General features: G+C 70.5%; 48 protein-coding genes, 3 tRNA genes and 3 pseudogenes (1 of these 54 running past the window's edge). 27 read left to right on the top strand and 27 right to left on the bottom strand.

Translation table 11 applies throughout. The annotated features are described in order from the left end of the window. Positions 1–982, top strand: the 3' portion of a protein-coding gene (gene fxsT, locus ACFYPC_RS08270) for an FxSxx-COOH system tetratricopeptide repeat protein (RefSeq protein ID WP_388672620.1). The gene continues 2,960 nt to the left of window position 1, outside the view; 982 of the gene's 3,942 nt are visible here — the last part of the coding sequence; its start codon lies beyond the left edge, outside the window; the stop codon is at positions 980–982. A 136-nt stretch (positions 983–1,118) separates the two neighbouring features. On the opposite strand, the gene ACFYPC_RS08265 is transcribed toward fxsT, so the two are convergent. Further along, complete coding sequence (locus ACFYPC_RS08265) at positions 1,119–1,994, bottom strand: alpha/beta fold hydrolase (protein WP_388672618.1); 876 nt, start codon at positions 1,992–1,994, stop codon at positions 1,119–1,121. Between the two features lie 235 nt (positions 1,995–2,229). Here ACFYPC_RS08265 and ACFYPC_RS08260 point away from each other — a divergent pair, with 235 nt between their 5' ends. Then, on the top strand, positions 2,230–3,696 hold the full coding sequence (locus tag ACFYPC_RS08260) for a serine/threonine-protein kinase (protein WP_388672616.1): 1,467 nt from the start codon (positions 2,230–2,232) through the stop codon (positions 3,694–3,696). A 31-nt stretch (positions 3,697–3,727) separates the two neighbouring features. Here the strand turns inward: ACFYPC_RS08260 and ACFYPC_RS08255 are convergent, their stop codons facing one another. Next, the gene (locus ACFYPC_RS08255) at positions 3,728–4,690 is read right to left on the bottom strand and encodes an NAD-dependent epimerase/dehydratase family protein (protein ID WP_388672614.1); all 963 of its coding nucleotides are present in this window, start codon (positions 4,688–4,690) and stop codon (positions 3,728–3,730) included. Positions 4,691–4,991: 301 nt separating this feature from the next. On the opposite strand from ACFYPC_RS08255, the gene ACFYPC_RS08250 reads away from it, so the two are divergent. Both ACFYPC_RS08250 and ACFYPC_RS08245 read left to right on the top strand, forming a co-directional pair. Further along, positions 4,992–6,179, top strand: coding sequence for an MFS transporter (locus ACFYPC_RS08250; protein WP_388672612.1), 1,188 nt, complete (start codon positions 4,992–4,994; stop codon positions 6,177–6,179). Further along, positions 6,176–6,760: a TetR/AcrR family transcriptional regulator gene (locus tag ACFYPC_RS08245; protein WP_388672610.1), complete on the top strand. Its 585-nt coding sequence runs from the start codon at positions 6,176–6,178 to the stop codon at positions 6,758–6,760. Before ACFYPC_RS08250 ends, ACFYPC_RS08245 begins: the two co-directional genes overlap by 4 nt. A gap of 10 nt (positions 6,761–6,770) precedes the next feature. Here ACFYPC_RS08245 and ACFYPC_RS08240 read toward each other — a convergent pair whose 3' ends face one another. Genes ACFYPC_RS08240 through ACFYPC_RS08225 form a run of 4 tightly spaced genes read right to left on the bottom strand, consistent with a single transcriptional unit; the run spans position 6,771 to position 11,723 of the window. Then, positions 6,771–8,318 (bottom strand): ABC transporter ATP-binding protein, encoded by a 1,548-nt coding sequence (locus tag ACFYPC_RS08240; protein WP_388672608.1) that lies wholly within the window; start codon positions 8,316–8,318, stop codon positions 6,771–6,773. After that, positions 8,315–9,166 (bottom strand): ABC transporter permease, encoded by an 852-nt coding sequence (locus ACFYPC_RS08235; RefSeq protein WP_388672606.1) that lies wholly within the window; start codon positions 9,164–9,166, stop codon positions 8,315–8,317. The genes ACFYPC_RS08240 and ACFYPC_RS08235 overlap by 4 nt, the downstream gene beginning before the upstream one ends. After that, the gene (locus ACFYPC_RS08230) at positions 9,163–10,170 is read right to left on the bottom strand and encodes an ABC transporter permease (RefSeq protein WP_388672604.1); all 1,008 of its coding nucleotides are present in this window, start codon (positions 10,168–10,170) and stop codon (positions 9,163–9,165) included. The genes ACFYPC_RS08235 and ACFYPC_RS08230 overlap by 4 nt, the downstream gene beginning before the upstream one ends. Continuing rightward, complete coding sequence (locus tag ACFYPC_RS08225) at positions 10,167–11,723, bottom strand: ABC transporter substrate-binding protein (RefSeq protein ID WP_388672602.1); 1,557 nt, start codon at positions 11,721–11,723, stop codon at positions 10,167–10,169. Before ACFYPC_RS08225 ends, ACFYPC_RS08230 begins: the two co-directional genes overlap by 4 nt. Before the next feature lie 265 nt (positions 11,724–11,988). On the opposite strand from ACFYPC_RS08225, the gene ACFYPC_RS08220 reads away from it, so the two are divergent. The 6 genes from ACFYPC_RS08220 to ACFYPC_RS08195 all read left to right on the top strand — a co-directional run bounded on the left by ACFYPC_RS08220 (position 11,989) and on the right by ACFYPC_RS08195 (position 20,133). Beyond that, entirely contained in the window at positions 11,989–12,978 is a 990-nt protein-coding gene (locus tag ACFYPC_RS08220) for a TauD/TfdA family dioxygenase (RefSeq protein ID WP_388672600.1), read from the top strand. Further along, positions 12,975–14,003 carry an ornithine cyclodeaminase family protein gene (locus tag ACFYPC_RS08215; protein ID WP_388672598.1) on the top strand — a complete coding sequence of 343 codons (1,029 nt, stop codon included), beginning with the start codon at positions 12,975–12,977 and terminating at the stop codon, positions 14,001–14,003. Before ACFYPC_RS08220 ends, ACFYPC_RS08215 begins: the two co-directional genes overlap by 4 nt. Then, complete coding sequence (locus tag ACFYPC_RS08210) at positions 14,000–15,361, top strand: alanine racemase (RefSeq protein ID WP_388672596.1); 1,362 nt, start codon at positions 14,000–14,002, stop codon at positions 15,359–15,361. Before ACFYPC_RS08215 ends, ACFYPC_RS08210 begins: the two co-directional genes overlap by 4 nt. Before the next feature lie 14 nt (positions 15,362–15,375). Beyond that, positions 15,376–16,425, top strand: a complete 1,050-nt coding sequence (locus ACFYPC_RS08205) for a cysteine synthase family protein (protein WP_388672594.1) — start codon at positions 15,376–15,378, stop codon at positions 16,423–16,425. A 54-nt stretch (positions 16,426–16,479) separates the two neighbouring features. Next, entirely contained in the window at positions 16,480–17,895 is a 1,416-nt protein-coding gene (locus tag ACFYPC_RS08200; RefSeq protein WP_388672592.1) for an MATE family efflux transporter, read from the top strand. A 687-nt stretch (positions 17,896–18,582) separates the two neighbouring features. Continuing rightward, positions 18,583–20,133: an amidohydrolase family protein gene (locus ACFYPC_RS08195; RefSeq protein WP_388672590.1), complete on the top strand. Its 1,551-nt coding sequence runs from the start codon at positions 18,583–18,585 to the stop codon at positions 20,131–20,133. Positions 20,134–20,460: 327 nt separating this feature from the next. Here the strand turns inward: ACFYPC_RS08195 and ACFYPC_RS08190 are convergent. The 3 genes from ACFYPC_RS08190 to ACFYPC_RS08180 form a co-directional block, all read right to left on the bottom strand. Continuing rightward, positions 20,461–20,534, bottom strand: a tRNA-Ile gene (locus ACFYPC_RS08190). 167 nt (positions 20,535–20,701) lie between these two features. Next, positions 20,702–20,774, bottom strand: a tRNA-Asn gene (locus ACFYPC_RS08185). Positions 20,775–20,779: 5 nt separating this feature from the next. Next, positions 20,780–20,852 (bottom strand) — tRNA-Asn (locus ACFYPC_RS08180). 147 nt (positions 20,853–20,999) lie between these two features. Between ACFYPC_RS08180 and ACFYPC_RS08175 the strand changes: the two genes are divergently transcribed. From ACFYPC_RS08175 to ACFYPC_RS08160, 4 genes are all read left to right on the top strand, one after another. Further along, positions 21,000–21,305 (top strand): YtxH domain-containing protein, encoded by a 306-nt coding sequence (locus ACFYPC_RS08175; protein ID WP_388672588.1) that lies wholly within the window; start codon positions 21,000–21,002, stop codon positions 21,303–21,305. A 64-nt stretch (positions 21,306–21,369) separates the two neighbouring features. Continuing rightward, a complete protein-coding gene (locus tag ACFYPC_RS08170) occupies positions 21,370–22,824 on the top strand; it encodes an FGGY family carbohydrate kinase (RefSeq protein WP_388672586.1) in 1,455 nt (484 codons plus the stop codon). A 242-nt stretch (positions 22,825–23,066) separates the two neighbouring features. Next, positions 23,067–24,800, top strand: coding sequence for an ABC transporter ATP-binding protein (locus ACFYPC_RS08165; protein ID WP_388673390.1), 1,734 nt, complete (start codon positions 23,067–23,069; stop codon positions 24,798–24,800). Continuing rightward, complete coding sequence (locus tag ACFYPC_RS08160) at positions 24,800–26,728, top strand: ABC transporter ATP-binding protein (RefSeq protein WP_388672584.1); 1,929 nt, start codon at positions 24,800–24,802, stop codon at positions 26,726–26,728. The genes ACFYPC_RS08165 and ACFYPC_RS08160 overlap by 1 nt, the downstream gene beginning before the upstream one ends. Positions 26,729–26,877: 149 nt before the next feature. On the opposite strand, the gene ACFYPC_RS08155 is transcribed toward ACFYPC_RS08160, so the two are convergent. The 5 genes from ACFYPC_RS08155 to ACFYPC_RS08135 all read right to left on the bottom strand — a co-directional run bounded on the left by ACFYPC_RS08155 (position 26,878) and on the right by ACFYPC_RS08135 (position 34,137). After that, a complete protein-coding gene (locus ACFYPC_RS08155; protein ID WP_388672582.1) occupies positions 26,878–28,200 on the bottom strand; it encodes an RNA polymerase sigma factor in 1,323 nt (440 codons plus the stop codon). A 204-nt stretch (positions 28,201–28,404) separates the two neighbouring features. After that, entirely contained in the window at positions 28,405–30,312 is a 1,908-nt protein-coding gene (gene dnaG, locus ACFYPC_RS08150; RefSeq protein ID WP_388672580.1) for a DNA primase, read from the bottom strand. A gap of 46 nt (positions 30,313–30,358) precedes the next feature. After that, positions 30,359–31,624, bottom strand: a complete 1,266-nt coding sequence (locus ACFYPC_RS08145) for an NAD(P)/FAD-dependent oxidoreductase (RefSeq protein ID WP_388672578.1) — start codon at positions 31,622–31,624, stop codon at positions 30,359–30,361. 93 nt (positions 31,625–31,717) lie between these two features. Next, positions 31,718–33,154 (bottom strand): deoxyguanosinetriphosphate triphosphohydrolase, encoded by a 1,437-nt coding sequence (locus tag ACFYPC_RS08140; protein WP_388672576.1) that lies wholly within the window; start codon positions 33,152–33,154, stop codon positions 31,718–31,720. A 62-nt stretch (positions 33,155–33,216) separates the two neighbouring features. Then, complete coding sequence (locus ACFYPC_RS08135; RefSeq protein ID WP_388672574.1) at positions 33,217–34,137, bottom strand: sirohydrochlorin chelatase; 921 nt, start codon at positions 34,135–34,137, stop codon at positions 33,217–33,219. Between the two features lie 210 nt (positions 34,138–34,347). Here ACFYPC_RS08135 and ACFYPC_RS08130 point away from each other — a divergent pair, with 210 nt between their 5' ends. After that, on the top strand, positions 34,348–35,055 hold the full coding sequence (locus ACFYPC_RS08130; protein WP_388672572.1) for a vancomycin high temperature exclusion protein: 708 nt from the start codon (positions 34,348–34,350) through the stop codon (positions 35,053–35,055). After that, positions 35,055–36,545: a membrane-associated oxidoreductase gene (locus tag ACFYPC_RS08125; RefSeq protein WP_388673388.1), complete on the top strand. Its 1,491-nt coding sequence runs from the start codon at positions 35,055–35,057 to the stop codon at positions 36,543–36,545. Before ACFYPC_RS08130 ends, ACFYPC_RS08125 begins: the two co-directional genes overlap by 1 nt. A gap of 113 nt (positions 36,546–36,658) precedes the next feature. Here the strand turns inward: ACFYPC_RS08125 and ACFYPC_RS08120 are convergent, their stop codons facing one another. From ACFYPC_RS08120 to ACFYPC_RS08110, 3 genes and pseudogenes are all read right to left on the bottom strand, one after another. Next, entirely contained in the window at positions 36,659–37,060 is a 402-nt protein-coding gene (locus ACFYPC_RS08120) for a gamma-glutamylcyclotransferase family protein (protein WP_388672570.1), read from the bottom strand. Positions 37,061–37,181: 121 nt separating this feature from the next. Continuing rightward, positions 37,182–37,364 (bottom strand): annotated as a pseudogene (locus tag ACFYPC_RS08115) (hypothetical protein); the annotation flags it as partial. A 117-nt stretch (positions 37,365–37,481) separates the two neighbouring features. Next, a pseudogene (locus ACFYPC_RS08110) lies at positions 37,482–37,844 on the bottom strand (ATP-binding protein); the annotation flags it as partial. 212 nt (positions 37,845–38,056) lie between these two features. On the opposite strand from ACFYPC_RS08110, the gene ACFYPC_RS08105 reads away from it, so the two are divergent. Beyond that, entirely contained in the window at positions 38,057–38,929 is an 873-nt protein-coding gene (locus tag ACFYPC_RS08105; RefSeq protein ID WP_388672568.1) for a helix-turn-helix domain-containing protein, read from the top strand. Between the two features lie 3 nt (positions 38,930–38,932). Beyond that, on the top strand, positions 38,933–39,133 hold the full coding sequence (locus ACFYPC_RS08100) for a DUF397 domain-containing protein (protein WP_388672566.1): 201 nt from the start codon (positions 38,933–38,935) through the stop codon (positions 39,131–39,133). 728 nt (positions 39,134–39,861) lie between these two features. Here ACFYPC_RS08100 and ACFYPC_RS08095 read toward each other — a convergent pair. Together ACFYPC_RS08095 and ACFYPC_RS08090 are read right to left on the bottom strand one after the other, a co-directional pair. Further along, positions 39,862–40,299, bottom strand: coding sequence for a hypothetical protein (locus tag ACFYPC_RS08095; protein WP_388672564.1), 438 nt, complete (start codon positions 40,297–40,299; stop codon positions 39,862–39,864). A gap of 385 nt (positions 40,300–40,684) precedes the next feature. Continuing rightward, positions 40,685–41,629: a transcriptional regulator gene (locus ACFYPC_RS08090; RefSeq protein ID WP_388673386.1), complete on the bottom strand. Its 945-nt coding sequence runs from the start codon at positions 41,627–41,629 to the stop codon at positions 40,685–40,687. A gap of 112 nt (positions 41,630–41,741) precedes the next feature. On the opposite strand from ACFYPC_RS08090, the gene ACFYPC_RS08085 reads away from it, so the two are divergent. Continuing rightward, the gene (locus ACFYPC_RS08085; protein ID WP_388672562.1) at positions 41,742–42,650 is read left to right on the top strand and encodes an oxidoreductase; all 909 of its coding nucleotides are present in this window, start codon (positions 41,742–41,744) and stop codon (positions 42,648–42,650) included. A gap of 188 nt (positions 42,651–42,838) precedes the next feature. After that, entirely contained in the window at positions 42,839–43,453 is a 615-nt protein-coding gene (locus ACFYPC_RS08080; protein ID WP_388672560.1) for a DinB family protein, read from the top strand. Between the two features lie 81 nt (positions 43,454–43,534). On the opposite strand, the gene ACFYPC_RS08075 is transcribed toward ACFYPC_RS08080, so the two are convergent. Continuing rightward, entirely contained in the window at positions 43,535–44,227 is a 693-nt protein-coding gene (locus ACFYPC_RS08075) for a formylglycine-generating enzyme family protein (RefSeq protein WP_388672558.1), read from the bottom strand. 131 nt (positions 44,228–44,358) lie between these two features. Between ACFYPC_RS08075 and ACFYPC_RS08070 the strand changes: the two genes are divergently transcribed. Continuing rightward, positions 44,359–44,874 (top strand): GNAT family N-acetyltransferase, encoded by a 516-nt coding sequence (locus ACFYPC_RS08070; RefSeq protein WP_388672556.1) that lies wholly within the window; start codon positions 44,359–44,361, stop codon positions 44,872–44,874. A gap of 181 nt (positions 44,875–45,055) precedes the next feature. After that, a complete protein-coding gene (locus ACFYPC_RS08065) occupies positions 45,056–45,394 on the top strand; it encodes a transposase (protein ID WP_388672554.1) in 339 nt (112 codons plus the stop codon). Positions 45,395–45,458: 64 nt separating this feature from the next. Here ACFYPC_RS08065 and ACFYPC_RS08060 read toward each other — a convergent pair whose 3' ends face one another. Further along, positions 45,459–46,169, bottom strand: a complete 711-nt coding sequence (locus ACFYPC_RS08060) for a hypothetical protein (protein ID WP_388672552.1) — start codon at positions 46,167–46,169, stop codon at positions 45,459–45,461. A gap of 106 nt (positions 46,170–46,275) precedes the next feature. Then, positions 46,276–46,941 carry an NADPH-dependent FMN reductase gene (locus ACFYPC_RS08055; protein ID WP_388672550.1) on the bottom strand — a complete coding sequence of 222 codons (666 nt, stop codon included), beginning with the start codon at positions 46,939–46,941 and terminating at the stop codon, positions 46,276–46,278. A 55-nt stretch (positions 46,942–46,996) separates the two neighbouring features. Between ACFYPC_RS08055 and ACFYPC_RS08050 the strand changes: the two genes are divergently transcribed. Further along, positions 46,997–47,593 (top strand): LuxR C-terminal-related transcriptional regulator, encoded by a 597-nt coding sequence (locus ACFYPC_RS08050; protein WP_388672548.1) that lies wholly within the window; start codon positions 46,997–46,999, stop codon positions 47,591–47,593. On the opposite strand, the gene ACFYPC_RS08045 is transcribed toward ACFYPC_RS08050, so the two are convergent. From ACFYPC_RS08045 to ACFYPC_RS08035, 3 genes and pseudogenes are all read right to left on the bottom strand, one after another. Continuing rightward, on the bottom strand, positions 47,528–48,529 hold the full coding sequence (locus ACFYPC_RS08045; protein ID WP_388672546.1) for a DMT family transporter: 1,002 nt from the start codon (positions 48,527–48,529) through the stop codon (positions 47,528–47,530). The genes ACFYPC_RS08050 and ACFYPC_RS08045 overlap by 66 nt on opposite strands. Positions 48,530–48,644: 115 nt before the next feature. Next, a pseudogene (locus ACFYPC_RS08040) lies at positions 48,645–48,713 on the bottom strand (hypothetical protein); the annotation flags it as partial. Beyond that, positions 48,682–49,062, bottom strand: coding sequence for an argininosuccinate synthase domain-containing protein (locus ACFYPC_RS08035; RefSeq protein WP_388672544.1), 381 nt, complete (start codon positions 49,060–49,062; stop codon positions 48,682–48,684). The pseudogene ACFYPC_RS08040 and the gene ACFYPC_RS08035, both read right to left, overlap by 32 nt. A gap of 641 nt (positions 49,063–49,703) precedes the next feature. Between ACFYPC_RS08035 and ACFYPC_RS08030 the strand changes: the two genes are divergently transcribed. Further along, on the top strand, positions 49,704–50,222 hold the full coding sequence (locus ACFYPC_RS08030; RefSeq protein ID WP_388672542.1) for a hypothetical protein: 519 nt from the start codon (positions 49,704–49,706) through the stop codon (positions 50,220–50,222). A gap of 141 nt (positions 50,223–50,363) precedes the next feature. Next, positions 50,364–50,996 (top strand): class F sortase, encoded by a 633-nt coding sequence (locus ACFYPC_RS08025; RefSeq protein ID WP_388672540.1) that lies wholly within the window; start codon positions 50,364–50,366, stop codon positions 50,994–50,996. 91 nt (positions 50,997–51,087) lie between these two features. On the opposite strand, the gene ACFYPC_RS08020 is transcribed toward ACFYPC_RS08025, so the two are convergent. After that, the gene (locus ACFYPC_RS08020) at positions 51,088–51,870 is read right to left on the bottom strand and encodes a sulfite exporter TauE/SafE family protein (protein WP_388672538.1); all 783 of its coding nucleotides are present in this window, start codon (positions 51,868–51,870) and stop codon (positions 51,088–51,090) included. Between the two features lie 768 nt (positions 51,871–52,638). Between ACFYPC_RS08020 and nirB the strand changes: the two genes are divergently transcribed. After that, on the top strand, positions 52,639–55,182 hold the full coding sequence (nirB, locus tag ACFYPC_RS08015; RefSeq protein WP_388673384.1) for a nitrite reductase large subunit NirB: 2,544 nt from the start codon (positions 52,639–52,641) through the stop codon (positions 55,180–55,182). After that, the gene (gene nirD / locus ACFYPC_RS08010; protein WP_388672536.1) at positions 55,179–55,529 is read left to right on the top strand and encodes a nitrite reductase small subunit NirD; all 351 of its coding nucleotides are present in this window, start codon (positions 55,179–55,181) and stop codon (positions 55,527–55,529) included. The genes nirB and nirD overlap by 4 nt, the downstream gene beginning before the upstream one ends. Positions 55,530–55,553: 24 nt before the next feature. On the opposite strand, the gene ACFYPC_RS08005 is transcribed toward nirD, so the two are convergent. After that, positions 55,554–56,486, bottom strand: a complete 933-nt coding sequence (locus ACFYPC_RS08005) for an oxidoreductase (RefSeq protein ID WP_388672534.1) — start codon at positions 56,484–56,486, stop codon at positions 55,554–55,556. Positions 56,487–56,611: the final 125 nt, after the last annotated feature.

Below are 56,611 nucleotides of genomic sequence, written 5' to 3'. Positions count from 1 at the left end.
CCAGGGTTTCAGCCAGATCTTCCACGAGTCCCACCGCAGGACGCTGAGCGCGGCCAACAACCTCGCGCTCGCGCTGCGCATGGTGGGCCGCTACGGCGAGGCACGCGTCCTCGACCAGGAGACCTTCGACCGGCGCACGGAGGTCCTGGGCAGCGACCATCCGTACACCCTTGCCTCGGCGGGGCGCCTGGGCCGCGACCTGCGGGAGGTCGGCCGGTACGCGGAGTCCGTGTCGCTCCTCTCGCGCGCGTACGAATCCCACAAACGCATCCTCGGTAAGGAGTTCCCCGGCACGCTGAGCTGCGCCAAGTCGCTGGCTGTGTCACTGCGCAGGGCGGGCCAGTTCGAGGACGCCCGCCGCCTCACGACGGCTACGCGGGCGCAGTACCGGGCCCAGTACGACGCCCACACGCCCGACTCCCTGGCCTGCGACCTGAACATGGCCGCCGACCTGTTCGCCGCCGATGAGCGGGAGGCCGCGCGCGAGGTGGCCAAGGAGGCGCTCGCCGAGTACATGAAGGTCCCGGGCGAGGCGCACCCGTACACCCAGGCCGCGCTCAACAACCTCGGCATCTTCCACTGGGGCTGCGGGGACTCGCAGGAGGCGGAAGCCGTCTTCCGTCAGGTCCTGCTCCGCATGGGAGAGGTGCTCGGCGAGGAGCACCCGCACACCCTCTTCACCGGCATCAACTACGCCAACGTACTGGCCGACCAGGGTCGCTTCGAGGAGGCCCGGGAGCTGGAGAAGAAGGCGGTGGACACCCTCGGTTCGGTGCTCGGCCGACATCACCCCGAGACCCTGGCCATCGTCACCAACTCGGCGCTGACGCTCTCCGCACTGGGCCGCAAGGACGAGGCGCGCCGCCTGGGCGAGGAGGCCCTGGGCGAACTGCGCACGCTCCTGGGCGACGAGAACGGAATGACGCGGATCGCGGCCGCCGGACGGCGCATCTACCGGGATCTGGAGCCGCTGGCGGTGTGAGGGCCGGTTCCCAGCCCCTCGGCCGCGGAGCTTGCGGGCTGAGGGCCGGCGCCTCCGGCCGGCCACTCCGGCCGGCGGCTCTGATTGGTGGCCCCGGTTGGTGGCCCCGGTTGGTGGCCCCGGTTGACGGCCCCGCTCAGTCAGGCAGGTCCGCGAGCAGCCAGCCGAACACCTTCGGCAGGGCCCGCAGCGCCGCGAAGTGGGCGCCGGTCGGTTCGAGAACAGCCGTCGCCCGGGGGATCCGCGCGGCCAGCCAGGACGAGTGGGACGCCGGTGAGAAGACGTCCTTCGCGCCGTGCCACAGCATCACCGGCACCTGGATGTCCGCCGGATCGAAGCCCCAGTCCCCGGTCAGCGCGAGCGCGTCGTCGATCCACCCGTACGGCGAATGGCGCAACGCCTCGCGGTAGTTGCGCAACAGCATCGACCGGATGGTGTTGTCCGAGACGATCTGCCGGTCGTCGTCGGTGAGATCCCTCCGCAGCTCCTCAAGGAGCCGCGCCGGATCACTCCGGATCGCGGCGGACCGCGGAATCAGCCTGGCCACGAACCGTTCGGGATCGGTGAACGCGGTCTTGAACTCGTTGACGTTCGACGGCGCCATCCCGGCGAACCAGTCGAGCCCCTCCGCGTCCCGCGGCGCGAGCCCGACCAGCGCGGCGGCCCGGGTCACCCGCTCGGGCATCAGCGCGGCGCAGGCCAACGCGTGCGGGGCGCCCCCGGAGCGGCCGGCCACCGCGAACCGGTCGAGGCCGAGCGCGTCGGCGACGGTGGCCACGTCCTGGGCGACGTCGACGACGCGGCGCCCCGGCTTGCGGTCGGAACCGCCGTATCCGGGGCGGTCGTAGCTGATCAGTCGCGTACCGCACTGGTAGAGGAACATGGGCCGCGGCCGGGGCCCGACCCGGCTGCCGGGCATGCCGTGCAGCAGGAACACCGGGCGCCCGCGCGGATCGCCCGAGACCTCGACCCGCAGAAGCCGGCCGTCCGGCGTCCGCACATGGTCATGCACCGCGCTCCCCCCTCCCTCGGTCCGGACGGACCGGGACAAACGCTGCCCGGACTTTGCCCATGCGCTTCCGCCACGAAACGAATCCGCAGGTCAACAGAGCCTCATGTCATGCCACTTGGGACCCATCCGCAACCGCCGCACCACCGCGTGCCCGGTCGACGATGTCGCTCGCCGCACGGACGGCGCCCTTCTCCCGCGCGGAGGCCGGGCCCGGCGCTGTTCTACTCTGTCGCGCATGGACGCACCGGGGGACATCGTCGACGGACGGTTCGAGCTGATCGAGCGGCTCGGCAGCGGAGGCATGGGGACGGTGTGGCGCGCCCGCGACACCGTGCTGCACCGCGATGTCGCCCTCAAGGCCGTACGGCCGGACGCGGCGGCGTCCGAGGCGGTACGGGAGCGAGTGCTGCGCGAGGCGAGGGCGCTGGCCCGGCTCAGCCACCCGCATGTGGTCATGGTTCACCACATAGTGGACGTGGCGCCCCACCCCTGGATCGTGATGGAGCTGGTGCCCGGCACATCACTCCAGGACAGACTCGACAAAGGCCCCCTGACACCCGTGGAGGCGGCCGGTCTCGGCCGCCAGGTGCTCTCCGCCCTGCACGCCGCGCACACCGCCGGCATCCAGCACCGCGACGTGAAACCCCCCAACATCCTGTTGCGCCCCGACGGCGCCGCGGTCCTCACCGACTTCGGCATCGCGGCCCTGCATGACGCGACCGCACTGACTCTCACCGGCGAACTGATCGGCTCGCCCGAGTACATGGCCCCGGAGCGGATCCGCGGTCACGACGAGAGTCCGGCCTCCGACCTCTGGTCCCTGGGAGTCGTCCTGTACGTCTGCGTGGAGGGCGTCAGCCCCTTGCGCCGCGCCACCTCGCTCGCCACCCTGGCCGCGGTCATCGACGATCCGGTGCCGCCCCCGCTGCGTTCCGGACCGCTCGCCCCCGTCCTGGAGGCACTGCTCGTACGGGATCCGGCGGCCCGCCCCGACGCGGCCCGCCTGGACACGATGCTCGCCGAGGTCGAGTCGGGTACGGCAGCACAGTGGGCGCATCGGACGCCGGCGACCGTCCTTCCCGAGCCGCCCACCGGCCGCACACCCACCCAGCTGGACAACCCCCGGCCGCCGGACACCCCGGTCCGAATGGAGGGGGGCATTCGGAATTCGCGACCCCGGAACCGTACGGGGATCGCGGTCGCCGTGACCGCCGTGCTGGCCGTCGCCGCGGCGGGCGCGCTGTTCCTGAACCTGCGCGGCGACCCGGGCGACGGCAAGGAGGCGAGTACGGGCGGCAGTTCGGGCACACCGGTGAGCGGGACATCCGCGCCGGCCACCCCCACCCCGACGCCCACGTCGAGCGAAGCCGCAACGGGCCGCTGGATCGCCCAGCTCTTCTCCGAACCCGTCAGCTCCGGAACCGCCGCCCGGGACACCCGCCTCGCCGAGGTCAGGAAGTCCGTACCCGAGGCTGTCTACCTGCGCAGCGACGACTACGCCTCGCTGAGCGCCGGCTACTGGGTGATCTACGCGCCGGGCCCCTTCACCGACGGCCGCGCCGTCCTGGCGTACTGCGGCGAGCACGGCAGAACCACCGCGAACACCTGCATCGGCCGCTATCTGAGCACGAGTTCGGCCGACTACGACCTCCAGTGCCACCCACCGGCCGACGCACCGACGGGCCGCTGCACCCGCTCCTAGGACCTGTCCGGCGTCAGCGCACTGTCCGGCGTCAGCGCAGTTCGGCCAGCCCCTCCTTCTGGGTCTTGATGGGCTGGTAGCCGAGTTCCGTGCGTGCCTTGGTGATGTCGATGGTGCACTCGAGGCTGGTCACCCACATGCTCAGGTAGTCGAGCGGGGGCGCGCCCTTGAGTCGCAGGCCGCGCCAGAGTGTTTCGCCGACTGCGGCGACCGTCCTGGCCACGCCGTAGGGCAGGGATTTGGTCGGCGCGGAGACGCCCTGGGTTGCCAGGAGTTCGGTGAGGATGTCGCGGAAGGCGACGGGTTCTCCGTCGGTCACGAAGTACGTCTGGCCGGGGCGGCCGCGCTCGGCCGCGAGCATCAGTCCTTCCACGACGTTGTCGACGTGCGCGGTGTCGGTGAGGTGCCGGCCGCCACCGACCCATGCGAAGCGCCCACTGTTGACCATGTCCACCAGTACGGGCAGCAGCGAGGTGTCTCCCGCGCCCCAGATGAAACGCGGACGCACCACGACGGTCTCCAGGCTGCCGTTCGCGTCGATCACGATCTGTTCAGCGGCTGCCTTGGACGCGACGTAGGGGGCGCGCGAGTCCGGCCGCAGCGGGGCTGACTCGTCCACATTGACCAGCGGCCGGCCGTTCATGACGACTGCCTCGGTGCTGACGTGGACCAGCCGTCGCACCCCGGCCGCGCGCGCGGCGCGCACGAGGTTGGCGGTGCCGTCGACGTTGTCGGCCCAGAACTGCTCGCGGGTGCCCGGGCCGGCGGTGCGGGCTGCGGAATGGAAGGCCAGCTCACTCCCCGCTACCGCGGCGCGCAGGCCGGCCACGTCTGCCAGGTCCCCCCGCACCGGCAAGGCGCCCAGGTCTTTGACCTTGCCGGCCGCAGCGTCACTGCGTGCCAGGGCGCGGACGGAGTGCCCCTCCTTGATCAAGCGGGTGATCAGCCGGCTCCCGACGAACCCGGAACCGCCAGTGACGAACACGGTAGCCACGATAGGCCCCTTTACTATAGCGATCGGCATAGCTATGACGGCCAGTATACTTACTTACGGGCATCGCGAGACCCAAGTCGGATTCACGGGGCAAGATCTGTGCGTCATCGCACAAGGCAGCCCTTCCGGACCGGGCGAGCGCATCTCTGCACGGGCAAACCGGCGTTCCGCCGACGTGGCCCCCCAGGAGACAGACCTGTCTATTTCTAGGAGACAGGTCTGTCTCTTTCCAGGAGACAGACCTGTCTCATTCCGGTAGGGTGCAGATATGGCTACCACGGATACTCGACCAGGTTGGACAGTGTCAGCCCGTCCTCGGGTGACGGCCCGTATCGCCCTGCTGGCCTCGATCAGCGCGACGTTCCTCGCGACCTCCAGCGCTCCGACTCCGCTCTACGACGTGTACTCCCAGCGGTGGGGTGTGTCGGCGGCGGCGATCTCGGTGGTGTTCGGCGCGTACGCCCTCGCCTTGCTACTGGCTCTGCTGGTGCTCGGTCGGGTCTCCGACCACATCGGACGTCGGGCGGTCATCTTCCCTTCGCTCGTCGTGCAGGTGGTGGCGATGCTGGTGTTCGCCGGCGCCGGCGGCGTCGACGGGCTGCTCGTGGGGCGAGTGCTTCAGGGGCTGTCCACGGGCGCGGGTCTCGCGGCGGTGGGGGCGGCGCTGCTCGACGTCGACGCCGAGCGGGGCCGGATCGCGAACTCCGCAGCGCCTGCGCTCGGGTCGGCAGTCGGGGCTCTGGCCTCGGCCGTGCTGGTCACTTTCGCACCGATGCCGACGCGCCTGGTGTACCTGGTGTTCGCCATCGTGCTGGTGCTGCAGATCGTCGCGTTGTCGCGGTTGCCGGAGACCGCGCCGCGCACGCCGGGAGCGGTGCGTTCCCTACGGCCCAGGCTGCGCGCGCCGCGGCGAGTACGGGCGCTGCTGGGCGCCGCCGTGCCCGTGCTGTTCGCCGTATGGGCCGTATCGGGCCTGTTCGGGGCGTTCGGCCCGCACCTCGCCGCCCAGCTCACCGGGTCGTCGTCCCCCATACTCGGCGCCCTGCCCATCGCGATCGTCGGGGCGGTGGCGCCGGTGGTCGCGTTCTCCACCACCGGGCTGGCCGGGCGTAGGTCACTGGCGTACGGCATCACGGGCCTGCTGACGGCGCTCGCGATCACCGCGGTTGCGCTGCTGTCGGACCAGATGTGGATCCTGCTGGCGGGTTCGGTGGTGGCGGGAGCCGGCTTCGGCTTCGGCTTCCGCGGCGGTATGGACCTGGTACTGCCCGCCGTCGACGAGTCCGAGCGCGCGGACACCTTGTCGCTGCTCTACATCGCTTCCTACCTCGGGTTCGGCGTACCTGCCATCGTGGCCGGCATCGTGCTGCAGGGCACCGGAAACCTGACCGCGACGACGCTCGGCTACGCCGCCGTTCTCGCGGTGCTCGCCGCGACGGCGGCCTGCGTGCTCCGCCTGACCGGCGACAACGAAGGGACGAACCCGTGACCACTCACACCACCGGCGAAGCGGCGGCACGCTCCCCCCGCGAACGCCTGCTGGCCTCCGCAGACGAGCTCTTCTACAGCGAGGGTGTGCACACCGTCGGCATCGACCGCGTGATCGAGCATGCCGGGGTTGCCAAGGCATCGCTGTACCGCCTGTTCGGCAGCAAGGAAGAGCTCGTCGCCGCATACCTGGGCGCCCGCCACGAGCAGAATCTTGCCGAACTGCGCACCGCCGCCGAGCGGCTCCCGGATCCTCGTGACGGCATCCTCGCGGTGTTCGACACGCAGGCGCGCTGGCTGCGGCGCCGTACGTATCGTGGCTGCGCGTTCGCGCGGGCCAGCGCCGAGCCCGCCACGGGCGCGCAGGTCCAGCGGGCCACCGACACCTACCGTGCCGCGGTCCACGAGCTGTTCAAAGATCTCGCCACCCGGGCAGACGTGCGGGATCCCGAAATGCTCGCCGACCAGCTGGACATGCTGTTCCACGGCGCCGGTGTCCTCGTCGTCAGCAGCAGCAGCCGACGCAGCAGGTTGATCGCCTCCACCCGGGCCGCCGCCGAAACGCTGATCGCCGCCGCCTAGCCAGTACGTGTCACGTCATCCGCGCCCGTGTCCGCAGTAGAGCCCGGGTCGCCGGGTGGGCCGGAGCGGTGAAGACGGCTGCCGTGGGGCCGGACTCGACGGTGCGACCCGAGTCGAGGACGGTGACCGTGTCGGTGCGGTCGGCGACGAGCGGGAGGTCGTGGCTGATCAGGACCAGAGCGGTGCCGCGCTCCTCCCGCAGCCGGACCAGCAGGTCCATGATCGCCTCGGCGGTGGCGGCGTCCAGCGCGGAGGTGACCTCGTCGCAGATGAGGACGTCCGGGTCGGCCGCGAGCGCCCGGGCGATGGCCACGCGCTGGCGCTGTCCACCGGACAGTTCGTGCGGGTAGCGGGAGGCGAACTCGGGCAGCAGGCCCACCTGTTCGAGCAGGTCCGCCACGCGGGCCGGCACTTCAGCGGACGCGCACCGCCGGTGCAGCCGCATCGGCCTGCCGATCGCGGCGCCGGCCGTGCGGCTGGGGTTCAGCGCACCGAGCGGATTCTGGGTGACCAGCTGGATGCGGCGTCGCTGTTCGCGGCTGCGGCCACGCAGGCCGGCGCTGAGCGGCACCCCGTCGAGGCGGATCGTGCCGGCGGTGACCGCTTGCAGCCCGACCACGGCGCGGACGAGGGTGGTCTTGCCGGATCCCGAGGCGCCGACGATGCCGGTCGCCGAGCCGGGGGCGACGGACAGGGCTACGCCGTCGAGGGCGGGTGCGTCCGAGCGCCGCCCGAAGCTGACGCGGAGGTCGCGCACGCCGAGTACGGGTTCGGTGGCGGTCGAGGAGGCCCGCCGCTCCGGCAGCTTCCCGGCAGCACGCGGCAGAGCAGTCCCGTACATCCCCAGTTCCACCACCTCGTCCGCGATCCGCTCGACGAGTTCCGGGTCGTGGCAGGAGAGGGCGACGGCGAGACGGTGCTCGCGGGCGAGGTGCCGGAGCAACTCGCCGATCTCGTCCCGGAGTTCGGGGTGGAGGCCGGCGGTCGGCTCGTCCAGCAGGAGGATCTCGGGGCGGCGGGCCAGGGCACGGGCGAGGGCCACCCGGCGCTGCTGCCCGCCGGACAGAGCGGCGGGCCGCCGGGCGGCCAGCGCACCGTCGTCGTCCGGGAGCCGTACCTCGGCGAGGAGTCGGCGCACCGCCTCCGGGGTCCCGTCGTCGGCGAGTTCGCGGAGCAGGGAGCGGACTCGCATCCGGGGGTTCAGCCCCGAGCCGGGGTCCTGCCCGACGTAGGCGAGCCGCTCGCGGCGCAGGGCGCGCAGCTCCCGTTCGCGGAGGGTGAAGACGTCACGGCCGAGCACCTCGACGCGCCCCGCGGTGCGCTCCGTACCGGGTGGCAGCAAGCCGGTGAGGGCGCGCAGCAGGGTGGTCTTGCCGGAGCCGGAGGGGCCGGTCAGGGCGACGACCCGGCCGGGGCGGAGGGCGAGTTCGGCGGCTCGGAGCACAGCCCGGCCGCCGGAGCCGGACACGCTGAGGCCGGTGACCTGAACTACCGGTTCGAGAAGAGGAGTTGACGTCTCGTCGTCGCCCTCCCGATACCGGTCGAGTGCGTGGCTCACAGTACGGTCACCGTCTTCCGGCCGGTCTGGGGGGCGAGGGCCGCCGCCGCGAGGTTGACGCTGAGGGCGAGGAGGCCGATGGCGAGGCTGGGGGCGACGACGGACCAGGGGTTGAGGAGGATGCCGGAGGAATTCTCACGGATCATCAATGCCCAGTCGGCGGCGGGGGGTTGTGGACCGACCTGGAGGAAGCCGGCAGTGGCGACCAGGTAGACGGCGGCGACGAAGCGCAGGCCGAACAGGGCGAGGAGGGTGGCGCGCAGGTTGGGCAGGACCTCGCGCAGGACGAGGTGCCAGAGCCGTTCGCCGCCCGCCGCGGCGGCCTCGACGTACCCGGAGGCGGCCACCGGGGCCGCCGCGCCGGCCGCGAGGCGCACCGCGTACGGCACGCCGAGCAGTACGGCGGCGGTGATGACGGCGAGGCGGCCGCCGTCCGGCCAGGACAGGGTGACCAGGAGGATGCCGAGCACGGCGGGCAGCAGCATCAGTACGTCGGCGACCCGTTCCACCAGGCGCCCGACGGGCGGTCGCAGCGCGCCGATCGCGCCGAGCACCGCCGCGCTGCCGGTGACCAACGCCGCGACGAGCAGCGAGGAGAGCACCAGGTCACGGCCGCCGGCCAGCAGTCTGCTGAGTACGTCCCGGCCCAGTTGGTCGCCGCCGAGTACGGCGTCCGCGCCGGGTTCCGCGTACGGCGCGGTGACCGGGGCGTCGATGGCGTGCTGGGCCAGCCAGGGCCCGACGAGGGCGAGGCCGACGAGCAGCAGCGCGGGCAGCACGCGCAGGGCGGTCGCACGTATTCGGTGAGGCTTCGACGGCTTCCCCCCGTCGAGAAGGTGAAGGGTCATCGCCGTACTCCCGCCATCAAGTCCCGTACCAGATCGGCCAGTAGCAGTACGCCCGCGATGACCGCGCCCGAGAGGGCCGTCACCCCGGCGATCACGGGGCTGTCGCGGTCGGTGACCGCCGAGGCCAGCACCGAGCCGATGCCCGGGTAGTTGAAGATGGTCTCCACCACAACCGCGCCGCCGAGCAGCATGCCCGTGGAGGTCGCGAGGCCGGCGGTGATGGTGGGCAGGGCGCCGGGCAGGACGTGGTGGGTGAGGACGCGGTGTGGCGGAAGTCCGTCGAGGACGGCGGTCTCCACGTGCGGGGCGCGGGCCTCGTCGGCGAGGGCGGCGCGCACGATGCGGGTGTTCCAGCCGGTCTGCGGGATGGTCAGAGCGAGCGCGGGCAGGATCAGCATGGTCCAGTCGGAGGGGGTTCCGTCGGCGTCGGTGAGGGTGACGGCGGGCAGCCAGCCGGTCCACAGCGACAGCACCAGGAGCAGGGCGACGGCCACCACGAACTCGGGCAGCGCGAGGACCGTCGTCGCCGCACCGGACACCGCCCGATCCACCCGGCCGCCCGGCCGGAGCGCGGCCCAGCAGCCGAGTGCCAGGGACAGCGCGGCGGTGAGGAGCAGCGCGAGCCCGCCGAGGAGAAGGGTGTTGGGGAAGGCACTCGACAGCAGGTCGGTGACCTTCTCGCCGCGCGCCGAGGTGCCCAGGTCTCCGGTGGGCAGGCCGCTCATCCAGTCCCAGAAGCGTTCCAGGACCGGCCTGTTCAGGCCCAGCAGGTCCCGCCGCCGCTCGATGTCGGCCGCGCTCTCGCCGCGCTCGGAGGTGGCGGTCGCAGCGTCCCCGGGGAGCAGCTCGACGGTGAGGAACACCAGCCCGAGGAGCACCGCGAGCAGCACCGCCCGCTTCAGGACGACAGCGCCGACCTGGGCGAGCAGCGACAAGGGGGCCCACGCCGACCGGACCCTCGGAGCCGGTGGGGAGCCGGTCGGCGTGGTCGTGTCAGGCGTCAACGGGCCAGCCACGCCTGTTCGAGCTGGACCCTGCCGTAGCCGGGCAGTGTGGGCAGCCCCTGGACGGCGGACCCGGCGAGGTCGATGCCGTCGGCCATACCCCACAGGAGGTAGCCCGAGCTGTCGTACTCGATCTTCTGGAGTTCCGTCAGCAGCGCGGTGCGCTCACTCGCGTCAGCGGTGCCGATGGCCTTCTCGTACGCCGTGTCGAAAGCCTCGTCCTTCCAGCCGGCCTCGTTCTGGCCGCTGTCGGAGACCATCGTCTTGCTGGCGAAGAAGACCACGGAGTCGTTGGTACCCCAGTAGGTGGTGTAGAGGTCGCCGTTGAGCCAGGTCTTGTCCCAGAAGGTCCCCGACTCCTGCTTGACGACCTTCACCTTGACCCCGGCCTCGCGGACCTGGGTGGCGAAGAGGGTGGCCGACTCGGCGAGGCCGGAGATGTCCTCCGTGGTGTACAGCTCGTACGTCTTGGAGGTGTCGAACTTGGCCTCGGCCAGCAGCTGCTTGGCCTTGGCGAGGTCGCGGGTGCGCTGCGGGAGGCTCTTGTCGTAGGCCGGGTCGCCGGTGCCGAGGATGTCGTTGGCGACGGTGCCGTAGCCGGAGAGGACCTGCTTGACCATGGCCTCACGGTCGACGGCCAGGCGCAGCGCCTCGCGGACCTTCGCGTCGGCGAACGGTCCGTCGGCGGTGCGCATGACGATGGGCATCGCCATGTCGTTGGGGCGGCGGATCGTCTGGACGTCCTGGCGGCCCTCGGCGGTGCGGGCGGCGACGGCACCGACGTTGGAGGCGACGTCGATCTGGTTGGCGAGCAGGGCACTGGCCATGGCCTGCGGGCTCTCGAAGATCTTCACCTCGATGGCGTCGAGGTACACCTCACCGCCGTACCAGTCCGCGTTGCGGACGAGTCGGGCGTTGCCGCCGCGGAACCAGTCGAGCTTGAAGGGGCCGGTGCCGGGGGCCTCGGCGATGTCCTTGTCGGTGGTGCCCTTCGGTATGACGAAGGTGGTGAGGCGGGTCAGCAGGGGCAGTTCGGCGTTGGCGTAGTCGGAGACGAGGACGACGGTGTCGGTGCCCTCGGCGCTGATGTTGTTCTCCTGGACGCCCGGCAGCCGGGAGGCGCCGGCCGGGGTGGCGCGAAGGCGCTTGAGCGAGAAGACGACGTCTTCGGCAGTGACCGCCGAACCGTCGTGGAACTTCGCGCCCTTGGCGATCGTGAACCGCCACGTCCTGAGGTCGTCGGAGGCTTTCCAGCTCGCGGCGAGCCGGGGCTCGGTGTTGGGCCGGGTGCCGGGGACGGTCAGAGTGTCGTAGATCAGGCTGAGGATGAGGTAGTCACTCTCGTTGGCCTGAGTGCCGTGCGGATCACGGGTGATGGCACCCGCGCGGCCCAGCGCGCCGACCCGCAGCGTGCCGCCCTTGCGGGGCTTGGCGGAGCCGCCGGTGGCGGACCCGGCCGGCTCCTCGTCGCTGCCGCCCCCACAGGCGGTCAGCAGGGCGCCCGCCCCGAAGGCGCCGCCGATCCAGAGCACGTGACGTCGCGTCAGGTCCACTTGTCCCTCGTTTTCCCGCAGTTGGCTGGATTGCTTAGGCTTACCTACCCTGTGCCCCACCTGTATAACAAGACCGCGAACAGTGTGACATAGATCCTTCTTAGGTAAGCCTTCCCTATCTCCCGTGGGCTGGCTATGTTTCCGACGGGCTACCCGAAGCCGCTCCGGACCAGCCGGTCCACTCCGGGGAAGCCTTCTTCGCCATGCCCGTGGACCACTGCACGCGCCCCGCACCGCACCCCGCACTGGAACGGACGGATCCCCCATGCCTTCGGGAATCGCCCCCGCACGCCTGCTCGATCCCGACTCGGTGGCCGAACTGACAGCCGCCGCCCGCACCCTCCTCGCCTCGTTCCACGGTTCACCGAACGACCCCGGCCTGCTGGCCCAAGTCCCCGCTGTCGCCGCCTCCTTGAGCGACCCGATCCGGCACGCCTGCCGCCCCGTCGACACCGCGGACGGCCTGTTCGTCCTGCGCGGGCTGCCCGTCGACGACGCGGCGATCGGTCCCACCCCCGGCCACTGGTCGACCGCCGCTGACGCGGGTGCCGTGTACGACGTCGTCCTGCTTCTGCTCTCGACCGTGATGGGCACCCCCATCGCCTGGGAGGGCCAGCAGGACGGCCGTTTCGTACACAACATCGTGCCCAGCCCCGGTCACGAGGAGGAGCAGACCGGCGCCAGCAGCAGCGTGCTGCTCAGCCCGCACACCGAGGACGCCTTCCACCCCGGCCGCGCCCACCTCCTGATCCTCGGCTGCCTGCGCAACCCCGACTCCGTCGCCACCACGGCCGCCGGCATCCGTCAGGCCGAACTGTCCGACGAAGACGTGGAGTTGCTCAGCCGCCCGGTCCTGCCGATCCTGCCGGACGACGCCTACGAGGAGGCCCAGGGATACCAGGGCGAACCGCCCGCCGTACCCACGCTCTGGGAGTCGGAAGAGGGCCTGACCCTGCGCTTCGACCCGGCCTACACCCCGCTCGACCGGGCGCCCGAGGATCACCGTGCCGCCTACGCCCGTCTGGCGGACGAACTCGCCCGCGTCAGCGTGGCGGTGAGCCTGAACCCCGGTGAAGTCCTGGTCGTGGACAACGACTTGGTGGTCCACGGCCGCGTCCCCTTCAAGGCCCGCTACGACGGCACGGATCGCTGGCTGAAGCGTTCCTCCGTACGTGTGCAGGGCCGTCGGAGCCGTCCGCCCGCCGAGAAGTCGGAGCACGGATACGGCCAGGCCGCAGTGGAGGCGTTCGCATGAACTACACCGACACCGACATGACGGAGGGCAGCAGCATGGCGGCCGACGACAAGACCCTGCGCATACTCAGCACCGGCGACGTGGCCGGCATCGACATCACGCTGCCGGACGTGGTCTCCGTGGTGGAGCAGGCGTACCGCACCCTGGCCGACGGCCGCTCCGACAACCCGCGCAAGCTCACCGTGAAGCCCGAGGACGGCCATTCCGTCGCGTACGCCATGCTTGGCCGGGACGGGGCGCGCGGGGTCGTCGCGGTCAAGACCTCGTACAAGTACGGTCTCCACGAGGACCGCGACAAGCAGCACTACTACACGACGCTGACCCTCTACGACGACGAGACGGGCCTGCCGGTCGCGATGATGGACTGCGGTCGCGTCGGCGCCCTGCGCACCCCGGCGGTCTCCGCGCTCCTCGCCCGTGAACTCGCCGCTCCCGGCAGCCGCAGCGCCCTCGTCATAGGCACCGGCACCCAGGGCCGGCTCGCTCTGCCGTTCCTGCTGACCACCCTGCCGGACCTGGACCGGCTGATGCTCTTCGGTACCCACCCGGACGGCATCCGAGCCGTGCGCGAGCAGTTGCACGCCTACTTCCCCGACCGCGAGCTGGAGGTCGTGACGGACCTCCGGGCGGCCGCCGAGGACGCGGACGTCGTCCTCGCCACCGCCGGGCCGGGCACCCCGGCGCACGTCGAGGCCGACTGGCTCAAGCCGTCCGCCCTGTCGGTACTGATCGGATACGGCATCGCCCCCTCCACCCTGCACAAGGCCGACCGGGTCATCGCCACCAGCGAGGCGCAGATGCGCGTCACCGGTACCGACATGGTCGACGCGGACGGTCAACTCCGCGATGTGCACGCCGAGTTCCCCGAGGTGCTGGCGGGCCGCGCGGAGGGCCGTACGGATCCGGGGCAGCGGATCTTCGCGTACAACAGCGGGCTGGTCGTCACCGACATCGCGCTCGGCCACCGCTTCGCGCAGCTCGCCCTCGCGCAGGGGCTGGGCACGGCGGTGCCGTTGTGGACGTGACCACCGCCCTCTCCTCCCACACCACGGAGGAGGTGCGCGCGCTCCTCGTCCCGCCGGGCAGCGCCCTCCTGCACGAGCTGAGCCACGGCCTCGGCGGCCCGTACCACGTGCTGTTCCCGGAGCGGTTCGACGCCAACGCGGCCGCGTTCCGGCAGGCGTTCGCCGAGGCGGGCGTCGAGGGGCGGGTCTACTACGCCAAGAAGGCCAACAAAGCCGCCACGTTCGTGGAGCGGGCGGCCGTGGCCGGCCTGGGCGTGGACGTGGCCAGCCACGGGGAACTGCGCGAGGCACTGGCGGCCGGGGTCCGCGGCAGGGACCTGGTCGTCACCGGCCCGGCCAAGGACGACCAACTGCTGCGCGTCGCCGTGCTGCAGGGCGCGCTCGTCGCCGTGGACGCCCTCGACGAACTCGACCGCCTCATCACTCTGGCAGCAGAACTCGGCCGCACCGCCCAGGTGTTGCTGCGCCGACTGCCGCCCGGACAGCCGCACAGCCGCTTCGGCCTGGACGACGGCGAGCTGGAGACGGCCCTGCACCGCTGCCGCACCGAGCACGTGGAGATGGCGGGGTTCAGCTTCCACCTGTCCGGCTACGACATCCGTGAACGGGCCGATCTGGCCGCCGAGTCGGTACGGCTGTGCACGCACGCCCGGACACTGGGGCTGCGCGCCGACCGAGTCAGCGCCGGCGGCGGCTTCGCGGTGGACTACGTGGACGCCGAGAGCTGGAACCGCTTCCACGAGAGCACCCGCCCCGAGCACTTCCACGCGCACAAGGCCTTCTCCGGCTACTACCCCTACCACTCCCCCGTGGCCGGAGCCGACGCCCTGCGCACACTGCTCGCGACGACCCCGGCCGGCGAGGACCTGAGCCTGGCCGAGCTGGTGCGGGCGGCCGGTGTCACCCTGCTCGTCGAGCCCGGCCGGGCACTGCTGGACCAGGCGGGCTGCACCGTCTTCCGGGTCCAGGGCGCCAAGGAACGCGACGGCTACGACATCCTCACCGTGGACGGCAGCAGCCTCAGTCTGTCCGAGCAGTGGTTCGACAGCGAGTTCCTGCCGGACCCGGTGCTCGTCCCCTGCGAGCGGCCGGACCTCGCCGACGCGGGCCCCTACCCCGCCTGTGTGGGCGCCGCCACCTGCCTGGAGTCGGACATGCTGACCTGGCGCAAGATCCGCTTCCCGGTCCGGCCGGCCGCCGGCGATCTGCTGGTGTACCTCAACACCGCGGGCTACCAGATGGACTCCAACGAGTCACCGTTCCACGAACTGCCGCTGCCGCCCAAGGTCGTCATCGAGGGCCCCTCGTCCGCCTCCGGCTCCGCCCGTCCCCGCTGGCGTCTCGACCGCCACCCGTAGGGAGTTTCCCCGCCATGAACCACAGCCCCCTGCACCGTCCGGCCATCGTCCGCCAGGTCTCCGAACTCATCGGCGCCACCCCGCTGTTCGAGCTGTGCCGCACCGAGAGCGACGCACGGCTGCTGCTGAAGCTGGAGCAGTTCAACCCGACCGGGACGGCGAAGATACGCATGGCCCGGCAGATGGTGATCGACGCCGAGGAGCGCGGACTGCTGCGCCCCGGCGGCCGGATCATCGAGTCCACCTCCGGAAACACCGGCCTCGGCCTCGCGGTCGTCGCCGCCGAGCGCGGCTACACGTTCACCGCCGTCGTCGACCACCACGCCTCCAAGGACAAGCTGCGCGCCATGCAGGCCATGGGCACGGAACTCGTCTACGTCGCCGACGAGGGTGACGACGACCTGGCCACGGCGGCGCGCGAGGAGCTGGCGGAGCGGATGGCCGCCGAGTCGGACAACGCGTACTTCACCGAGCAGCACAACAACCTCGCCAACGGCGTCGGTTACCACCCGGTGGCCCGGGAACTCGACGCCGCGCTCGACGGCCGTATCGACGTCCTGATCGGCGCGGTCGGCACCGGGGGCGGGCTGTTCGGCACCGGGGGCGAACTACGCCGGACGGTGCCCGGGGTCAGGATCGTCGGGGTCGAGCCGAAGGGCTCCATCGCCTTCGGGCCGCCCGCGCACGATTACCACCAGTCGGGGACCGGCACGCCCGAGGGCGCCACCATCGGCGCCATGGTCGACTACGAACTCCTCGACGAGGGCGCGAAGGTCGGCGACATCGAGGCGTTCGCCACCGCCCGGGCAGTCGCCCGCCGCACCGGGCTGCTGCTCGGCGGCTCGGCGGGCGGGGTGGTCTACGAGGCACTGACCCGGATGACCTCGCTCGCGCCGGGGACGACTATGGTCGCTCTGATCAACGACGGTGGCGAGAAGTACCTGGACACCGTCTTCGACGACGACTGGATGAGCGCCCGCGACCTGCTCGCTCCCGACATCGAGCGCGAGGTGGACGAGCTGCTCGCCAAGCTGCGCCGCGTCACGCCGGAAGCCCAGGCGTAATAGCCCAGGGATGTCATCCCCGTCGCACAGTCCTCGCACATAGAAACGGAACCAATGCCGCCCGCCCTCGCCCGCCTCCTCGGCGACAGCCGCGCCCTCGCCTCGCTCGCCGTGCCGCTGGCGCTGACCCAGCTCGCCCAGGTCGCCCTCACGACCACCGACACCGTCATGATGGGCCTGCTCGGCACCGAGGCACTGGCGGCGGGCGGCCTCGCCATGGTGATCTTCAACCAGTTGCGCACCATGGGCGTCGGCATGGTCACCGCCGTCGGCAACCAGGTCGCGGCTGCCGACGCGCGGGCGGAATCCGCCGGGGAGGGCTCCGGCGACGAACCCGACAAGGAGGCCGCCGAGGAGGAGGTCCGGGACCTCGTCCGGGCGAGCCTGCTCCTCTCGACACTGGCGGGTGTCGCGGGTGCTGTCCTGATGGTGCTCATCGGGCACGCCGTGATCTGGCTCGGCCAGGACCCGGACGTGGTCGACGCCGCCAAGCCGATCCTCTACACCATGGCGCCCGGTCTGATCCCCTGCCTGTGGTTCCAGGCGATACGGCAGTTCACCGTCGGCATGCGCCGCCCGCAGGCCCTGCTGCGCATCACCCTCGCCTCGATCGCCGTCAACGCCGGCCTCAACTGGGCCCTCATCCACGGCACCTGGATCTTCCCGGAGCTGGGGCTGCCGGGCATCGGCCTGTCCACCAGCCTGGTGTACGCCCTGTCCTGCCTGGCCCTGTACTTCTCCGCCCGGCGTGACGCCCGGCTCGCCCCGGTGCTGTCGCTCAAGATCTGGAAGGCCCGCCCGGCCACCCTGCGCAGGCTCACCGGGCTGGGCACGCCGATCGCCGCCACCTACGGCTCCGAGGCGGGCTTCTTCTTCGTCATCGCGCTCCTCGCGGGGAGCTTCGGCACGGCCGCGCTGGCCGCGCACACCGCCGTCAACCAGCTCGTCTACATCGTCTTCCAGGTAGCCGTCGGCCTCTCCCACGCCGCGTCCATCGGCGTCAGCCGTGAGCTGGCCCTGCACAACCTGGCCGCGGCCCGGCGCCTGAAGACCACGGCCCTCGCCTGCGCGGCGGCGGTGATGGCCGTCGTCGGGCTGGTGTACGTGACCGTGCCCCACCTGGTGCTCGCCCCCTTCTTCGACAGCGGTGACGACAGGGCGGTCGACATCGCCACGCAGCTGCTCCTGGTCGCCGCGGTCCTCCAGTTCTTCGACTGCACCCAGAACATCGGCGTCGGTCTGCTGCGCGGCCTCGACGACACCAAAGGCGGCTTCCGCGTCACCCTCGTCGGTTACTGGCTCGTGGGCCTGCCCGCCGCGGCCCTCCTCGGCCTCGCGATCGGCCTGGACACCCTCGGCCTCTGGCTCGGTCTCCTCATCGGCCTCGCCACGACGGCCGCACTGCTGCTACGTCGCTTCGAGAAGAGCGTCGGCCACCTGCATGGCGCGTCGGTGCCTGCCGAGGCGTGACGTTCGGCAACCCCCGGTATCCGATCTCGTACACGCTCTCCTGCCAGCAGCCGCAGACCCTTCAACCGCGGCCGCCCAGCGAAGTTGCTGATCAGATCGGGCGCATCTGGATCGGACAGGGTGCCGCTGCTTGAGCCAAGACCCGAACCGAAACCCCATGCTGGGGGATGTCAGGGCAGCAGGTGGCCGGCGGTAGTGGTGCGCAGGTAGGCCAGGGCATCGAAGGCGTCCGCCGGCGCGCGTGCCTCTCGTACTCCCGGCGAAGTAGCCGCAGGACGAAGACGGCCCGCCACACCCCGCCGCCCCGGAGGGGCCGGGCGCGCAGGGCGCGGTCGTCCTCGACCAGGGCCTCGGCTTCCGTCCGGTCCGAGTGGATGACCGCGTGCTGGACGGTACGGAGGGCGCCGGCCGAGGCGGCCATTCGAACTCCGCGATCAGTGGTGGTCCCTGCGCCCGCCGCGTCAGGCGGCCCCGCCGCCCGCCCGGCCTGCCGAGGTCCTGAGGACCAGGGGGCCTCAGACTTTGGATGTAGTACTAATTTCAACTTCTGCATATGCAATTACTTTGCTAGCGTCCGGTCGGGCGGCCTCGCCTCCCCAGGGAGGTTGGACGATCCCCTGTCCGCCACCCCCTCACCACGTTCCGCCTCGGCACGCCAAGCGGCCGGTACAAACTTGGAGTTTCCCTATGCGCAGCGACGAGCCGTCGCCTTCCGTTCAGCAGAACCCTCAGAACCGATCCCGGTCCGGCCCGGGGCGAAGATCCTTCCTGGCCGGAGCCGGCACCGGCCTGGGAATCGCCGCGGTCGGGCTGGGTGCAACTGCCGTGGCCCGGCCGGAGGCGCCCGGCCGGACGCCTTCCTTCGCGCCCGGACGCCCGATCGTCTTCCGTGGCGCCACCGTCGTGACCGGCGACCCACAGCTCGGCGTTCAGCAGAACGCCGACGTGCTGGTGATCGACTCCGTCATCCGGGCGGTCGGACCGAATCTGCGCACCCCCTCGGACGCCGCCGTCGTCGACGGGCGTGACCGCATCCTCATGCCCGGCATGATCGACACCCACCGGCACATGTGGCAGACGGTGCTGCGAGGTGTCGGAGCGGAATGGAGCATCCAGAACTACTTCCAGTTCATGTACTTGGGGTGGGCCAAGTTCTGGCGCCCCGAGGACGTGTACGCCGGCAACTACCTGTCCATGGTCGAAGCCATCAACAGCGGGGTGACCACCAGCCTGGACTGGTCACACGCGCTGTCCACCCTCGATCACGCCGAAGCCGCCGCCGACGCCCTCTTCGACTCCAACGGCCGGGCGCGGCTGGCGTTCAGCGATCTCTCCGCCCCGGCGCAGGAATGGGCCGTCCCCGGTGGTGACGCTGACCGGCTGCTGCGCACGCGCTTCGCGTCCAAGAACCAGCTCGTCACCATGCAACTTGCCTGGGACACACCCACCGAGGCGGCGTTCCCGGAGCGTCCGGCCTGGGAGTTCGCGCGGGACCGCGACCTCATGGTCACCCAGCACGCCGGCATCTGGAAGTTCTCCCCCGACAACGCCCTCCAGATCCTGCGCGACAACGGCTTCCTGCTGCCCACGAACACCTATGTGCACGGCGGATCCTTCCCGGACAGCGCCTACGGCCTGATCGCCGACTCGGGCGGCAATGTGTCGATCTCCGCCGAGAGCGAGCTCAACGCCGGCCAGGGCTACCCTCCCACCGGCAAGGTCAGGGAACGCGGCATACCCATCTCCCTGTCGATGGACACCAGCGTCTGGTGGAGTTCCGACATGTTCTCCGCGATGCGCGCCACCCTCAACGCCGACCGGGGCCTCGACCACCAGGCCGCACAGGCCGACGGGAAGACCGTCGTCAACAACGACCTGCGCACCGAGGACGTCATCCACTTCGCGACGCAGGGCGGGGCCGACGCACTGGGGCTGGGCTCGTCGCTGGGCTCGATCACGCCGGGCAAGCTGGCGGACCTGGTCATGCTGCGGGCCGACACACCGTCCATGGTCCCCCTCACCAACGCCTCGCACCAGATCGTCTTCCAGGCGACGCGCGCGGAAGTCGACACGGTCCTGGTCAACGGCCGCGTACTCAAGTACGGCGGCGAGCTCATCTCCCCGGACCTGAAGCGGGCCCGCCGCCTGGCGGAGGCGTCACGCGACTACATCCGGGACATGGCCGGCGCGAAGCAGTGGTCCGAAGCGCAGGAGCCCGCGCCGTTCAAGGTCGCCTGAACCGCTCCGCCCGGCAGGGGCCTGACCACCACCGTCGCGACGGGGGAAACGGCCGTGACGGTGCGCTCAACGCCTCACCCCGCGGCACCCTTCTGGAACACGTGGAACACGTCCGTGGTGGGCGAGAAGCCGGCCGGCGGCGTCGAGCAGTTCTTCACAACGTGGATTGGCGTCTTCCAGCGGCTCCGCGATCTTCTTCAGCGACAACGCCCTCCGAATGGCCACGACAGCGAAGACAGCGTTCGCTGACCGCTGGGCACACCCTCAACTCGCCCGGCCCACCAGCTGAGTTGCTGGTCAGAAGGTTTCTCCTCGCGTAGCGCGGAGTGGGGCGGGTGGGACTCGAACCCACGGCCGACGGATTATGAGTCCGCTGCTCTAACCGGCTGAGCTACCGCCCCATCTACGGCGCGTCGCGCACATTTGTGCGCGCCGTCTGCCGCAGCATAGCCGCTCATACGATCTCCTGCTTCGGATGGTCGGCAACGCATGACCATGAGGACTTCGGCGCGGCGCGCGCGGTTCCGGCGGACATGAAAAAGGACCCCTGAGGGGTCCTTTTTCGCTGCTCTCCCGACTGGACTCGAACCAGTAACCTGCCGGTTAACAGCCGGCTGCTCTGCCAATTGAGCTACAGGAGATCGAGCTCCCCCGACTGGACTCGAACCAGTAACCTGCCGGTTAACAGCCGGCTGCTCTGCCAATTGAGCTACAGGGGATCGCTTCGTTGCATCGAACGCACCTACCTGGGTATTCGCCAGGCAGCGTGCGCTCGCTGCGACACATACATTAGCGCAAGCAGGGGGGTGCTCCGCCAATCGGTTCCGCCCCCGCACCGATGCCGACGCAAGGGAAGGGTGGCCGTCATGCGCTACCGGCTCACATTCGTCGCCGGACTGGCTCTGGGTTACGTGCTGGGCACACGCGCCGGGCGCGAACGCTACGAGCAGTTGAAGAAGTCCGCCCGCCAGATCTCGCAGAACCCGGCGGTGCGCAACACCGCCGAGACCGCCGCCCAGCAGGGCCGCGAGTTCGCGGGCAAGGCGTACCACACGGTGAGCGAGAAGGTGGGCGACCGCGTCCCCTCCTCCGTGACCGACCGGGTGCGCTCCCTGCGCGAACGCAACACGAACGGCCGCGGCGAGGACGACTGGGGCACCTCCAACACGTAGTGATCGGGCATGGACGTAGCCGCTCCGGCGCGCTCTCCTCTCGTAGTACGGCAGAATTTGCGCCATGGGGATAGTCGCCGGGTTGGACAGTTCGCCCGATTTCACTCGTATCGTCGTCTGCGACGCGGACACGGGCACCGTGCTCAAGCAGGGCTATGCGCCACATCCGGTCGAGCCCGCGGAGGGCGGCGGGCGTCCTTCCGACGTCGATCCGCAGGCCTGGCTGCTGTCCCTGGGAGAGGCGGCCGGCGGCGGGCTGCTCGAAGGTGTGCAGGCCATCGGCGTGTCCGCGCAGCAGAACGGACTCGTTCCGCTGGACGCGCAGGGGAACACGGTCCGGCCGGCGCTCGTCGGCAGTGACAAGCGGGCGCAGGTCGCGGCCGCCGACATCGTCGACGCGCTCGGCGGGCGCGAGGCCTGGGCCCAGGCCGTGGGCTGCGTCCCGCAGGCCGGCCAGCCGGTGACCAAGCTCCGCTGGCTGAACAGGACCGAACCCGACGCCGCGCGGCGCATCGCGTTCCTGATGCAGGCCCACGACTGGCTGGTGTGGCAGCTGCTGGGGCGGCCGGCGCGCAGGACCACCGACCGGGGCGGTGCCTCCGGGACCGGGTACTGGTCGGCGGCGACCGGCGGTTACCGGCCGGATCTCATCGAACTGGCGCTCGGGCACCAGGTCGGGCTGCCCGAGGTGCTCGGCCCGTCCGACGCGGCGGGTACCACTCCGGAGGGGCTCCTCATCTCCGCCGGGACCGGCGAGACCATGGCGGCGGCGTTCGGGCTCGGCGTCGGGCCCGGCGACGCGGTCGTGTCGCTGGGAGCCTCCGGGTCCGTGATGGCCGTACACCGCGAGGCACTGATCGACTCCTCCGGCATGATCACCTCGCTGGCCGACGCGACCGGGATGCATCTGCCGGTGGTCAGCACGCTCAATGCCGTACGGGTCCTGCGCGGCGCGGCCGAACTCCTCGGGCTGCCCGACCTGGAGAGCCTGTCCGACATGGCGATGAAGTCGACGCCTGGTTCGCACGGGCTCGTGATGCTCCCCTATCTGGAGGGCGAGCGGACGCCGAACCTGCCGCACACGGCGGGGATGCTGGCCGGGCTGCGGCGGGAGTCGATGCGACCCGAGCATCTGGCGCGGGCCGCGTTCGAGGGCATGCTGTGCGGGCTCGCGGACGCGCTCGACGTGCTGCGCGGCCGGGGTGTCGACGTACGCCGGATCTTCCTGCTGGGACAGGCGGCGGAGCTGACCGCCGTACAGGCCGTGGCGCCCGGGCTGTTCGGCGCGCAGGTCGTGGTGCCGCAGCCCGCGGACTACGCGGCCTTCGGCGCGGCCCGGCAGGCGGCCTGGGCGCTCGGCGTCTCGCAGGGCACCCTCGACCCGCGCACACCGCCCGCCTGGCAGGGCCCGGTCGCGCAGGTGCTGGAGCCCGGCGAGGAACTGGCCATGGGGCAAGCGGTACGGCAGCAGTACGTGGCCGTACGGGAACAGGCTCATCCGGGGGCGTTCCGGGGCTAAAGACCCGGGCCAGGGAGCCGGAGCAGGGGGCTTCGCGCCGTCGCCCGCCGGGGCACGGAAGTAGGTCCCAAGTCTGAAGCCGGGTCGGTTTTTGGCCTGCACTTGGGTTAATCGGTTGAGGTAACACGGGGGGAGTGTTCGACGATAGGGGGTGGGGCACCACCGCCCGCCCATTGGTCACCACCGACCGCCCGCCGATACGCCCGTCGATCCTCCTGCCGCCGACGACCCGAGAGACCCGCGTGCTCATACGACTTCTTCGGACGTACCTCCGTCCGTACAAGAAACCCATCGCCCTGCTGGTGCTGCTGCAGTTCCTGCAGACCTGCGCCACGCTCTACCTGCCCACACTCAACGCGCACATCATCGACAACGGTGTCGTGAAGGGCGACACGGGCTACATCCTGTCCTTCGGCGGCGTGATGATCGCGATCTCGCTGGCGCAGGTCGTCTGCAACATCGGGGCCGTCTACTACGGAGCCCGTACGGCGTCGGCGGTCGGTCGGGACATCCGGGCCGCCGTCTTCGATCGCGTCCAGTCCTTCTCCGCGCGCGAGGTCGGCCAGTTCGGGGCGCCCTCGCTGATCACCCGCACCACCAATGACGTCCAGCAGGTGCAGATGCTGGCCCTGATGACGTTCACTCTGCTGGTGTCGGCCCCGATCATGTGTGTGGGCGGCATCATCCTGGCCCTCGGCCTGGACGTGCCGCTGTCCGGGGTGCTGATCGCCGTGGTGCCGGTCCTCGGCCTCTCCGTGACGCTGATCATCCGGCGGCTGCGGCCGCTGTTCCGCACCATGCAGGTCCGCCTGGACACCGTGAACCGGGTGCTGCGCGAGCAGATCACCGGCAACCGCGTGATCCGCGCGTTCGTACGGGACGAATACGAGAAGGAGCGCTTCCGGAAGGCGAACACCGATCTCACCGAGGTGTCGCTGGGCACCGGACGGCTGCTGGCGCTGATGTTCCCGATCGTCATGACCGTCGTGAACCTGTCCTCGATCGCCGTGGTGTGGTTCGGCGCGCACCGGATCGACAGCGGGGGCATGCAGATCGGTGATCTGACCGCGTTCCTCGCCTACCTCATGCAGATCGTGATGTCCGTGATGATGGCCACCTTCATGTTCATGATGGTGCCGCGCGCGGAGGTCTGCGCCGAGCGCATCCAGGAAGTACTGGACACCGCGAGCAGTGTGGTGCCGCCGACCGCGCCCGTCCTGGAGCTGCGGCGCCACGGCCACCTGGAGATCCGTGGCGGCGGGTTCCACTACCCGGGTGCCGAGGAGCCGGTGCTGCGGGCCGTCGACCTGGTGGCACGGCCGGGAGAGACGACCGCCGTGATCGGGTCGACGGGCAGTGGCAAGTCGACGCTTCTCGGGCTCGTCCCCCGGCTGTTCGACGCCACCGCCGGCGAGGTCCTCGTCGACGGCGTGGACGTGGCGACCATCGAGCCGAAACTGCTGGCCAAGACGGTCGGGCTGGTCCCGCAGAAGCCGTACCTCTTCGCGGGCACGGTGGCGACGAACCTGCGGTACGGCAATCCGGACGCGAGCGACGAGGAGCTGTGGCACGCGCTGGAGGTGGCGCAGGCCAAGGGCTTCGTGGAGGGTCTGGAGAACGGGCTCGACTCCCCCATCGCCCAGGGCGGCACCAATGTGTCGGGGGGCCAGCGGCAGCGTCTGGCGATCGCCCGCACCCTCGTACAGCGGCCGGAGATCTACCTCTTCGACGACTCGTTCTCGGCCCTCGACTACAAGACCGACGCCATGCTGCGCGCGGCGCTCGCCCACGAGACCGCCGAGGCGACCGTGGTGATCGTCGCCCAGCGGGTGTCGACCATCCGGGACGCCGACCGGATCGTGGTCCTCGACGAGGGCCGGGTCGTCGGCACCGGGCGGCACCACGAACTGATGGCAGGCAACGAGACCTACCGGGAGATCGTGCTCTCCCAGCTCACGGAAGCGGAGGCTGCCTGATGGCCGGGCCTATGGGGCGGATGATGGCCGGGGGCGGCCCCGATCAGCGCTCGATGGATTTCAAGGGGTCGGGCAGACGGCTCCTGGCACAGTTCAAGCCCGAGCGCACCACCATGTACGGGATGCTCGTCGCCGTGGTGCTGAGCGTGGGCTTCTCGGTGGTGGGCCCGAAGATCCTGGGCCGGGCCACCGACCTGGTCTTCTCCGGCATCATCGGGCGGGAGATGCCGGCCGGTGAGACGAAGGCCGAGGTCCTCGCGGCCATGCGGGCGCGCGGCGACGGCGGCACGGCCGACATGCTCTCGGGGACCGACTTCACCCCCGGCCAGGGCATCGACTTCAACGCGGTCGGCGAGGTGCTGGGGCTCGCGCTCGTGGTGTTCGTGCTGGCGGGCCTGCTGATGGCGGTGGCGACGCGGCTGGTCAACCGGTCGGTCAACCGGACCGTGTACCGGATGCGCGAGGACCTGCAGGCGAAACTGTCGCGGCTTCCGCTGTCGTACTTCGACAAGCGGCAGCGCGGTGAGGTGCTCAGCCGGGCGACCAACGACCTCGACAACCTCGGGCAGACGCTCCAGCAGTCGATGGGGCAGCTCATCAACTCGCTGCTGACCATCATCGGTGTGCTGGCGATGATGTTCTGGGTCTCGCCGCTCCTCGCGCTGGTGGCGCTGGTCACCGTGCCGCTGTCCTTCTTCATCGCCACCCGGGTCGGCAAGCGCTCGCAGCCGCACTTCGTCCAGCAGTGGCGGACCACCGGCAAGCTCAACGCGCACGTCGAGGAGATGTACACAGGGCACAACCTGGTGAAGGTGTTCGGGCGGCAGGAGGAGTCGGCGGCGCAGTTCGCCGAGCAGAACGAGAAGCTCTACGAGGCCGGTTTCAAGGCGCAGTTCAACAGCGGGATCATGCAGCCGCTGATGATGTTCGTGTCGAACCTGAACTATGTGCTGGTCGCCGTGGTGGGCGGTCTGCGGGTCGCTTCCGGCTCGCTGTCCATCGGTGACGTGCAGGCCTTCATCCAGTACTCGCGGCAGTTCTCGATGCCGCTGACGCAGGTCGCCTCGATGGCCAACCTGGTGCAGTCCGGCGTCGCCTCCGCCGAGCGGATCTTCGAACTGCTCGACGCGGAGGAGCAGGAGGCCGATCCGGTACCCGCGATCCGTCCCGACGAGCTGCGGGGCCGGGTGGCGCTGGAGAACGTGTCCTTCCGGTACGACCCCGAGAAGCCGCTCATCGAGGATCTGTCGCTGAAGGTGGAACCCGGACAGACGGTCGCGATCGTGGGACCCACGGGGGCGGGCAAGACCACGCTGGTCAACCTGCTCATGCGGTTCTACGAAGTCACCGGGGGCCGGATCACCCTCGACGGCGTCGACATCGCCGCCATGTCCCGGGACGAACTCCGGGACGGGATCGGCATGGTGCTCCAGGACACCTGGCTGTTCGGGGGGACGATCGCGGAGAACATCGCGTACGGCGCCTCGCGGGAGGTCACTCGCGGGGAGATCGAGGAGGCCGCGCGGGCCGCGCACGCCGACCGGTTCATCCGCACGCTGCCCGACGGGTACGACACCGTCATCGACGACGAGGGGACGGGGGTGAGCGCCGGTGAGAAGCAGCTCATCACCATCGCGCGGGCTTTCCTGTCCGATCCGGTGATCCTGGTGCTCGACGAGGCGACGTCGTCGGTCGACACCCGGACGGAAGTCCTGATCCAGAAGGCGATGGCGAAGCTCGCGCACGGGCGTACGTCGTTCGTGATCGCCCACCGGCTGTCGACGATCCGGGACGCCGACACCATTTTGGTGATGGAGAACGGGGCGATCGTCGAGCAGGGCGCGCATGCCGAGCTGCTCGCCGCCGACGGCGCGTACGCGCGGCTGTACAAGGCGCAGTTCGCGCAGGCGGTGGCCGAGGTGGACTGACGGGTGGCGGGGGTGGGGGGTGGGGATGGGTTTTCGCCCCCTCCGCCCCTGCCCGTCCCGTACCTGGGGGCTGCCGCCCCCAGACCCCGGCTGTCGCGCTGAACGCGCTCGTCCTCAAACGCCGGACGGGCTGAACCGCGAGGGTCGCCTCAGTCCAAGTAGCCCCGCAGCTGGTCCGCGAACGCGTGGTCCCGCAGCTTGTTGAGCGTCTTGGACTCGATCTGGCGGATGCGCTCGCGGGTGACGCCGAAGATGCGGCCTATCTCCTCCAGGGTGCGGGGACGCCCGTCGGCCAGCCCGTACCGGAGTTGGACGACCTTGCGCTCCCGCTCCCCGAGCGTGGACAGGACCGCCTCCAGATGCTCACGAAGCAGCAGGAACGCGGCGGACTCCACAGGAGACGTCGCGTCACCGTCCTCGATCAGGTCGCCGAGTGCGACATCGTCCTCCTCGCCCACGGGCGCGTGCAGGGACACCGGTTCCTGTGCCAGCCGCAGGACTTCGCTGACGCGCTCGCTCGGCAGGTCGAGGTGGGCGGCGACCTCCTCGGGAGTCGGCTCGTAACCGCGCTCCTGGAGCATGCGCCGCTGCACCCGCACCACCCGGTTGATCAACTCGACGACGTGGACCGGAACCCGGATGGTCCGGGCCTGGTCGGCGAGGGCCCGGGACATGGCCTGACGGATCCACCAGGTCGCGTACGTCGAGAACTTGTACCCGCGGGCGTAGTCGAACTTCTCAACAGCCCTGATCAGGCCGAGGTTTCCCTCCTGGACCAGGTCGAGCATGGTCAGGCCCCGGCCCACGTACCGCTTGGCGACGGAGACGACGAGCCGCAGGTTCGCCTCGATGAGGCGGCGCTTGGCCATGCGGCCCATGACGACCAGTTTGTCCAGGTCGAGGGCGAGTTGGCTGTCCAGATCGGACGCGAGCCGGAGCTTCTCCTCGGCGAAGAGGCCGGCTTCGACACGGCGGGCGAGTTCGACTTCCTCGGCCGCGGTGAGCAGGGGGATCCGGCCGATCTCGCGCAGGTACTGGCGGAACAGGTCGGAGGAGGGGCCACCGGTGTCGGCGGCGCGGCCTCGGGGCAGTTCGACGGGCTCGGGAGCCTCGGACTCGGCTTCCACCTCGACGGTCTCGGCGGCGCCCGCGGGCGGCTCGTCCAGCTCGGGCGGGCTCTCCGGCTCCGATTCGGGGTGGTGCGCGACACGGCTCTGCGGGGGTACCGCCGCGACGGCGTCGGTCTCGGCGTCCGCGTCCGTGTCCGTGTCCGTGGTGTTCTCGGTCTGTGCGAGGGTCTGGGTCTGCACGGGGGCGACCTCCAGGAATGTCGCTGCGTGGGCGTGCGGCAGCGTTACGTCGGGGATGGGGTCGACGGCCTCGCCGCTGTCCATCCCGTAGTCGTTTAGCGGAACTGCGGGGATCGGGGACCCGTCGCGTTCGGGTCGGCCGCGCTCCGAGGACTCAGGCACCGCAACCAGTGTGGAGTACGACACATCGCCGCCACGAGGGGCGTGCGGTGACTTTTTGCGTCCGGTTCGTGACCGCGCGGATACCTTGACGCACGAGTGCGCGTTTCGCGGGGGTCGAAACCAGTTGAAAGCCGCACGTGAGGGGGATCGGGCACGCCCGGGTTTTTCGCACCCTGGGAGGCAGCCGCCGACGACTGTCCTCGCTCAGAGGGCTTCCGCGCCCCGCTCGCGCAGCGCCTGCTCGTACTGCTGGAGGACCCACAACTCGTTCTGCACGGCGGCCAGCTGGGCCGGGTCGCCGTGGGCGCTCTGCCGCGCCAGGCTGCCCTGAACGTCACGGATCCGGCGGTCCACGGCGCGCCGGCGGACCATGACGAGCTGGTCGCCCGCATAGGTCTCGTCGACCGTCTTGCGCATGATCGCCTCGACGGCCAGCTCGGTGACCATGGCGCGGGCCGCGTCGTCCGGGGCGGCTTCACGGACCCTCACCAGATACTCCTGGGGGTCCTGGACGCCGTACTCCGCGCCGCCCGCTTCCATGATCACCTGGCGTACGGCGGCGTACGGCGGGGCGGTGAACTCGTCGATCCCGAACGCGTCGAAGGCCGGGGAGACCAGCTCCGGGCGCTGGAGGGCGAGTTTGAGGAGCTCGCGCTCGGTCGCGAAGACCGGGTTGCGCAGGGTCAGGGCGGGGCCGCCGGTGGGTGCCTGGGCGGCCCCGGCGGCGTACGTCTGCTGCGGGCGCTGCCGGTCCGGCGCGGGGCCCTTGCCGCCGCGGTCGCGGGACCAACGGGCCAGCTGGGCCACCCGTTTGACGACGAACTGGGTGTCGAGGATGCCGAGCATGCCCGCGAGCTGGACGGCGACCTCGTGCTGGGCGCCGCTGTTCTTGATGCGGGCGACGATGGGCGCCGCTTCGTCGAGTGCGCCGGCGCGGCCCGCGGGCGTTTCGAGGTCGTAGCGCAGGACGATCTGGCGCAGCGCGAACTCGAAGAGCGGGGTGCGGGGTTCGGCGAGGTCGGCGACCGCCGCGTCGCCCTTGGCGAGGCGCAGCTCGCAGGGGTCCATGCCGTCCGGGGCGATCGCGATGTACGTCTCGGCGGCGAACTTCTGGTCGTCCTCGAAGGCGCGCAGGGCGGCTTTCTGGCCTGCCGCGTCGCCGTCGAAGGTGAAGATCACACGGGCCGAGCCGTTGTCCATGAGCAAGCGGCGGAGGATCTTGATGTGGTCGGTGCCGAACGCCGTGCCGCAGGTCGCGATCGCTGTCGTGACGCCGGCCAGGTGGCAGGCCATGACGTCGGTGTACCCCTCGACGACAACCGCCCGGCTGGCCTTGGCGATGTCCTTCTTGGCGAGGTCGATGCCGTACAGGACCTGGGATTTGCGGTAGATCGCCGTGTCGGGCGTGTTCAGGTACTTCGGGCCGTTGTCCGACTCGTACAGCTTCCTCGCGCCGAAGCCGACGACCTCTCCTCCGATGTCGCGGATCGGCCACATCAGGCGGCCGCGGAAGCGGTCGATGGGGCCGCGGCGGCCTTCCTGGGAGAGGCCGGAGAGGAGCAGTTCCTTGTCGGTGAAGCCCTTGCCGCGGAGGTAGCGGGTGAGGTGGTCCCAGCCCTGGGGGCTGTAGCCGACGCCGAAGTGGGCGGCGGCCGACTGGTCGAAGCCGCGCTCGGCGAGGAACTTGCGGCCCGTGTCCGCCTCGGAGCTGGTGTCGAGCTGCTCGATGTAGAACTGCGCGGCGGCCTTGTGGGCCTCGACCAGGCGGATGCGCTCGCCGCGCTGGTGGGCGGGGTTGTACCCACCCTCCTCATAGCGCAGGGTGATGCCCGCCTGGGCGGCGAGGCGCTCGACCGACTCGGAGAAGGTGAGGTGGTCGACCTTCATCACGAACGTGATGGTGTCGCCGCCCTCCTGGCAGCCGAAGCAGTGGAAGAGCCCCTTGCTCGGGCTGACCTGGAAGGACGGCGACTTCTCGTCGTGGAAGGGGCAGAGACCTTTCAGGTTTCCGCCGCCCGCGTTGCGCAGCTGGAGGTACTCGGACACCACGGCGTCGATCGGGACCGCGTCCCGAACCGCCTTCACGTCCTCGTCGTTGATCCTTCCGGCCACGGATGGATTCTACGGTGAGGGTGTGACAGTCGAGCGCCGTCGTCGGTCACGGGACCAGACTGTCCAGCGGAACGTGCGGGTCGGCGAGCGCCTCGGTGTCCACCCGCGCCCGGGATCGGATCAGCTGCTGGATGGGCTCCGTGACGTCCCACACATTCACGTTCATCCCGGCCAGCACCCGTCCCCCCTTCACCCAGAAGGCGATGAACTCCCGCTTGCCCGCGTCTCCGCGGATCACCACCTGGTCGTACGTCCCCGGGGGCGCCCAGCCCGAGTACTCGAGCCCGATGTCGTACTGGTCGGAGAAGAAATAGGGCACACGGTCGTACGTCAGCTCGCGGCCCAGCATCGCGTGGGCCGCCGCCGGGCCGCCGTTGAGGGCGTTGGCCCAGTGCTCGACGCGCAGCCGGGTGTCGAAGAGCGTGTGGTGGAAGGAGGCGACGTCGCCAGCCGCGTGGATGTCGGGGTCGGAGGTGCGCAGCCGCTCGTCGACCGCGATGCCGCCGCCGTGCGCGCGGTCGGCGATCTCCAGGCCCGCGGCCTCGGCGAGGCCCGTGCGCGGGGCGGCGCCGATCGCGGCGAGCACGTCGTGCGCGGGGTGTTCCTCGCCGTCGTCGGTGCGGGCGGCGAGGACCAGGCCGTCCTGGCCGACGATCTCGGTGAGGCGGGCGCCGAAGTGGAAGCGGACGCCGTGCTCGCGGTGCAGCTCGGCGAAGATCTGGCCGAGCTCGGGCCCGAGGACCGCGTGCAGTGGGGTCGCCTCCGGTTCGACGACGGTGACCTCGGCGCCGTACTCCCGGGCCGCCGCCGCGACCTCCAGGCCGATCCAGCCGGCGCCCGCGATCACGATGTGACCGTTGTCCCGGCCCAGCGCGGTGAGGACGCCCTTGAGGCGCTCGGCGTGGGCGAGGCGGCGCAGGTGGTGGACGCCGGTGAGATCCGTGCCCGGGACGTCGAGGCGGCGGGGCTCGGCGCCGGTCGCGATGAGGAGCTTGTCGTAGTGCACGAGGGTGCCGTCGTCGCCGAAGCGGACCGTCTTGGCGCTGCGGTCGATCGCGTCGACGGTCTGGCCGAGGTGCAGCTCGATGTCGTTGCGCGCGTACCAGGCGGGTTCGTGGACGAAGACGCTGTCGCGTTCCTCCTTGCCGAGGAGGTAGCCCTTGGAGAGCGGCGGGCGTTCGTAGGGGTGGTCGCGCTCGTCACAGATCAGTATCACCCGCCCGGTGAACCCCTCCGCTCGGAGCGTCTCGGCCGCTTTCGCTCCGGCCAGTCCGCCTCCGACGATGACGAATGTCTGATCCGCGTCGACCACTTGATGCCTCCTCGTAAGGATGTCGCCATATGCGAGCGTCCCGCACGCAGCGTGATGCGGGAAGAGGTTGGGGCCCGATCAGGCCACGCAGGGTCACCCTCCACGGGGCCCCTGGGGCCGCGTGGTGAGCCTGAGGTGCAGGGAACGCGCCGAGGCGTCGGTGAGTGAGGCGATGTGGTCGACGATCACGCGCTTGCGTGCTCTGTCGTCCTGGGCCTTGTCGAACAGCGCGCGGAACTGCGGGTCCAGGCCGTCCGGGGCGCGGTCGGTGAGCGCCTGGGCCAGCTCGGCGACGACGATCCGCTGATCGGCGCGGAGCCGCTCCTGCTCGGCGCGCTGCATGACGTACCGGTCGGCGACCGCCTTGAGGACGGCGCACTCAAGGCGCGCGGCGCGCGGCACGACCAGCTCCGCCGCGTACCTCGTGAGGCGTCCGGTGCCGTACCTCGCGCGCGTGGCGCCCTCCGCGGCCAGGCAGAAACGCCCGATGAGCTGGCTGGTCGCGTCCTTCAGCCGGGCCTGTGCGACGGCCGATCCGTCGTATCCGTGCGGCCACCACTCCTGTTCGAGGAGCCGGTCGAGGGCTTCGGCGAGCTCCTGCGGGTCGGTGTCGGCGGGCACGTACCGCCCGATGGCCACCGCGAAGACCGCCTGCCGTTCCGGCTCGGCGTGCAGGCAGTTGGGGTCGATGTGGCCCGCGTGCAGACCGTCCTCGACGTCGTGCACCGAGTACGCCACGTCGTCCGACCAGTCCATGACCTGGGCCTCGAAGCACGTACGGGTGCCGGGCGCGCCCTTGCGGATCCAGTCGAAGACGGGCCGGTCGTCCTCGTAGACCCCGAATTTTCGTGAGGTGGGGTCGGTGGGGTGATCGCCGCGCGGCCAGGGGTACTTGGTGGCGGCGTCGAGGGCGGCGCGGGTGAGGTTGAGGCCGACGCTGACGAGTTCGCCGGTGACCGGGCTTGTGACGAAGTGCTTCGGCTCGATGCGGGTGAGCAGGCGCAGCGACTGGGCGTTGCCCTCGAAGCCCCCGCAGTCCGCCGCGAATTCGTTCAGCGCCTGTTCGCCGTTGTGCCCGAAGGGCGGGTGGCCCAGGTCGTGGGAGAGGCAGCACGCCTCGACGAGGTCGGGATCGCAGCCGAGGGCCGCGCCCAGCTCGCGGCCGACCTGGGCGCACTCCAGGGAGTGGGTCAGGCGGGTGCGGGGGCTGGCGTCCCAGATCTGGCTGCTGGTGCCGGGCGTGACGACCTGGGTCTTGCCCGCGAGGCGGCGCAGGGAGGCCGAGTGCAGTACGCGTGCGCGGTCGCGCTGGAAGGCGGTGCGACCGGGACGTTTGTCGGGCTCGAGGGCCCAGCGCTCGGTGGAGGTGCCGTCGTATCCACTCCGCGTCGCACTGTCTTCGTACGCCTTGCGCGCGGCCTGCTCGGTTGCCTCGTGCGGGGCCTGCTCGGTCGCCCCGTGCCCGGTCTGCTCGGTCTGCTCGGTTGCCTCGTGCTCGGTGCTTTCGGTCTTCGGTGCGGTGCCTTCCATGCCCCGACAGTAAACGCAGCCGGTGACAAACGGGGCATGGCGGTCCGCTCGGGGACGGTGCTTCAGGCCTTGGCCAGCACGCGTGCCGGGGCGGGCTCGGGGGTCGCGAGGGCCTGGTCGTAGCGGTGCAGGACCAGGCGGGCCATCGCCGGGTGGTCGCCCAGGGGCTCCGCGGCGATCCAGGGGGCGGCCGCGGCGCACTCGGTGGCGAAGCGGCCGGGGGCGGTGAAGTACGAGGCGACGGCGATGCGGTGACGGCCGCGGGCGGCCATGGCGCGCACGGCGGCGGCGACGGTCGGCGCGGCGGCGGACGCGTACGCCGGGACGACGGGAACACCCAGCCGCTCGGCGAGCAGTTGGGCGGTGCGGCGGGTGTCGACGGCCGCGTCGGGGTCGCGGGACCCGGCGGCGGCGAGGACGACGCCGCTCGCCCGGCGCGCCGAGTCGCTCATGCCCGTCCGCCAGCCGGCCTCGACGAGCCGCGCGTACAGCGTCTCCACGAGCAGGGGGTGCGGGCCGAGCGGGGCGGCGAAGCGGGTGCGGAGCGGCGCGGGGGCGGTGGCCGCGGCTTCGGGGATGTCCCGCTTGACGTGGTAGCCGCGGCTGAGCAGCAGCGGCACGAGGACGGCCTCGCCGGTCCCCTCGCCGTGCACTGCGGCCAGCGTGTCGGGCAGCAGGGGCTCGTTCAGTTCGATGTGCCCGAGGTGGACGGGCAGGTGGGGGCGGAGTTCTCGGACCCGCTCGATCAGGATGCGTACGGTGTGCAGCGCGCGCGGGTCGCGGCTGCCGTGCGCGACGAGGACGAGCGCCGGAGGTACGGGGCGGCGTGCGCCGTTGAGCGAGACAAGGCTGAGCTGACTGCCGAGCCGGCTGGTGATCGCGTTCATGAGTTGCGCCGTACTGTCGAGGTGGGCGCCGTCGAGTGGCCGGGAGCCACCGGGGCTGGGCGAGGACTCGTCGTGTGCGGGATTCGACGCCGTCATGACGCCGATCCTGACGGTACGAGGTTGCCGCGTCGTTGCGCGGGTATGACGGGTGTTTTCCGGGGGTTCACCGTGCGGTGCGGCAGGGTGTGAGCGGCCGTGACCTGCACCTGAGGCGCGCCGAGTGAAGCTGCTCACTCCACGAAACGAACCGGATCACTGTTCGACGCGTCCTACATGATCGAGGCCACCTGGGGAGGGGACCGCCCGATGCGTCACCTGAAGCTGCCGAAGCTACCCAGACCGCGCCTGCCACGCCTGCCACGCACGCGTGCCGGGCAACGGCGGGCCGTACAGGGGTTCGTGCTCCTCTGCGTGCTGGCGCTGCTTCCCTCGACATGGATGTACGTCGTGACGGGCGACCGGCTGCGTACGACGGCGGACGCCCCGCGCACCGAGGTGGCCGTGGTCTTCGGTGCCGGGCTGTGGAACGGCGAGCCGTCCCCGTACCTCGCCAACCGCCTCGACGCGGCGGCCGAGCTGTACCGCGCGGGGCGTGTCGAGGTCGTCCTCGTCACCGGCGACAACAGCCGCGAGGAATACGACGAACCGGACGCGATGCGCACGTATCTCAGCGGGCACGGCGTCCCCGACGGACACATCGTCAGCGACTACGCCGGTTTCGACACCTGGGACTCCTGTGTGCGGGCCAAGAAGATCTTCGGTGTCGACCGGGCCGTGCTGATCAGCCAGGGCTTCCACATCCGCCGCGCCGTCGCGCTGTGCCAGCAGGCAGGCATCGAGTCGTACGGCGTCGGCGTCGACGCCAAGCATGACGTGACCTGGTACTACGGGGGCGCTCGGGAGATCCTGGCGGCGGGCAAGGCCGCGCTGGACGCGGTGTTCCAGCCGGATCCGCGGTTCCTGGGGCCGAAGGAACCGGGGATCGGGCAGGCCCTGGCGGAGGCGGGCGAATGATGGCGGTCACCGACCTCACTCCCGTGGAACGCCGGGTCTGGGAGGCCTTTCCGCTCGGCGAGGGGATCGACTTCCGCGAGAGCGCCGACGAGGACTCCTCGGCCGGCTCCTCGTGGGGTCCCGAGCGGACCGTACGCGCCGAGGTACTGCGGGCGCTGCTGATCGACGGACCGTCCCACGACGGTGAGATCGCCGGCCTGAATCTGACGGGCGCGCGGATCACCGGGCAGCTGGATCTCACGTACGCGACGGTCGGGCACGCCGTGCGGCTGCGGTCCTGCCACTTCGAGCGGACCCCCACGCTCTACGGGGCGGAGATCCGCGCCCTGGTGCTGAGCGACTCGGTGCTGCCCGGGCTCACCGCGGGAAACCTGCGCGTCGACGGGGCACTGCGGCTCAGCTGCTGCCGTATCACCGGCTCGGTGCGGCTCCAGGGTGCGAAGATCTCCGGCGCCGTGTTCCTGAACGGGGCCAGTCTGGGCCTCCCTACCGCACCGGACACCCCGGACTCCGACACCCCCGAGGAACCGGCACTCCAGCTGAACCACGCGGACATCGGCACCGACCTGTGGGCCGTCGGCCTCGTCGCGCACGGCCAGGTCCGGCTGAACGGGGCCACGGTCGGCGCGCAGGTGAACCTCGACGACGCCGAGCTGCACGCGCCCGGCGGCACCGCCCTGCACGCCGAGACCCTCTCCGTCGGCACCGACCTGCGCGCCATGCGACTGCGCGCCCACGGCCGGGTCAACCTGAGCGGCGCCAGGATTCCGCACCAGCTCAACCTCGCCCACGCCCGGCTGTCCCACCCCGAAGGGCAGGCCCTGCGCGCCAGCAGCTGCGTCATCGGCGAGCTGTGGCTGCGCGAGGCCGCCCCGATCGAGGGCGCCGTGAACCTGCGCCGCTCCCAGCTGGACCTCCTGCACGTCCCTCCGGGGGTGTGGCCCGCTCGCGTCAGGATCGACGGCCTCAGCTACCGCAGCCTCGCCCCGCATCTCCCCGCGAGGGAGCGACTGCCGCTGCTCGAAAGGGAGGAGGGCGGCTATCTCCCGTACGGCTACGAGCAGTTGGCCACCGCGTACCGCACCGCGGGTGACGACGCCGCGGCACGCACCGTCCAGCTGGCCAAACTCCGCCGGCACCGCAGTACCCTGCCCCGCTACGCCCGGTTCTGGGGCCACTTGCAGGACGCGACCGTCGGTTACGGCTTCCGCCCGATGCGCGCGGCCGGCTGGCTGCTGATCCTGCTGCTCGCCGGCACTCTCGCCTTCACACTGAACCATCCGCAGGCGCTGAAGCCCGACGAGGCCCCGGACTTCATTCCCGTCTTCTACACCCTCGATCTACTGCTGCCCATCATCAGCTTCGGACAGGAAGAGGCATTCTCGCCGCGCGGCTGGTACCAGTGGCTGGCCTATCTGCTGATCGCCATGGGCTGGATCCTGGCGACCACGATCGCGGCGGGCGTCACGCGCTCACTGAACCGTCAGTGAGGCGTCAGTGAGGCGTCAGTGAGGCGTCAGTGAAGCGTCACCGGCCGCCTGGGCGTGCCGAATTGAAGGCGTGCGCCGTGCGGTCCCCGCTGGTCAGCACCACTCACCGCCATTCACCGCCACTCACCGCCCTCGATGAGCTTGCCGCCGGTGCGTAGCCGGGTGGCTACGGCGGGGGCGGCCACGTAGACCCAGGCCCGCACCACGGTCCCGTCCGCGCGCGTCACGTCCCGCACGACGCGCTCGTACAGGTTGCGGGAGTCGCCCGGTGTGTACTCCTCCAACTGGTCGAGTACGGCGAGGAGTTCGTCGTAGGCCTCGGGGAGCGCGGCCACCACGTCCCCGCTCACCACTCCGCCGGGTTCTTCGACGGCGTACGGGTAGCCAGGGCCCTCGTACAGCACGATTCCCCGCATCCGTCCCGGCTCCTCAGGTGCCGTACGGCCCCGGAGGAAGAGGTCGTGGTTGTGCTCGCCGGGGCGCAGGGTGCCGTAGACGAAGAAGGGGTGCCGCACGCGTCCGTCTCCTTCCGCCGAGGGCTCAGCCCGTTGCCGGTGCCCGATGCCTGTCCTCACGCCGGTCCCATTCGCCTCTGACGGCGGTCGATCCGCACCCCGTAGGGAGTCACGGCCGATGGTCCGGTACGGCCTCCAGCATCCAGTGCCGCATCACCGCGTGAATCTCGTCGACCCCGGCCTCGTTGACGGCCCGGTCGAACTCATCGCGCCGCCGCTCGGGAAGGGCGGCCCGGATGCCGGCGACGCTGTTGGGCACCTCGACCTCGGTGCCGCCGACGAAGGTCTTCAACGGTTCAGCCATGATCGCCCTCCTCAGGGGCGGGGGTTCACCGCCGTCACGGTAATGGGCGGCGGCCTCCTGGTGTACGACGTCGAGCTCGCACCACACGGCCTTGCCGACGGTCAGCTCGGACACTCCCCAGCGGTCGGCGACGTGTCCGACGATCAGCAGACCGCGCCCGAACTTGTCGTCCGGGGTCGCCTCGCGCGGGCTCGGTCGTAACTCGCCCCTCGGATCGGACACGGAGATCCGTACGGCCCGTTCGGTGAGGGTCAGTTCCACCCGGAAGAGCCGGTCACGGAGGCTGCCGTGCAGCACGGCGTTGCCGCCGAGCTCGGAGACCAACAGCGCGGTGTCCGCGGCGAGTTCGGGGTGCCCCCACTCCGTGAGCAGTCGGTGGGCCCGGCGGCGGGCGAGGGTGACGCTCTTGGGGAGCGGGGTGTAGTCGAGGCGGTCGTGGTGTAGGGCGGGCGGCTCTGCTGACTCTTGGGGGGCGATCATGTCGCTCACCTCCGGGCAGGGGTGAGCGGCGCCAGACATCAACTGGTGCCGCTCTGCGAGCAGTTCGTGACCGAAGGTAGAGACTCCTCAAGATCGACACAAGTTAATCCCGGAACAATTAATCCGTACGTGGTTGCGGGGCGGATCTCAGTCGCGCCAGACTGGCCGCGCACTGACGCCATGAGGAGCACAACGTGACCGCAAACCAACCGATGTTGGGCAACAGCACTTCCTCGGTACTGGGGCGTCGACTCGGCGGAGAGCTCATCAAGCTGCGTACCGCCGCCGGCCTGACACAGAGCCACGCAGCCAAGGCCCTGACCTCGTCCATCACGAAGGTCACGAAGATGGAGCGCGGCTGGGTCCCCATGCGGGACCCGGACATCCGGGCGCTTTGTGAGCTGTACGGCGTTCACGACCCCAGCACTGTCGGTGGGCTCCTGGAACTGGCGAGGATCGACCGGGAGCGGCGTAAAGCGAGGGGCTGGTGGGACGAGTACGCATCAGCTCTCGGCGCCATGCACGAGTACGTCACCCTGGAGCACGCCGCCAGGACCATCAGGATGTGGCAGCCGGCGTTCGTGCCAGGCCTGCTCCAAACCCCCGAATACGTAAGCGCGTTGAGGAATGGCCCCACGGCCGCCATGGCCAAGGACCGAGGCTCGGACGAGGAATTCGTCGCCGCGCGGGTTGCCAGACAGCAACGCCTCCACGACGATCAACCGCTCCACCTGCACACGGTGATCTACGAGGCGGTGCTCCGGAACTTCCCGGGGGGAGCCGAGACAGCCCGGGGGCAACTCGACCACCTCGCGAAAATGACCGAACTGCCGAACGTCTCGCTACTGGTCTATCCGTTCAGCGCAGGCACTCACATCGGCTTGAACAGCTCGTTCAACATCATCTCGTTCGCTGAGCCAGGGGCCATGGACATCGTCTACTCGGAGATTCCCTTCACCCAGCTCTGGATCGAGGGCGGCGAGGGTGCCGCCGCTCACGACGAACTGTTCGAGCTGATTGCCGAACGATCCCTTGATGAGCGAGAGTCCGTACTGTTCCTCCGTAAGCTCCGCAAGGAACTGTGAGCCGTGACTGCCTTCCAGTACCGCAAGTCCAGCTACAGCAACGCCGAACACGAGTGCGTCGAGATAGCCACCAACATCCCCACCACCATCGCGATACGCGACTCCAAGCACCCCACCGGTCCCTCCCTCCACCTCACCCCCACCACCTGGACAGCCTTTCGAGCCGCCCTCGACACTCCCCCCTGCGACTTCCGTCGGGACTGAAGCCGGACCCGGCCGCGAGGCTCCACGCCACCACCGAGCAGCCCGTGCGGCCAGGTTGAGGCGAATCCGCGGAATCTCGGCCGGGACCACTTCGACCGCTGAACTCGATCTCCAACCTCAGGAGTTCTGGTCGGCGAGTAGTTGTGAGACGCGTTGGGGCGAGATGCCGAGAACGTGGGCGATGTCTCGCCCAGTAATGCCCCGGCCTTTGAGGGCGGCAGCAGTGCGCCGAAGCTCGGCCGCTGCTTCCAGTTGAGCCTTGTGCGCGTCCACGGTCGCCTGAGTGGACGCTCTGACGCGGCCCTGGTTGTCGAGGTGGCAGCGGGCGGTCAGGCGTCAGGATCGACTTCGGGGCGCGTGAACCGCACAGGCTTGCCCAGCGACCAGGCAAAGGCGATTTCGGCTCGGGAGCTGTCTCCGATGTAGTCGCCAATTAAAGCGCCTGAGTTCGCGAATACTGAGCACTCGGCGCCTCGAACCTGGGTGGGAGCCGCGTGTCGGTTGGAGATCATCGTCGTTCCTTCATCCAGCAGGCGGGGTAAATATCGCGGCTATCGCGGGTCCGTGCCATTACTGGATTCCCAAGCTGCGCCGTGCCTGTATCGCGGATTGAGGCTCGCGGGGCACCGACGGAAATCGCTGATCAGCAGGCCTGTCGGGAGTTGGCGCTGCGATTCCCACGCTGTGGGTGATCGTTTCCCGCGGAGTAGCTACCTGTCTGGGCACAGTCAGTGGCGCCAGCGTTCGAAGAGATACCACTTGGCCTGGCCTGGGAGTTGGTGGCGCCAGAGCCACCAGGGCAGATTGCGGCGTGGGACGAAGTCCCACAGATCGTCGTCGGCTTCGTTGCCGCGTGGCTGGGTGCGCAGCAGGGCAAGGCATTCCCGGTCGACGGTGCGGTGCAGTCGCGCGACGTGCGCAAGCGCCACGGTGCCTTGATGTTGCCGCGTGGGGTCGGTGGCGCGGAGCGCCTGGGCGACGCGCGGCAGGATGGTCCCGGGATCGGGGTGGTGCAGGGCGAGCCCGATGACGGCGATGCCGACGTGGCGTTCACCGCGTTCGAAGGCCGCGTCGACGATGGCCGGGTCATGGACACCGATCAGTCCGGTGCCATGCTCCCAGTCGAGGGCTGGGGGCTGGGTCTCCGGTATCTCCTCGTACGCCATGACCGGACGATAGGCCGAGCGGCGTGGTTCGAGCCATTGGGTATCGAAGGCTCCGCAGCGCGGCAGACCTCATTGGCCCTCCGACGGAGAGCAAGCGGCCCATGGACAGTCCCTTTCGCGACTTCCGTCGGGACTGAACCCGTACCCGACCGCAAGCCGGGCAAGGCCACGATGGCGGTGAGCCGTGCGCCGACGACGGGTCCGGCCTCGCGCAGGGCGATCACGTCACCGCGCCTCAGACGCACGCCGCCACCGCTCGGGCCGCGGAGAAGCCGACGAACGTCAACATCCTCGCCTGGGCCGACTCCCTCCGCGTCCTCCACCCAACGTGTGAACGCATCACCCATGAGCCGCAGTTGCTCCCCAGCGCGTGCGGAGCGGAAAATTACGAGGATGCGGCAAGAACTGATTCGGCGACGGAAGTGCGGGCGTAGAGCACGTAACGGCCGGCTCGGTGCGCGCTGACCAGGCCGGCGTTGCGCAGTGCGGTGAGGCACTGGGACACTCCGGCCGCCGAGAGCCCCGTGCGGTGGGCGAGTTCGGTGGTGGAGGCCGGGGTGTCCAGTTCGGTCAGCAGCAGGGTCCGGGAGCGTCCGAGTACGGCAGCGAGGGCCTCGGTCCTGGTGACAGCCCGCCGTTCCCACAGCGAACCGGTACCGCGCGCGGGATAGGCCAGTTGCGGCGGCTCCGGCGGCCTCACACGAGTGAACGGGCCCGGTCCGGTGAAGACCGAGGGAATCAACAGCAGACCAGCACCTGCTGTCTTCCGGGAGAGGGGACGCTGTCGACGCGTCAGCCGCAGCGCGTTGTCGTCCCAACTCACCGAGGGATGCAGGTCGTTGAAGAGACAGCCTGCGCCGTGCTCGGCGACTCGCCGTGTCCGGTGGAAGATGTCGGCGTCGAGCACCGCTCGGATCCGCGCCCAGTAGGGCGCCAGCGCCAGCTCCCAGTAGGCCCTGACGTCTTCCACGACCTCGGCCAGGCGGACCTGTGGGGCGGCGTACAGGGCTCGTGCGCGGGGGCCGAGCCCTCCCTGCTCACGCATCAGGTGGTCGAGGTCCTCGCGTACGCGAGCGGCGGAAGCGTACTGGATTCCGGCCAGCTCCTCCGCCAGCGTGGGAGCCGGCCCGATGGGTGCCGGATTGAGGAAGTCGGGGACATAACCCCGAGGCGGGATCAGCTCGGCGAGCCAGCCCCGGTCAAGCCCGGCGGCTCTCAGCCGTGGACGCACCTGTTCTGCCCATGGCCGGTGCACGGGGTGCGCGGCGCCGGAGTACAGCAGTCGGAAACTGGTCCCGACCTCCCACATCGGCGAGACGGCGAACCGCATCTGCGCCAGATCACTCACTGAAAAAGCCAGCTCAGCCAATACGGACCCCCGCGGATTCACCTATGACTTAACCAATGGCCCGGCAGGATACCCCGCGGCGAACATGGCGGGCATGACCTCACAGACGATCACCGCAGCCGCGTCGGGTACCTGGAAGCTCGGCGACTTGACGGTCAACCGGATCGGTTTCGGCGCGATGCGCCTGACGCAGACCGGCGAGGCGTTCGCGGCCAACGCCATTCCAAGAGACCGCGGTCCGGCGATCAGCGTGCTGCGCCGCGCCGTTGAGCTCGGCGTGAACCACATCGACACCGCCGCGTTCTACTTCTCCTCGCTGCGCTCCGCCAACGAGCTGATCAACCGGGCCCTGGGTCCCTACCCGGACAATCTCGTGATCACCACCAAGGTCGGGCCGGGCCGAGACCCGTCGGGGGCGTGGCTGCCACACGCCGCCCCCGACCAGCTACGCGCCCAGGTGGAGGAGAATCTGCGCCAGCTCGGCCGTGACCACCTTGACGTGGTGAACCTGCGCGTCGTCGGTACCGCGTCAATCACCGAACGCTTCGGGGCACTGGCCCAACTCCGCGACGCCGGGCTCATCCGCCACCTGGGACTCTCCAACGTCACGCCGAATCACCTCGCCGAGGCCCAGGCCATCGCGCCAGTGGTCTGCGTCCAGAATCGGTACGGCATCGGTGTGCGGCCCGAGGATGACGAGTTCGTGCGTGCCTGCGGTGAGCAGGGGATCGCGTTCGTGCCGTTCTATGCGATCGCCGGTGCTGGGCGCGAGTTGGGCACGACCGATGTCGAGAGCGACGAGGTGCTTGCCGTCGCACGGGCGCACGGAGCGAGCGCGGCACAGGTGCGGCTGGCATGGACGCTGCACCGAGGGCCGCATGTGCTGGCCATCCCCGGCACCGGCGACCCGGATCACCTTGCCGCCAACGTGGCCGCCGGCGCGCTGCGCCTCTCGGAGGCCGAGCTGGCTGTCCTGGACTCCCTTCATCAGGACGGCACATGAGCGGAGGAAGTCAGGCGTGCCTGCCGCCCCGGCTGGTACGTCGTGGGCGCGCTGTTCGCCCTCACGGGCTTGGCGGCACCACTCGCCGTCCGCCTGGCACAGCGTCAGCAGCACGCCGCGCAGGCGTCCCAACTTGCGCCCTGAACAGAGGCGTTGGACGGTGACCGTACGAGCGTCAGACTGGCCCCATGATCGGATCAGACCCCAAGGACGACCTCCGCGTCTTCCTCCAGGACGCCCGCGACGCTCTGCTCTGGAAGCTCGAAGGGCTGTCGGAGTACGACATCCGCCGCCCCATGACTCCGACTGGCACCAACCTGCTGGGGCTGGTCAAGCACATGACCGGTGCAGAGGGCGTGTACCTCGGTGACACGTACGGCAGGCCGTTCGACGGGCCGCCCCCACCCTGGCTCCCCGGCAGTGACGCCGAGCCGAACTCGGACCTCTGGGCGACCGCCGATGAGACCCGTGAGGAGATCGTCGGGCAGTACCGCCGGGCGTGCGCCCACTCGGACGTGACGATCGAGTCGCTTGACCTCGACGCAGTCGGCCGCCTGCCCGGAAGGGAGGGGAAGCCGATAACGCTCCATCGATCGCTCGCCCACATGATCGCCGAGACCGGCCGGCACGCCGGGCACGCCGACATCGTCCGGGAACTCATCGACGGGACCGTGGGCCTGCGGACCGGGAACGACTACATGGCGCCCGGCGACGCGGCGTGGTGGGAAAAGCGTCGACACCGGCTGGAGCATGCGGCTCAGGAAGCAGCAACTCGCCACGCCCGCCCGGAAACTGCCCGGTGACGACCGGTCACGACTGGGCCCGCACCCGGGGCGCCTTCCCACTCCGTGCGGCGGGCTGTGCGTGACGCTGAACCCCGCGAGTCAGCTCGTGCCGGAGCGGGCCACGCGGAACCCGACGTCGTCGACCTGGAAGGTCGGGTGGCTGCGGCGGCGTACGGAGGAGCGGCAGCTCCAGTGCTCGTCGAACCAGCCGCCGCCGCGCAGCACGCGATAGGTGCCGTAGACCTCGGGGTCATAGGTGTCCCAGCACCACTCCCAGACGTTGCCGAGCATGTCGTGCAGGCCCCACGGGTTGGGGCGCTTGCCGCCCACGTGGTGAATGCGGTCGTGGGAGTTGTCGCGGTACCAGGCGATCTCGTCGAGCTGGCCGTAGCGCGGGCCGGCCGTACCGGCACGGCAGGCGTGTTCCCACTCGGCCTCGGTCGGCAGTCGGTAGCCGTCGGCGGAGGTGTCCCACGCGATGTCCTCCACATGCGCGCTGTCCTCGCCGTCGACGCGGAGGTCGTACGCGGGCGAGAAGCCCTCGCGCCGGGACAGGGCGTTGCAGAACCGGACGGCCTCCCACCAGGAGACTCCCTCGACGGGAAGGCGGTCGGCCCCGGCGGCGCTCGGCTGCAGGCCGGTCACCTGTGCGTACAGCATCCGCGTCACCGGGAATGCCCCGAGCCGGTAGGGGGCGAGCTCGACCGACCAGGCGCGCTGCGTGCGCCGGTCCGACAGCCTGACCTCCCCCGCGGGGATGGCGATCATCTCGTGCCCTGCGCTCGCGTCCATAGAGAAGCGATCTTACGAGTGGCCGCACGATAGTGACTCGATGTTGATCGCGTGGGAGCCCGCGATTTGAGCACTGGTATGTGGCAGTGCTGGCCTGGCAGGATCGGCTCGTGATCAAACCCTCGGTGACTATGCGAGAGCTCGTTGTCGGTGACTGCCACGCTGTACATGCCTTCGCAAGCCTGCCGGAGGCGTGCCGCTACCAGGCGTGGGGGCCGAACACCGAGGAACAGACACGGGACTTCGTCCAAGGCGCAGTGGATACCCGGTTGCAGTCCTCGCAGGCGAGGTTCGTGTATGCGGCCTGCCTCGACGGTGAACTCGTCGGCATCGGCGAGCTGAAGGTCCGTAGCCTGGCTCACCGCCAGGGCGAGATCTCCTATCTCGTCCATCCCCGGGTGTGGGGCCGAGGCGTGGGCTCAGCCATCGGCGGGGAACTTCTCGACAGGGGGTTCGGGCTGACAGGACTGCACCGGATCTATGCGACCTGCGATCCTCGCAACGTCGCATCGGCCCGGGTGCTGGGCAAGCTCGGCATGACCCGCGAGGGCCGGCACCGACACACCGCGCTGATCCGGGACGGCTGGCGTGACTCCGACGTCTTCAGCATCCTCGACCAGGAATGGGCGCACCGGCCCGGGGCCTGAACGATCGGTGTATTGGTGGTCAGGTTCCGGCAGCCGCCCTGGTGCCGGAGGGCGAAGAGCCGCGCGGGATCATCTGGAGTGTGAAGTCAAGTTGGGCCCGCGGGGCCTGCTCTGATTCTGCCCTGTGCGGGATCTCGAAGGAACACTTGGGTGCGCTGATCACCGAGGGCTGCACCCAAACGTGAAAGCCGAAGTCGATTCCGGCTGTGCCGGCCTGGCCCGCGACTTCCCCGGCCAGGTCAGCGCCTCACCGAAGAAGCCAGCGGCGGACGCCGGGCCGTCCGAGCGCCACTTCTACGACCACGCGCGCCGCCGCCAATCCCAACGGCGGATCATGGTCGAGCACGCCAACGCAGAGATCAAGCAGTGGCGGTCGCTGCAACGCTGGACCGGCGAGCGCGACGACCTGCCCGAGGTCATCGCCGCAATCGGCGCCATGGTCTCCGACCGCAGCGCCAAGCGCCCAACCCGCAGCAGGCCGAGCACGGAACTCGACCTCGTCCGCGCGACGGCCTGCTGATCCGCCCCCAAGCCGAACCGCCAGGCCAGCACATCCCAAGCCCTATCGTGCGGCTACTCGTTAGCTATCCGTGCAGCCAGACCCGCAGCGGGCCGACCGGTTCGAAGCCCTGGCGGACAGCTGCCGCCAGGTCGTCGCCGTGCTCGTAGCCGACCACCGGCAGGGTAGGGAACAGCCGGTGCACCGCGTCCAGTACGACCGGCCAGGCCGCATCAGGGCCGCCGTCCAGGGCGAAGACGTTGGAGATTCCGACCACCTCGTCGCCGCGACTCGCCACCGCTCCGGCAGCCACTCGACCCCCGGGTGAGTGCGCGGCGAGTACCAAGGTGTCCGGATCGTCGAGAAGTTCGGGCCGGAAGAGGTCCGCGTTACCGCCCCCGTCGTCCCAGGCCCGCGCCCAGTCACGCAGGGCGTCCGGGTCGCCCACCACGTCCCAGGCAAGATCCGAGGCGATGGCGGGCGCACCCGCCGGTCGGTGGATCCACTGCGCCTCGAACAGCACCTGGAAGCCGGCCCCCGCCAGGTCGAGGTCGGCGAAGCTGTCCTTGACGGAGGCGCCCGGTGCGGCGGTGTCGATCCGGGCTGTCAGCGCGGCCGGGTCGGCACCCGGCACCAGCGTCACCGCGTCGGGGTAGTACAGCGGCGTACGGGCCGGGGCGGCCCAGGCCTCTGCCCCGAACTCGCCCGCCACGTCGTGCGATTGGCTCATCACCGCGCACCAGGCGGCGTTGTTGCGGGCGGCGGTCTCAGCCAGAAGCTGCTTCGGTGTTGTCACGTGCGGATCATGCCGGGCATTCCGCCTGGCCGCAGCCGCGTTTACGTGACGCCCATGAGGTGTCGTTCGCCACGACGCCGGCGGGGCGGCCTTCGTCGCGGACGCCTCACCCCACGTACGGACGCCTCCCCTTCGCCTCCATCAACGCCCTTGCCCACCAAGCCAACTGATCCAGCATCACATCAACAGCCGCCGCCGGTCCCGTCGTGTCCCGGGGCTGCCCCTTCGCGTCGAACGCGGCACCCGCGCCGTGGAACGACACCGTGTCGCGCACTGTCACGGCGTGCAGTTCGGCGAAGACCTGGCGGAGGTGTTCGGCGGCGCGGAGGCCTCCGGCGAGGCCGCCGTAGGAGACGAGGGCTACGGGCTTGGCGCGCCACTCGGTGTAGTGCCAGTCAATGAGGTTCTTCAGACCCGCAGGGAAGGAGTGGTTGTACTCGGGCGTGAGGACGACGAACGCGTCGGCGGCGGCGAGGGCGGGGCTGACCCTGGTCAGTTGGGCGGCCGTCTCGGGGGTCGGGGAGAGCGTCGTGGGGAGGTGGACCGAGGCGACGTCGACGACCTCGGGGACGAAGTCGGCGCGTTCGCCGATCCGGCCGAGCAGCCAGTCGGCCACGACGGGACCGAAGCGGCCCTCGCGGTTGCTGGCGACGACGACCGTGACCCGTACCGGAGGCTCGGGCTCCGGGAGGGGGGCAGGGGCGGGGGCGGTGTTCGGGGCGGTGGTCGAGGCGGTGGTCGGGGCGGTGGAATCAGCTGTGGGTGTCTTCATGCACCCCAGCCTCATACCTCAACCTTTGTCGAGGTCAAGGCGACAGCGCGTCGAGATGGAGATCCTGTCACTGCATCCGGGCCGTGCACTGCCCGCCGGCATGATCGAGGCGGGCTTCGAACGGGACCAGCCCGCACTGAGCCGCGGCGTAGGCATCCGCACCATCCATCTCGGCTCCGCGGCCGCCGTACCGCACATGGCCGCCTGTCTGCGCCGCCTCGGCGGCGCGGGCGCCCAGGTGCGCACCGCACACACGCTTCCGCTGCGTCTGATCGTGGTGGACCATTCGCTGGCGATCGTGCCTGCTCCGCAGGCCGCTGACGGGGAGATCGCCGCTGTCGTCCTGCGCGGCAAGACCCTGGTCGACGTGTTCAGAGGCATCTTCGAGCATTACTGGGCGGGCGCGAGCGTGCTGACCGACACGGCTGCCGGAGCAGAACCCGGCGATGGTGACTGGCGGCCGACCGGCCGCCACCGCGAGCTTGTACGGATGCTCGCCGGCGGACTGACTGACGAGGCGATGGCCCGCAAGCTCGGGGTCTCCGAACGCACGGTCCGCCGCCTCGTCTCCGAGCTGACCGAAAGGCTAGGCGCGTCCAGTCGTTTCCAGGCCGGTGTCTGCGCCGTCCGTCTGGGCTGGCTCGATGACTGAAACGGCCTGCTCCGTCCCGTCCCCGGCCGCCGCCCGTTCCTGCGGTACGGCCGCGGTCCGCCCCCACGCCGTCCCCGCGAGCACAAGCAGCGCGCCCACGAGGCCGACCCACCCAGGCCGGTCGCCCGCCAGGGAGATACCGAACACCGCAGCCCACACCGGCTCCGTCCCGAGCAACAGACTGACCCGGGAAGGAGACGTCTTGCGTACCGCCCACATCTGAACAAAGAACGCGAACAGTGTGCAGAACGCCGACAGGTAGAGCAGCCCCAGCCACTCCCCGGTCCCGAAGTCCGCCGCGGCCGCCCACGGCGCGCTCCCGGTCCCCGGTATCGCTGAGAGCAGCGCGAACACCACGACGGCGCTGCCCAGTTGGACCGTGGTCATCGACAGCGCATCCGCGCCCTGTACCGACTCCATGCGCGACATCGCGAGAACGTGGACGGTACGGGCGACAGCCGCGCCCAGCATCAACAGGTCACCGATCGACGGCTCGCTGAAGCCGGAGCCCTGTGTCAGGAGCAGCACGCCGAGCACCGAGAGCCCCGCCGCGGCGACGAAGGACCGCGGCAGCGTCGTCCCGCGCATCCGGCTCTCGGCGATCGGCGTGAAGATCATGGTGAGGCTGATGATGAGCCCGGCGTTGGTCGCAGAGGTGTGCACGACGCCGTACGTCTCAAGCAGGAAGATCCCGGCCAGGATCAGGCCGAGGACGCCTGCCCCGCCCAACTGCGCACCACTCAGCGCCCGCAGCTTCCGCCACCCGGCGACGACCAGCACAGGCAGCACCACGGCGAACCGCAACACGAGCACCGCCAGCACGGTCTGCGTCGTGGTGACGCCCTTGGCAGCGAGGTAGCTGGAGCCCCACACCACTGCGACCAGCAGGACGGGCAGATCGGTCAGCCAGGCACGGCGGGCCGCGGTGACGCTCACAGGGACTCCTCGATAGCTCTGTCGGAACGGCTGCGGCGCAGCGCGCAGTGTAGGCGATCACCAATACGTCGCGGTGGGCCGCGCGTTCGGGGTCCACCGGCTGCACCGGGGTCACCGAGTGCAGGGTGCGTCGGTCGTCGCCGAGCAGCAGGTCACCCGGCTCGGACAGCGTAGTGGTGAGCAGGCACTCGCCCTCGTCGGTGTAGACGCCGCTCTCGCCGCCGGTGACGTTGACAAGTCGGCGAGCTTGTCGTCCCGGGTGACCGGCTCCAGGTCGTACGGGCTGCCGTACGCGCCTCGTAACCGAGCAGTCGCAGTGCCCCGTTGAGCCGGCGCAGGGTGTTCTGCGAGCGGTTGGCGGCGTGCAGCACAGCCTGGGCGCCGAGGGTGCGGGCCAGTTCGACGGCACTCTGAGCTATCAGCGGGCGGCTCAGCGTGGAGCTGACCGGATGGATACCGAGATAGACGGCCTGGGCCGCGATCGCCGGCGCGACATACCGCCCGGCGAACTCCTCCCCGCACGTCCGGCACACCCATCCGACGCAACCGCAGCAGGAGATACGAGCTGTCCAAGCCCCCACTGAACAGGGTCACGACCGGACGGTCGGGGTCGAGTTCTTCGAGCTGAGAAAAGGGCTGAGAAAAGGAACGTACGAGCGGGGGCCGCATGGCCTCTCCAACCTCTGTACTGGTCACAGACATGGAGACTTCCGTGCACGACGGCCCCCGGCAAGGACTTCCGGGCTTCCGGGCCCGCCATGGCCGGGCCCGGCCATGGCGGGCCCGGAAGCCCCGCTGGGCACTCAGGTCCGGGCAATCAGGAGGTGGGCACAACGAGCGGCATGGGCGGCTGGGGGGCGGCAAAGGCGCCACCACACGGCCGACGCCGTTCACGCGGCATCCCTGCTCCCTCCAGTCACCCGTTCACACCCCTGCCCCGCCTTCTTCGGGTTCTTTTCCGCAGCGCGCCACCCATACCCCGGTGACCTGCCGGAATGTCATCGATCCAACCCTTCCGGGCCACTCGCCTGACACCCGTTCACATCATTTCTGACGCTTCATCAGGAAGCGCGCTTGGCCATGTGCCACTTACCTCGGAAGGGCAGGGGCACGACCGACGCAGCGGCACTTGGGGGTGTCGCCGGCCGCGCCCCCCTCGGAGGAGCAGGAAACGATGCGACGCACAGTCCGTCTGGTGACCGGTACCGCACTCGCCGTCGCCGCCGCGGGCCTCGCCGCCGCGCCCGCTTACGGCGGGGACTCAGGCGGCCTGGAGATCTATCCGTCCACCGTCGTCCCCGGCGGTGACGTCACGGTGAACACGGCGGCGTGCGGCGCGGACGGCACCGCGTCGGCCGACGCCAGCGCGGTGGGCGCGGGCACGTTCGCGCTGGCGCCCAGCGCGCACGAGCAGGACGCGATCGGGCAGTTCCGGGTACCGCCGGGCGCACAGCCGGGGACGTACGAGATCGTCGCGAAGTGCCCCGGCGGCCGACAGGTCACCGGCGACCTGATGGTGACCCTGACGTCCACGCGCCAGCAGATCCCTCCGCGCGGACATGTGAAGACGGGGGTCGGCGGCGCACTCGGCCCCGACCCCGTGCAGACCACGGCGGGAGTGGCGGCCCTGGCCGTCGCCGCCGCGGGCGGTACCTGGCTCCTGCATCGCCGGGCGAGAGGCGACGGGATCTGACGGACACCCTCCGCTGTCCGTCCACCAGTACCGCAGTCCCCTTCCCCTCCGTGGCCCGACGCCCCTCGCGGCCCGGAGGGGAAGGGGACCGACCCCGACCCCAATCCCTGGAGAGGCCAGGCCCCTGAGAGAGGAGCTCACGTGCGCCGCCGGGTCAGCAACATCGCGATAGCTTCGGTCACCGCGGTCGCCCTCTGCTCCGGCGCCTGGCTGCTGCGCAGCGGCGCCGAGACGCACGCGCCGCCCCAGCCTTCGGCCGCGCAGGCGGGCGCCAAGGAGCCTGCCGGTAGATCACCGGCGGCGCGGGCGCTGCCCCACTCCCCGCCCGACCGCATCCGCATCCCCTCGATCGGCGTGAACGCCCCCCTCATGGGCCTCGGCCTCACCCCGCAGGGCAGCCTGGACGTCCCGCCCGCCGCGAAGAAGAACCTCGCCGGCTGGTACGAGGCGGGCACCACCCCCGGCGAGACGGGCACCGCCATCGTCGCCGGACACGTCGACAACGCCGACGGTCCCGCCGTCTTCTACGACCTCGGCGCCCTCAAGAAGGGCAGCCGCATCGAAGTGGAGCGCCGCGACAGCAGTACGGCCGTCTTCACCGTGGACGCCATCGAGGTGTACGACGCCGACGACTTCCCCGACGAGAAGGTCTACGGCGCCGCGCACCGCCCCGAACTGCGCGTCATCACCTGCGGTGGCGGGTATTCGAAGTCGACGGGATACCAGGGGAACGTGGTCGTCTTCGCCCATCTGACCGGCAGCCGCGCCCGCTGATCGACGGTGGTCATTCGCCGCGACGGGAGTCGGCGGCGGGACCATCTCGACGCCACCCTGCAGCGGTAACGCCGTCGTGGATGCAGTCCCCCTACGCCACCCACTGCTGATACGCCAGATTCGCCACCAGCGCGAACACCACTGTCAGCAGCACGACCCGTACGAACCCGCTTCCCTTCTTGAGCGCGGTGTGCGCCCCGGCCATGCCGCCCGCCAGGTTGAAGACGGCCATGAGTGCGGCCAGTTGCCAGAACACCGTGCCCTTCCAGGCGAAGGTCGCGAGGGCGCCGCCGTTGGTGCAGCAGTTGACGATCTTGGCGGTGGCCGAGGCCGTCACCAGGTCGAGGTGCAGGAGTGCGGTGAGGGCGAGGACGAGGAACGTACCCGTGCCGGGTCCGATGAGCCCGTCGTAGAAACCGATACCGAGGCCCGCGAGTCCGATCGCGGCGACGACGCGGCGCGGCGAGACCGGGGTGGTCGAGGGCGCCGTACCGAAGGCGGGCTTGAAGATCACGAAGGCTCCGACGCCGAGCAGGACGACCATGACCACGGGCTTCAGCACGTCGGTACTCATGCCGGTCGCGACGAACGCCCCCGCCGTCGAACCCGCCAGCGCCCCGAGCCCGATCCGTACAGCCGTGCCCACGTCCACCGGCGCCTTGCGCGCGTACGTCACCGCCGCGCCCGTTGTCCCGACGATCGCGACCGCCTTGTTCGTTCCGAGCGCGTACGCGGCCGGGGTGCCGCCCGGCAGCCCGAGCAGCATGGCCGGGAGCAGGAGCAGCCCGCCGCCACCCACCACCGCGTCGATCCAGCCGGCCGCGAGCGAGGCGAGGCAGAGGACGGCGACCGTGGTCAGCGATATGTCGGGCATGATCGCGACCCTATGGGACGAGATAGATGTGTCGTCCATCGGTCTCGGGAAGCTTGAGGATCTTAAGAGCTTCGGCATCCGCTGGGCCCGCCCGCGCGGGCGGTCCTTACGCGACTCGGCAGGCTGGGTCGCCTGCGCGGGCGAGACTTCCACGGCTCGGGAGGCTGGGTCGCGCGCGCGGGCGAGACTTCCACGGCCCGGCAGACTGAGCCGCCCGCGCGGGCGAGACTTCCACGGCCCGGCAGACTGAGCCGCGCGGGCGAGACTTCCACGGCCCGGGAGGCTGAGCCGCCCGCGCGGGCAGGACTTCCACGGCCCGGCAGGCTGGGTCGCCCGCACGGCCGGGGCTCCCGGCGTCCGGCAGGAAGAGCTCCCGTGCGGCCGACTCATCCGTGGTTCGGCCCGCGGGGCCCCCGACTCCTCACATCCGGCCCCGGCTCCCGCTGAGCGCAGCGTTCCCCCCGGGAAACAGCCGGGATGCGGCCGGGTAACACCGGCCGCGCACGCTGCGGTCATGACCTGGAATACGCGTGTGGTGGTGATCGGCGCCGGGCCCACAGGCGTACGGCTCGCTCGGCGGCTGGTCGAACTCGGCACCGACGACGGAGGCTCCTGATGCACACGGACACGACGAAGGCGGCGAACGCGACCGACGGGAACGGCCCCGCCCCCGCCATCGCGGCCGACGGGAACGCCCCCGCCCCCGCCATCGCGGCCGCCGGGGACACCCCCACCCCCGCACACACCATCGTGCTCGTCGGCCACGGCATGGTCGGCCAGCGCTTCCTCGAGGCGCTCGCCGAGCGCGGCCTGACCGCCACGCACCGGGTGGTCGTGCTGTGCGAGGAACCCCGCCCGGCGTACGACCGGGTCCAGCTCACCTCGTACTTCTCGGGCCGGACGCCCGACGAACTCTCGCTCACCGACCAGGAGTTCATCGAAGAGCACGGCATCGAGCTGCACCTCGGCGACCCGGCCGAGACGATCGACCGGGAGGCGCGGACGGTAACGGCCCGCTCCGGTCTGGTGGTCACGTACGACACCCTCGTACTCGCCACCGGCTCCTACCCGTTCGTCCCGCCCGTCCCGGGCAAGGACGCGGAGGGCTGCTTCGTCTACCGCACGATCGAGGACCTGCTCGCCATCGAGGAGTACGCGAAGGCGCGCGCCACCACGGGCGCCGTCGTGGGCGGCGGGCTCCTTGGCCTTGAGGCCGCCGGGGCGCTGAAGGGGCTCGGACTGGCCACGCACATCGTGGAGTTCGCGTCGCGCCTGATGCCGGTGCAGGTCGACGACGGCGGCGGCGCCGCGCTGCTGCGCACCATCGAGAACATGGGCCTGACCGTGCACACGGGCACCGGCACGCAGGAGATCGTCGTCGGCGACGACGGTGCCGTCACCGGTATGAAGCTGTCCGACGGGTCCCAACTCGCCGCGGATCTCGTGGTGTTCTCGGCCGGTGTACGCCCTCGCGACCAACTGGCCCGCGACACCGGGCTCACGGTCGGTGCGCGCGGCGGCATCACGGTCGACGAGCAGTGCCGTACCTCGGACCCGCGGGTGTTCGCGATCGGCGAGTGCGCGCTGGCGTCGGACGGCCGGGTGTACGGGCTGGTCGCCCCTGGCTACGAGATGGCCGTGACCGCCGCTGCCACCATCGCCGCCGACGAGTCGAGCTTCACCGGCGCCGACCTCTCCACCAAGCTCAAGCTCCTCGGCGTCGACGTCGCATCCTTCGGCGACGCACACGGAGCCACCGCGGACTGCCTCGACGTCGTCTACTCCGACTCGCGCTCCGGCACGTACAAGAAGCTGGTCATCGGCCGCGGCGGCGAGCTGCTCGGCGGGATCCTGGTCGGCGACGCCGACTCCTACGGAACCCTGCGCGCCTTCACGGGATCGGTCCCGCCCATCTCCGCCGAGCAGCTGGTCCTGCCGGCCGGCGCGGGCGCCCCGGTCGCCCTCGGCCCTTCCGCACTCCCCGACTCCGCGGTCATCTGCTCCTGCCACAACGTCAGCAAGGGCACGATCCGCGGCGCGGTCACCGAGCACTCCTGCGCCACCGTGCCCGAGGTCAAGAAGTGCACCAAGGCCGGTACGGGCTGCGGGAGTTGCGTGAAGGTGCTCGGCCAGCTCGTCAACGACGAACTCGAGGCGAGCGGCGTCGAGATCGACCATGGCCTGTGCGGCTGCTTCGGGCAGACCCGCGAGCAGTTGTACGAGATCGTCCTCTCGCTCCGCATCACCTCGCACCAGGTCCTGCTCGACCGCTACGGCCGTGAGGGCGCCCGGGGCGGCGACGGCTGCGAGATCTGCAAGCCCACCGTCGGCTCCATCATCGCCTCCCTCGCCCCGACGATCGGGGCCAACGGCTATGTCCTGGCGGGCGAACAGGCCGCGCTCCAGGACACCAACGACCACTTCCTCGCCAACCTCCAGAAGAACGGCTCCTATTCGATCGTGCCGCGCATCCCCGGCGGTGAGATCACCCCGGAGAAACTGATCGTGATCGGCGAGGTGGCACGGGACTTCGGCCTCTACACCAAGATCACCGGCGGTCAGCGCATCGACATGTTCGGCGCGCGGGTGGAGCATCTCCCGCTGATCTGGGCCCGGTTGGTGGACGCGGGCTTCGAGTCGGGGCACGCGTACGGGAAGTCGCTGCGCACGGTGAAGTCCTGTGTGGGCCAGACCTGGTGCCGCTACGGCGTCCAGGACTCCGTCCGCATGGCCATCGACCTGGAGCTGCGCTACCGGGGGCTGCGCTCCCCGCACAAGCTCAAGTCGGCCGTCTCCGGGTGCGCCCGCGAGTGCGCCGAGGCCCAGTCCAAGGACTTCGGCATCATCGCCACCGCCGGCGGCTGGAACCTGTACGTCGGCGGCAACGGCGGCGCGACCCCGCGCCACGCGGACCTCCTCGCACAGGACCTCTCCGACGCCGAACTCATCCGTCTCATCGACCGGTTCCTGATGTTCTACATCCGCACCGCCGACCGGCTGGAGCGCACCTCCACCTGGCTGGAGCGGATCCCGGGCGGCCTGGAGCACATCCGCGAGGTGGTGGTGGACGACTCGCTCGGCATCTGCGAGGAGCTGGAGTCGCTGATGGCCGCGCATGTGGCGGGCTACCGCGACGAGTGGGCCGAGACCATCAACGACCCCGAGAAACTGGCCCGGTTCGTGTCCTTCGTGAACGCCCCGGACACCCCCGACCCGGTCGTCGGCTTCGTCGCCGAGCGGGACCAGATCAAGCCCGACCTGCCGCTGCTGACCATCGGCACCCGTCCCCTGGAAGGAAGCGCCCAGCGATGACCCTGGCCCCCGAGACGACGGCTCTCAAGGTCCAACTCCTGCTGGAGAAAGGCTGGTTCACGGTCTGCGACCTGAGCCTGCTGACGCCGGGCCGCGGAGTCGCCGCGCTCCTCCCCGACGGCCGCCAGGTGGCGGTGTTCCGCGACCGCGCGGGCCGCACGTACGCCATCGACAACCGCGACCCGTTCACCGGCGCGGCCGTCCTCTCCCGCGGCCTCACCGGCAGCCACCAGGGCCGGGCCTTCGTCGCCTCGCCGCTTCTGAAGCAGCGGTTCGACCTGGAGTCGGGGCAGTGCCTGGACGATCCGGATGTACGGGTGGCGGTGTACGAGGTGCGCGCGGCCTGAAACCTCCTGCTGTGCGTGCGCCGGTCAGACCTTCAGCGCGTCGTACGTCACGCCCGTCAGCTCCTCCGAAGCCGCCCAAAGCCGCTCCCCGGCAAGGTCGTTGAGCGTCCACCCGGCACGCCAGGACTTCGCGGGCGAGCCGCGCCACATCGCGAACGAGGGCCCGGTGAAGGAGTCGGGCAGCACGCCGGGGGCTGTGGCGGCGTACAGCGTGGGCAGCGCGCCGGCCTCGGCGCTCTGTCCGAAGACCCGGTTGGCGATCTCCGCGCCCCGCTCCACGCCCTTGCGTCCGGCCAGCTTCGGTCCGGCCGTCTGGAGGTTCGTGGAGGCGTACCCGGGGTGCGCGGCGGCCGCGACGGCCTCGGAGCCGATGGTGGCGAGGCGCCGGGCGAGCTCGTGGGTGAAGAGCAGGTTGGCGGTCTTGGAACGGCCGTAGGCGGTCCAAGACCGGTACCTGCGCTCGCTGTTGAGGTCCCGGATGTCGATGTTGGCGAGCGCGTGGACGAAGCTGGAGAGGGTCACGACACGGGCGCCCGGCGTGCCGAGCAGGGCGGGCAGGAGCAGCCCGGTGAGGGCGAAGTGCCCGAGGTGGTTGACGCCGAACTGCGTCTCGAACCCGTCCGCCGTACGGCCGTAAGGCAGTGCCATCACACCGGCGTTGTTGACGAGCAGGTCGAGCCGGTCGTACCCGCGCTCGTAGGTCACCGCGAACTCCCGGACGGATTCCAGGTCTCCGAGATCCAGCCGTACGAACTCGACGAGTGCGCCCGGCACTTCGGACGCGAGCCGGTCCTCCGCCTCGGCCCCCCGCGTCTGACTGCGGCAGGCGAGGACGACCCGGGCGCCCTTGCGGGCGAGCTCTCGTGCCGTGACGTATCCGATGCCGCTGTTGGCACCGGTGACGACGGCGGTACGGCCGCGCAGGTCGGGGATGTCGCTCGTGTTCCAGCCCGTCATGGCTGAGCTCCCTCCGGGTGTGCCCGGTAGTCCGGAAATCCAGACTATGCCGCAGGACCGGTCCCGGCCGTCCGCCGCCGACCCCCCGCCGTCCGCCGCCGACTGCCCGCCGTCCCGTCACAGAT

Source organism: Streptomyces sp. NPDC005808, assembly GCF_042871385.1.
GTDB lineage: Bacteria > Actinomycetota > Actinomycetes > Streptomycetales > Streptomycetaceae > Streptomyces.
The sequence above is the reverse complement of the archived record's forward strand: the minus strand, read 5'-3'. Positions and strand labels throughout refer to the sequence as shown.

Bases quoted from the DNA above. Each gene is read 5' to 3' on its own strand.
- ACFYPC_RS08260 (WP_388672616.1), top strand. From the start codon at position 2,230: ATGGACGCACCGGGGGACATCGTCGACGGACGGTTCGAGCTGATCGAG.
- ACFYPC_RS08235 (WP_388672606.1), bottom strand. From the start codon at position 9,166: ATGACCCTTCACCTTCTCGACGGGGGGAAGCCGTCGAAGCCTCACCGA.
- ACFYPC_RS08220 (WP_388672600.1), top strand. From the start codon at position 11,989: ATGCCTTCGGGAATCGCCCCCGCACGCCTGCTCGATCCCGACTCGGTG.
- ACFYPC_RS08215 (WP_388672598.1), top strand. From the start codon at position 12,975: ATGAACTACACCGACACCGACATGACGGAGGGCAGCAGCATGGCGGCC.
- ACFYPC_RS08205 (WP_388672594.1), top strand. From the start codon at position 15,376: ATGAACCACAGCCCCCTGCACCGTCCGGCCATCGTCCGCCAGGTCTCC.
- ACFYPC_RS08200 (WP_388672592.1), top strand. From the start codon at position 16,480: ATGCCGCCCGCCCTCGCCCGCCTCCTCGGCGACAGCCGCGCCCTCGCC.
- ACFYPC_RS08195 (WP_388672590.1), top strand. From the start codon at position 18,583: ATGCGCAGCGACGAGCCGTCGCCTTCCGTTCAGCAGAACCCTCAGAAC.
- ACFYPC_RS08175 (WP_388672588.1), top strand. From the start codon at position 21,000: ATGCGCTACCGGCTCACATTCGTCGCCGGACTGGCTCTGGGTTACGTG.
- ACFYPC_RS08170 (WP_388672586.1), top strand. From the start codon at position 21,370: ATGGGGATAGTCGCCGGGTTGGACAGTTCGCCCGATTTCACTCGTATC.
- ACFYPC_RS08160 (WP_388672584.1), top strand. From the start codon at position 24,800: ATGGCCGGGCCTATGGGGCGGATGATGGCCGGGGGCGGCCCCGATCAG.
- ACFYPC_RS08140 (WP_388672576.1), bottom strand. From the start codon at position 33,154: ATGGAAGGCACCGCACCGAAGACCGAAAGCACCGAGCACGAGGCAACC.
- ACFYPC_RS08135 (WP_388672574.1), bottom strand. From the start codon at position 34,137: ATGACGGCGTCGAATCCCGCACACGACGAGTCCTCGCCCAGCCCCGGT.
- ACFYPC_RS08130 (WP_388672572.1), top strand. From the start codon at position 34,348: ATGCGTCACCTGAAGCTGCCGAAGCTACCCAGACCGCGCCTGCCACGC.
- ACFYPC_RS08125 (WP_388673388.1), top strand. From the start codon at position 35,055: ATGGCGGTCACCGACCTCACTCCCGTGGAACGCCGGGTCTGGGAGGCC.
- ACFYPC_RS08105 (WP_388672568.1), top strand. From the start codon at position 38,057: ATGTTGGGCAACAGCACTTCCTCGGTACTGGGGCGTCGACTCGGCGGA.
- ACFYPC_RS08095 (WP_388672564.1), bottom strand. From the start codon at position 40,299: ATGGCGTACGAGGAGATACCGGAGACCCAGCCCCCAGCCCTCGACTGG.
- ACFYPC_RS08090 (WP_388673386.1), bottom strand. From the start codon at position 41,629: ATGCGGTTCGCCGTCTCGCCGATGTGGGAGGTCGGGACCAGTTTCCGA.
- ACFYPC_RS08085 (WP_388672562.1), top strand. From the start codon at position 41,742: ATGACCTCACAGACGATCACCGCAGCCGCGTCGGGTACCTGGAAGCTC.
- ACFYPC_RS08080 (WP_388672560.1), top strand. From the start codon at position 42,839: ATGATCGGATCAGACCCCAAGGACGACCTCCGCGTCTTCCTCCAGGAC.
- ACFYPC_RS08075 (WP_388672558.1), bottom strand. From the start codon at position 44,227: ATGGACGCGAGCGCAGGGCACGAGATGATCGCCATCCCCGCGGGGGAG.
- ACFYPC_RS08070 (WP_388672556.1), top strand. From the start codon at position 44,359: ATGCGAGAGCTCGTTGTCGGTGACTGCCACGCTGTACATGCCTTCGCA.
- ACFYPC_RS08055 (WP_388672550.1), bottom strand. From the start codon at position 46,941: ATGAAGACACCCACAGCTGATTCCACCGCCCCGACCACCGCCTCGACC.
- ACFYPC_RS08050 (WP_388672548.1), top strand. From the start codon at position 46,997: ATGGAGATCCTGTCACTGCATCCGGGCCGTGCACTGCCCGCCGGCATG.
- ACFYPC_RS08030 (WP_388672542.1), top strand. From the start codon at position 49,704: ATGCGACGCACAGTCCGTCTGGTGACCGGTACCGCACTCGCCGTCGCC.
- ACFYPC_RS08020 (WP_388672538.1), bottom strand. From the start codon at position 51,870: ATGCCCGACATATCGCTGACCACGGTCGCCGTCCTCTGCCTCGCCTCG.
- nirB (WP_388673384.1), top strand. From the start codon at position 52,639: ATGGTCGGCCAGCGCTTCCTCGAGGCGCTCGCCGAGCGCGGCCTGACC.
- nirD (WP_388672536.1), top strand. From the start codon at position 55,179: ATGACCCTGGCCCCCGAGACGACGGCTCTCAAGGTCCAACTCCTGCTG.
- ACFYPC_RS08005 (WP_388672534.1), bottom strand. From the start codon at position 56,486: ATGACGGGCTGGAACACGAGCGACATCCCCGACCTGCGCGGCCGTACC.